We start from the raw sequence: 51606 nt of genomic DNA on the forward strand, positions 1-51606 counted from the left end.
GCGCGCGACGGTCTTGAAAGATCGCGCCCCGGCAGTCATAAGCACCCCGCCGGACAGGTGGCCGAGTGGTTGAAGGCGCACGCCTGGAAAGTGTGTATACGGGAAACCGTATCGCGGGTTCGAATCCCGCCCTGTCCGCCACTTCAAATCTACTAACGCATTGATATTTCTAACTTTATCGCCTTGGAGTTGACGCCTAAGCGCGATTTCGCGTAACAAACCGTGCAACATTTCGTGCGACGGCGGGCCTATGGCGAACTTTCTCGGCAAGCGTGACGGCTGGTGGCATTACGTTCGCCGGGTGCCTGCCGTCTATGCCGAGCATGATCGTCGCGGCATCGTCAAACAGTCTACCAAGATCCGCGTCGCGGATGATCCGCGCGGCATTGTGGCGGCGAAGGCGGCGGCGAAGATCAATGCCGAGACCGAAGCCTATTGGCGCGGACTGTGGCTGGGCCAGTCCGACCAGGCGCAGCAGCGCTACGAGGCCTCCCGGCAGTTCACGCGCGCGATCGGCTTCGATTCGGTGGCGGCGGCCGAGCTGGTCGATCGGCCGGCCGAGATCGTCCAGCGCGTCACCGCGATCCGCGCCAAGGGCTACAAGCCGGGGTCCGACGCCGCCGATGCGGTGCTCGGGCTGGTCGAGCCGCCGGAGCTGAAGCTCTCCGGCCTGCTGGAGGCCTATGAGGCCTCGCAACGCGGCTCGCTCTCTTCCAAGTCCGAAGACCAGATGCGCAAGTGGCGCAACGCCAAGAGCCGCGCGGTCGACCTGCTGATCAATGTCGTGGGCGATCTGCGGATCGATGCGCTCGATCGCAGCCATGCCCTCGACTTCCGCGAGCATTGGCAGGATCGCGTCGATGCCGGCGAGGTCGAGATCGATACGGCGAACAAGACGATCGGCCATCTCAACAAGATGTGGCGTGAGCTGAACCGGCTGAAGCGGCTGGGGCTCGATCCGATCTTCGCCGAGCTGCGTCTCGCCGGCGGCGGCACGGGGCAGCGTGCCGCCTATGAGGCGAGCTATGTGCAGGACACGCTGCTCGCGCCCGGCGCCCTGGGCGATCTCAATGCCGAGGCGCGCCGCGTGATCTATGTCGTCGCCGATACGGGGCTGCGCCCCTCCGAGGTCGTAAACCTGACCGCCGCGACGATTCACCTCGAGCATGCCGTGCCGCATGTCTCGATCGAGCCGGACGGCAGGCAGATGAAGACGGATGATTCGCGTCGCACCGTGCCGCTGGTCGGCGTCGCGCTTGCGGCGATGAAAGCCCAGCCGGAAGGCTTTCCGCGCTATCGCGACAAATCGGCGGGCTTGTCCGCCCTGGTCAACAAGATCCTGACCGAGAAGAAGCTGCGACCGACGCCGCGGCACTCGCTCTATTCACTGCGGCATTGTTTCGAGGACCGCCTGACGGCCATCGAGGCGCCGGAAAAGCTGATCGCGGCGCTGATGGGACACAAATACAGTCGGCCGAAATACGGCGCCGGGCCGAGCCTGCAGCAGAAGCGGGAGTGGTTGGAGCGGATCGCGTTCAAGTCGCCGGCAGAGGTCTAAGGCCCTGCCGAAGCCTATCGGCGAGATCAGGATCATCCTCTTCGATCTCCGCCGCCAGGTTGTCGAGCTTCTCCTCTGCGGTGAGCGTGCGTCCCCGCCTGACGTTTCGCGCGGCGATGGCTATCGCCATCCGGGCCGGGGCGCTCTTCGCGAAGATGGGCTCGGCAAGCATCCCCTCGATGATCTTCGCAAGGCGTTCGCGCTCATCTTCCACCGCCTCCCCAGCCCCTACCGTCGCGGGCGGAAGGGATGCGAGGATCGCAGCGGCTTTTTCGCGGGCCTCTGCGACACGCTTACCAGCAGACCAATCCGCGAATGCGGTCGCCTCTGAGACATCACCCGAAATCTTCATCTCGTAGTCGTATGACGACTGCCACGATTTGAAGGCGTAATCGTCGATAATCCGCGCGATGGCCTCCACCCCGCTCGCCTGCGCTGGTGCGTCGTTGGTCATGGGCGCTTCTCCAAATTGCAGCGCATCCATCGGGTTTTGAGCGCACGATAAGAGCGGGCATCGAGCGCGACGGTCTCAACGATCTGGCCATCGTCATCAAGCACGTCGGCGAAGTGGTCTTCGACCTTTCCGCCGATCTCGACGCGCCCGCTGATAGCGGCCCGGCGTAGGACGGTATCGACGGCGGGCCGTCCACGGGCGAACCGCACGCCCTCGCAGGCGATCAACTCGTCACGCCGGCTGATCTTGAACAGCTTGAGGCCAACGGCTTCCTGGGGCAGGTCGCTCACGACCGCTCCTCCTGCGCTGGTGCAGAGTCGGAGAGGGCTGCCGGCCGGGCGAGAACTTCACGAAGGGCGATGATGTTCGGATTGTTGCGGAAAGCGAAATCCAAATGCGCCTTGTTCCGCGAGAACTCCGTCGACCAGCGGCCATTCTTCGTCTGGAATTGCCAGCCAAGACGCTCCACCCCAGCCGGCAAGGCTTCTGCCTCGGCAGGCATCGGCCACTGGTTGAGCGGAACGTTTGCACCTGCACATGTCCTTCCGTTGCAGCCGGCAACGCATGTAAGGCCAGTGTTATAGCAAACGCTCACCTCGGCAGGAGATGACGACGCGGGAGAGGACAGGGCGGCGGGCCACCAGTGCGTCGGTTCTTCGAACGACTGATTAAGATGATCGAACCAGCCTTCGCGACGCCCGCCCTCACCGTCTTCTTCGACGGCCCACTCGCAGGGATAAATCTCACCATCCTGCTCGGCTACAAACCACGTCCCATCCTTCGGCGCGGTGCTGATGGGCGACTTCACCCCGCCGCCCGCAGGCTCCGAGGCGGGCTTGGCGAGGGCGCGTCGCTGCGTCGTGATGACGAACGCCGCATCTCGCAGCTTCCCGGCGAGGAAATTCAGCGTCCATACCTTACCGCCATCGGTTTCATCGCGCGCTTCCGACTCGGCCATTGAAGCCGCGCCCATCAGCGTCTTGAGGAAATCGGGTTCTTCAGTGTTGGCCATAGGCGCGCCGTCCTCAGCCTCCGCCCCGCTCGTCTGGGAAGACAAGGCTTCTGCCGGGGATGGGGCGGGGGATGCGCGCTCTTCCTCCGCCATTCTAAGTATCTCGGCTTCCGTGGTTTCTCCGAACGTCTCGTTGGCCCACTTGATGCCGGCACGACATTCCGCTGAGGACAGCGCGTTGATCGCTATGCGACGGGCGGCTGATCCAATAGGGGTAATCGGCGCGGTGTCCCGCCAGAGGCAGCCGTAAATCTTGGCCAGCTCGGAAAGAGGCTTTCCGCCAAGTTCGCGCTCGTGGCGCTGCTCGATGCTCAGTCCATCGCTAGGGGGTGTTGCAAAGCTCATTTGGAGGCAGCCTCCTTCTGGGGCAGGACGGAGCGGGCGCGGCGGATGGTTGTCACGGGCGATGCTGCTGGGGCTCGGCTGGCCTCGCCTTGGCGAGGATGGCGCGCGCCCGCGCCACCGGATCCTGCCGGGCCGCGAGCCGGTCGCGCTCGGCGATGACGCTGTCGAGGAAGGGCGCGAAGCGCTCGCCATGCACGACGACGCATTCGGCGAGGTAGAGAACGGCCTCGTCGTAATCCTTCATCGTCGGCTCTGGGTGCGCGGCGCGGGCCATCAGTCGATGTCCTCGCTGGCGTCGTCGAGATCGGCAAACCACATATCCAGATCGGCCTGAGTGACCGGCTTGGTTCCCGAGATGGTCAGCACGCGCCGCCATGCCTTGTCGCTGAGGCTCGCGGGGCGCGGCTCCCAGTCCACCTTCTTGCGCAGTTCCTCTAGCGCGGTGCGCTCATCCCATTCCGGCTCTTCGTAGCCGGATACCTCGCCCGTCATCGGGGTGTGCGGCAGGGGGTGCGACTGGCAATCGCAGCGGAAACGGCCCGGTTTGCGCAAATGATCGCAGCGGATATTCAGGCCGTGATAATTGTCACCGCGCTCTGCAAGGAAAAAGCGCTCCGGCTTGTAGCCGTAGTGCTCGATCAGGATCGCCTGCGCCTGTTTCGATTTCTTCTTCAGCGTCCGAAGCGTGATCATGGCACCGCCTCGCAGACCGGCCGGTTCGCCAGCTCCAGCAGCACGTCGGCGTGGCAGGGCGTGCCGGGCTTGCACCAGCAGGCGAGGTTCCTGCCGCGCAGCGCGTCGCGGACCCGCTCGTGCTTCGGAGCTGGGCCCACGAGGACCCTTGGCCCGAGCGAGACACGCTTGTCGCCGGCGACGATCGCCGGATCGACCTCGACCGAGACGACGCGGCGTCCCTCGCCCGGGTCGATCCACTCACGGAAGGCTCGCACCGAGGCCTCCTGTCGGCCGTCCGGATCGCCTTTGCAGCCATAGCCGAGCGCTGCCCAGCAATAGCTCGCGTCACGGAAGTTGAACGGGTTGCCCCACGGGCCCGGCCGCGAGACCTTGACCGCCGGGAGGCCATTCGTGGCGTGCGAAAGCGCCTGAAGGTCGAAGCCCTTGCGGCGCGAGAGCTGGAGGCGGACGGGCTCAACCATCACCACCTCGGATAGGTTTCGGCTTCGCCGCGGGCGACGTTCTTGCCGAGCTGCGTCAGCTCGTACATGACGCCATCGGCTTTGCCGTGCCGCCTGGGCTCGCGACGATGGATGCGGAATAGGCCGTGATAGAGCGCGGCCTTCATCTGCCAGTCGTCGGCGCTGGTGTAGAAGTGATCGCGGTATCCGGCATTCAGCCCTGTGCCGCCATAGGCGTGCACGACGCAGTGAAGGATGCCCGGATGCAGATGCGGCGCGAGCGGGTGCCGGTTCGGCAACTCGACATCATGTGCGGGATTGCGCCTGCAGGACGCGATCTCGCGCAGGGCCTCGCGCCAGCTTAGCGACCAGGCATCGCGCAGGCTGTCGATGGCCTGGCCCCGGGCGCTGGAGGCCGTCGCGCCGTAGTATGTCGACGGTGCCGTCAGGCTCCGCACGCTGACCGACCACGCCTTGCGGATGCGGGTCGTCGTCATCGCAGCTTCCATCCCGTGATCGCGATGGCGCCGGCGTCCTCTGCCGCGCAGAAGCGGAACATCGGCGCATCCTCGACGCTGCCGACCTGCCTGAGCCAGTAATGCGCCGGCGCAGCACTCATGATCTCGGCGATCTCGGCCTCCGTCTCGTCACCGAGATCGAAGCAATCCGCCTCGCGCATGATCTTCTCGCGGATATAGGCCGTGTCGATCAGCTCGACGGGATACTGGCCCCATACGAAGGCTGCCCAGGGCTCGCCGTCTTCGGTGCCGAAGAATTCGCACTGCAGATCGCTCATGGATTCCTCCGATCGAGGCCGCAGGCCTTCAGCGCGCGGAACAGCAGGTCGTAGACGCCGCGGCGAGTGCGGTGGTGACCGGTGACGAGCGCGGTGATCAGCTCTTCGTCCTCGCCGGCGATGACGCCGTTGAGCGCGCGGTCGCCATAGGTGACCCTGCCGCTCTTCCATGCCGCGCGCATCGCGCCGGCGAAGGGCGGCGTCTTCTTCAGGGCGACGGCATAGTCGGCCGTGCCGTCGAGAAGCTCGCGCAGATGCGCGACCTCCATGATGCCGATCGTGCGGGCGCGGGCTTCGTCGCCGTGCGGCAGCAGCTCGAAGGTGACGCGGATCATGCGCCCTCTCCCGTCGGCACGAAGCACGGCTCGCCGCGCGGCCCGTTGCGCCATGTTTCGGTCTGCTCGGCCGTCGCCATGTAGACGAGACTGCGCTCGCCGCAGGCGGGGCAGCCGGCCTTCATCAGGCGGCTGGCTTCCGTCATGTTGATGGGCAGCCAGGCGGCGGCCCAGACATGGCCGCACGTCCGGCAATGCGCGAGGGCTGGCGTGCGTTCGCTCACAGCAGGCTCCCCTGCTCGGCCGGGGCGCCATAGGTGCCGAGGTCGACCTCGATGTCGGGGCGGAAGAAGCCGAGCATGCCGCGGCAGCGCTGGAAGGGCAGCAGCTTGCGGTGCCGCATCAGGAAGCCGAACGGCCCGGTGAACCATTCGCTCTCGCTGCGGGTGACGCAGCCATGGATGTCGACCACGCCGACGATGCCGCCGCGCTCCAGCTCCCGGCCGAGCGCCGGCGGATAGAGCAGGCTGAGCTTCGTCGGCTGGCCGGTGACCGGGTGCAGCATCTGCATCAGCCGTTCATGAGCCGGCCGGTCGATCTCCTGCGCGGCATGGATCAGCGTCGGGCCGCGATGCTCGGTGGCCCATGTCCGGTTCTCGACATCCTTGTGGATGAAGATCAGCCAGGCCCAGGGCTGGCGAACGGAGAGCGCCTTCAACATCCGCCCCTCGCTCCGTCTTCGAACCCGTCCCGGTAAGCGCTCTCAATGGCGGCGATGATTGCCTCGCGTTCGCAATGCGCCACCGCGATCATCTGGATCTTGCCAAGCTGGAAATCGCGCAGCGCGCGTTGCCGCAGGATCCGCGCCTTCGTGACGGCGTTGCGATAGCGCTGGGTTGCCGAGATCGTCGAGTTCATCGTGCGACCTCCGGCATGGCGTTGTGCTCGACGCCGTCGAGTAGCCGGCCGGATCGGGCTTTGCCGACGCGATCCATGTAACGGGCGCCGTCGACCTCTCCGGCCATCGCTGCGACCAATCGAGATGATGGTTTGACCTGAGCGAGAGCCGTAGGTCCCCACTCGCCCCATTGCTTGAAGAAGAACGCCGTGCCGGCCGCGGCGCACTGGTCGCGGATGCTGCGTGCCCATGTGGGGTGCATCGGTCTAGCCTTCGGGCCGCTCTCGCCGCCGACGATGATCCAATCAAGTTGGGCTGTTTGCCCGGCGAAGCCGAGCAGGTGATGGCCCTCACCGGTTAGTGCATTGAGCGTGAACTTGATGCCGTCAGGTCGCAGCTCGTCAAACCTGATCAGCCCTAGCAACGGCTCGGCGCTAACGAAGCGGACGGCCGCCGGCGTCGCCAGCAGATCGGGAATGCGCTCGTCGGCACGCTTCTGATCCTCGGCGCTGACGCCGAACCAGACGTTCGAGAGGGGCCATGCCGGCGTAGGCAGATCGCCGGGCATCTTCGGGTAAAAGCCGAACGAGGCTTTCACGCTGGCCTTTGTGATCGGCAGCCGGCCCGGCTCATGGGCCTCGCTCAAGCGCTCCTGCCAGATCGCCGGCAGGTCGTTGCGTCGATCGCGCTCGGCGAAGGCGGAGAGCCGCACAATATAGGCCCGCATCCGGGCCGCTCGCTTCGTCAGCACCTGGTAGGTGTGCTGCGGCGTCAGCGCCATGACGGCGAAGACGCGGTCGATCCATGCGTCAGGCACGTCCTCGTGAAAGAGGTCGCCCATGCTGTTGACGAACCAAGTCGTCGGCTTCCTGCGGCGCAGCGGCTCCAGCATCGCATGCTCCGGCGCGAGAGCGAGCTTACCGGTCCAGACGGCGCCGGCCCTGGTCGGCTGCGTCAGCCCGGCATAATGCGGTGCGGTCCCCATGCGCTCGATGCGGGCGGCCATCGCCATCGCGTAGCAATGGGTGCAGCCCGGCGTCGCCAGCGAGCAGCCGACGATCGGATTCCAGCTGCGCTCGGTCCATTCGATCGCGGTGTCACCCATGATGACCGACCTTCGCCAGCGCGTCCTGCGCGGCGGCGCATTGGCGGTCGTAGGTTTCGACGAAGCGCAGCGCCTCGCTGTAGATCGGCGCCATCACGGCGTCGGTCGCCTGCCGCTCGCTCGACTTGTAGAGCGTCGGGTTCACGATATGGCCGAAACTCTCCATGTCCCGTCGCTCCTGCTGGTAGCGACGGATCAGATCGGCATGGGGCCGCAACACCATCACGGCCACGCTGATCGCCTGGCCGAGCTGGAGCAGCTGCTCGCGCGCCTCGGCGACGGCCATCGTCTCAGCCATGGGGTTTGTCCTCCGGCTCGGGATACTTCGTGCCGCAGAAGGGGCAGAAGCTGGGAAAGATCGCCGTGGCCCGGGCGCCGCGCTTCTTCTCGACGATCTCGGTCTCGATCATCAGGCGCTCACCGGGCGGGCGGAAGGTGAGTGCGCGCATCAGGCGCGTATTGCGCTCGGCGAGTTTGGCGTCGACCTCTTCGGCGCAATTGCAGGCGGTGCTGATCGTCATGGCCGGCTCTCCGCTTCGGAAGGGTCGATGATGGTCCGGCCGCCGGCGCCGTAGGGCGAGATCAGCCCTTCATCCTCCATCTGCTCGATGAACCGGCAGGCCCGGTTGAAGCCGATCTCGAAGGTGCGCTGGATGAAGCTGGCGGTCGGGTTCCGCGCTGCGAGCACGGCCCCCTTCACGAGCGGATAGGCCGCCTCGTCTTCGTCCGGCAGGCGCCGATCGAGCGCGCGGCCCCCGGCGGGGTGCCGATCGCCGGCCACGCCCCCGAGGGTGGTGGCGAAGCCCTCGGCTTCCCCGATCGGAAGCGAGGTTGGCCGGCTGGCCGCCTCCACGTCGAAATCCGGCCCCTTCACATGGCCGATGATGCGGGTGGCGAGTTCGGCGCCGCGGCGGAGCTTGGGCCAGTTGGGGCCGCGATCATGCTCGAAGCCAAGGCTGTGCCAGACGCCCTCTGCGCTGCTCCAGCGGAGCAGCCACATGGCGCCCGTCGCGTCATAGCCGAGGAACTGGCCGGGGCTGCCCGCCGGTGGCAGACCAGGTGTGGCGGTGATGCGGAGGGGGAGCGGGTCGGTCATGCCGAAGCTCCCTTCGGCTGAAGTGACGCTTCCAGCGCCTGTGCGTCGGCTGCGTCTACGATCTCAAAGCTGGGTCTGATTTTTCCGTCCGGGTATTCGATCTGGAGCTTCTGCAGCTGGAAAAGGCCGCCGAGCGTCCAGTCGCAACCGCGCACCGCGCGGCGTTCTTTTGCCTTTCGCGACTGGTCGCCCGAGCGCGCGGCTGGCCCTGCATCGGTAAACCGGCCCTCACAGGAAAAGGCGATGTATTCATGGACGGTTTCAGGCTTGGCGCCGGCGGCGACGAGCGAGGCCATGCTTTGAACTGTCGAGCAGAGCGGGCAGCGGAAAGCGAAGTGCCGCTGATGCGAAACGCCTTGGGCCTTCATCCGGCGGTGCGCTTCGTCGAGGCTGATGGTTTCGACGCTCATGCAGAGGCTCCCATGATCTGCGGCATCGGCAGCCAGCCGATCGGCGGGTCGGACGGCATCTCGTCAGCGTTCGAGGCCCAGCAAGCGCCTTCAGACCAGCAGGGCGGGTGCTGCGTTTCCTCGGCCGCGACCCATGCGCCGCCGTCGCGCATCTCGGCGTCCTCGAAACCGGACGGCACCCACTTCGCCTTCACCACGAAGCCGCTGAAGGTGATCAAGATGATCGGCCGGTCGAGCGGTGCGCTCGCCATCGGCTGCGCCGCGACCGTGCCGAACCTCTGCGGCAGCGCGCCCGAGACATCCGCCGCCATCATCGCCATGTTGGCGGTGTCGGCGGCTTCGCCGGCGATGCGCTCGCGGATGGATTTGAGGCCGTGGCGACCGGGCGCGTCGAGCTGCTCGGCCGTGAGCGTCCAGGCCTTCGTGTCCCAGAGCAGGTCGCGCAACTCGTCTGCCTCTTCCCGGGCGCGATAGGCGAGATCGAGCGAGCGATCGTCCTTCCATCCGGGTTTGTGATCGTTGGCGCGCAGCTGCGCTTCCATCAGCACCGCGAAGGCCAGGACCTCGGGGCGGCAATCGGTGAGGGTGAGCCCGGTCAAAGCGCACCCTCCAGATCCTTCGCGTTCTCCTCAGGCGTCAGGCAGCTTTCGCAAACAGCTGTGTCTGCGATGGCCCGCGCGCCCATCTCGGGATCGCACTCGTAGCCGCAGCGGTCGCAATGGGCGCCCATGCCCGCCCGGATCCAGTCGCCGGGACTTGGATTTCGAATTTGGTCGAACGCCGCCATGCGATAGGAGACGAGCTCGTGCGTGCAAGCCATGCAGTCGCAAGGCTCTCCTGGCTCGGCGAAGCCCTCGCACTGCTCGGCCATCCAGAGCTTGATTGCCTCTTCAGGCGTCGCAGCCCGGATGAGTTCGAAGTTGTATTCCCCCGGCGTGCCGACCACCCACGCCAACTTGCGGGGCCGAAAAATCTTGCCGGCAGCGGCCTTTGTTTCGATGGGTATGGCAGCTGACGCTGCTGTTGCAGCCGCAGCGACCAGAAGAAAGCGACGTGTCAGTATCATCGTCCGGCCTCCGCGAGTTCCTGTCCGAGCCGCCGGCAGGCGTGGTCGACGAGCGCGGCCAGCTCGACGCGTCGGCGGCGAAGGGTCTCGGCCGCCTCCATGCGTTGGTTCAGCCGATTTTCCGCTGCGGCGAGGCGCATCTCGATCTTGGCGATATCCTGCCGCCCGTCGCGGATGGCGGCGCTGTCCTGCAGGATCTCGGCCTGCATCTTCTCCTGCTCGGCCGCGAGGATCGCGAGCGCACCCTCGACCTCTCGCAGCACGACCTCCGCCGCGACGGGCGGCGCCTTGACGGCGAAGGCCGGCAGGCCCCGGCGCTCGCGCTCGCCGGCGAAGGTCAGGACGGCACATTCGCGCTCGACCTCGTAAAGCCCGCGATAGCTCCGGATCTCCGCGAGCCCCTTGCCGACCAGGCTGCGCACCGTCTCGCTCCGCACCGGCTGGTGCGGGAAGGCGCGGGTGGTCCAGGTGCCGGTCGCGCCGCGGATCAGCGCGCCGCCATGCATCATCCGCAGCGCGAGGCGCTGGGTGATGCTCAGGTTGGGCGCCTCCCCGGCCATGGCGCGGACCGGCACCGCGCTCATCGGCCCGCCGCCTTGGCGCGCGCCAGCCGCTGGGCGGCCGGGAAATGCTTGTCGATCTCCTTGCCGGTGAACTGCACCAAGAGGTCGTCGCGGGTGACGCCCCCGCTCACGGCGGTGTGGTCGTTCATGAAGGCGGCCATGCGCTGCGGCACGGTCTGCGAGCCGGAGGAGACGACAGGCGCGTCCGTGCGCGCCGGAACGGCGGTGATCATGGGGTGGTCCTTTCGGTGGTGGGGGAGACGTGCTTCGGCATGCGGCGCCAGCTGCGATCCCGAAGGTAGAGGGTGACCGGGCCCGGCCCGCTGAATCGGCCCATGCGGCGCAACTCGGTCCATGCCGGCAGGGCGGCGATGGCCTCGGCCTGCTCGGCGGCGGTCAAGGTGCGCCACTGCTGCGTCGCGACCTCACGCGGACGGCCCGGCTCGATCGGCTCGGGCCAGAGGGCAGCGAAGGTGGCGAAGACGGGGGGCGGGCCGGCGACGACCGGCGCCTCGACCCGATAGGCCTCCAGTAGCTCGCGGCGCCCGACCACGATCGGGCTGTTCGCCAGCTTGACCAGAGCCGCGATGCTGAAGCCGTCCACGGCGAGCGAGCGCAGCATCTCGACGGCCGCGACGATGCGGTGGTCGGCGCCGCTCACGCGCCGGCTCCAAGCGCGGCCCAGATCCACACCATGCGCAAGAAGAGCGCGATGGCAGCCAGCTCGGCGACGGTGAGGAGATTGCGCGTGCGGATCAGCCGGCGGGCATGGGCCCGGATGCGATCGGCGGCGGTGTTGTCAGGGAGATAGCAGGCGCGGCGAACGGGCAAGGAAGCCTCCATCGGGGTGCGATGAAGGCTAGGGATAATTCGGTTTTAAAACCGCGTCAATGGATAATCGGTTTTAAAACCGCCATCACCCTTTCGCTGCTCGGTTCCAAAGCCGAACGATTGCAGCTTTTCGGCTCTCGTCTCCAAAGCGGGCGGAAGCGCAGCTGCTGTCCATGGCGGCTTTGTCCGAAGCATCGAACTGCGTCGGGTGCCGCTCCGAATAGAGCACCCAGAACAGGCAAGCATTGGCAGGAGCGACTGGCGCGAGATCGTCGCATCCCCTGCTCAGGCACGTGGCCGTCGCGCGCAATGCCGCAGGATCCTCAAGGGCCGCAGTGAAAATCCGCACAAGCTCGGCCCGCCGTGTTGCGCAAGCCGGCATGGAATCGGAGGCGCCGACGCAGGCTCTGACGGCATCGGCGATCTTTCGCGGATCGACCACCGGCTCGGGATCCTGCCTTGTCGCGAGGCGCGGCCATGCCTGAAGCTCGATGGGACGAGCAAACTCCGGCTCGGAGGCAAAGGCGCCCATCATATGGGCTCCGAAGGCAACGAGACTGCCCGAAACGACAAGGGCGCCTAGCGCGACGCTGATCGGCCGGCTGAGCATCATCTAGTGTCCTGCCTTCACGCAGTTGGCAAAATGCATGTCGTCACTTCCATCGGTCCGCCCGGCGAACTTGACCATGATCTGGCGTCGCAATGCGCAGGACCCGGCCCGATCGACGACAAAGCCACCGCCGCACCCGGTCCACTGGCAATAGGCGATGTTGCGCATCCCGACGTAATCCGTTGGCTTCGGCCCGTATTTGCGAACCATCGCATGCGCCTCCTGGCACCATTGGCGGTCGGCGGCGCCTGCGCAGTCGCGAAGCTGGGGCGGATCCGCATGCGCGATGAGGGGCACCGTCACGGCCGCGCAGACGGTCAATGCACGCAGCATCTTGCTCTCCCCTTACATGTCGATGATCGAGCGCTTGACGCGGCCAATGATCCTGACAGGCCCTTCCGGAAAGATGGCCTCGTGGTCGAGATTGGTTGAAACTGGCTCGAAGCGATCGGGATCGGGACGATAGCGCTTATACGTCGCCTCGCCGCTTTCCAGAGCGACAACATAGCAGGCATTCGGCACCAGGCGCCGGTCTTGCCGGTTGGCGAGAATGCGAGATCCGTCGGGCGAAATCCGATTCATCGAATCGCCCTGGACGTCGAGCGCGATCCAGTCGCCCGGCGGCAGATCCGTGAAGACCAGGCGCGGGGCGTTTTCGAGATCCACTTCGAAATCAGGTGCGGTGAGATTGCCCGCGCTGACCCAAGATACAAGCGGAACAGAGACGATCGAAACGGCAGCGCCGCCCTCCTCCGCACCCTCGCCTGTCAGCAGCCATTGCGCGGTCGTCTTGAGCACCGGCGCCAAAGCCTCGAGCGAGGCGGCGTTCATGCTTCTCTGCTTACCCGCATGCAAGTCGCGCCGGAGGTTGCGGATCGTGTCAGCGGACAGCCCCGCCGCTTTGGAAGCGGCGGATTCGCTCAGGCCAACTGCCTTGAGGCGCGCTTGGATGCGGTGCAGAAGCTCATTGGACATCGTTCGGTAAAATAACCGAAGCCTGATTTTGGGGTTATCGGTTTGAAAACCGTTGACATATGCGGTTTTAAAACCGATATCGTCTTTCATGATGTTCACTGAGGCATTTCTGTCGGTCGCAGAAACCTTTGCCGCGGCGTCCGAGCTGGAGCTGCGCACGGTCTCCTCGCGCGTCTTCGACGACGGCAAAGTCCTGCCCGGGCTCAAGGCCGGCGCCCGAACGATATCCTTTGCGCGTGCCGAGGCAGCCCTGCTCTGGTTCTCCAGCAACTGGCCGGCCGGCGCGGCCTGGCCTGGCGGCGTGCCGCGCCCTGCCCCGCAGGCGGCCCTGGCGTCCGCCTCGCCCGAGAGGGCCGCCTGATGAGCTTCGATCCACACCGTCCGCATTGCCGCCCGCCCCCGTCGAGGCGCGCCATGGGCTGATCCCGCGGCGCCGACCTCACGGTCCTTCTCCTGCCAGTTCCGAACCTGTCCCGGCACGGGAAACGCGAAGGCGTTTTCCCGGCGCGGGAAAGCTTTGCCCAAAACCTCGCTTCAATGGCCGAGAGGCGCCCATGTCCCGCCCCATCTCCGACGCCTGGTTCTTCCGCATCAAGGCCGCGACGCGCGACCTGATCACCCGCTGTGGCGGCGTGGTCCGCGCCGGCGAGATCGCCAACGCCTCGAAGTCCGAGGTCTCGCGCTGGCAGAGCACGACCGACCCGGACATCATCTCGATTCCCGAGGTGCTGGCGCTGGAAGCCGAGTGCGGCGCGCCGCTCGTCACGGCGGTGATGGCGGATCTGCATGGCCGGCGCCTGGCCGACGAAGCGGCCGATCCCGCCGCCGCCTCGAACCTGTTCCGCGACCATGCCGAGCTGATGCGCCATTCGGCGGAGGTGCAGGCCTCGATGTCGGAAGCGCTGGCGGACGGCACCGTGACGCCGGCCGAGGCCGAGCGTGTCGACCGCGACCTGCGCACCCTCGACGCCACGGTCGACAAGATGCGCGGCAGCCTCGCCACCGTGCGCTCGGCCGGCAGCGTCGTGCCTCTTAAGGCCGGGCGGTGATGACCGCCGCCCTCGTCATTCTCGGGCTCGTCCTCTTCGCCCTGTTCCTCCTCGGCGACGACTGATCCCGCGCCCGCTTTTGCGTCGCGTCTCCTGTTGCGTCCCGTCCGCCGTCGGCCCGTTTCCCCTTTCGGGCCGGCGGCTTTTTCAACCCTCGAAGAGGCCCCGCCCATGAGCATCAGCAACACCGTCAGCGGCGAAAAGCTGAAATCCTATGTCGAGCGGCTGGAGCGCATCGATTCCGAGGTCAAGGAACTGAAGACCGACCGCGCGGTGATCGTCGCCGAGCTGAAGGCCGATGGCTTCGATCCGAAATATGTCGGCTATGTCCTGAAGGCCCGCGCCGCCACGCCCTCCGAACTGCAGGAAGACCGGGCGCTGAAGGACATCTATCTCGCCGCGATCGGCCTCGCACCGGAGCCGCCGCTGTTCCGCGCCATGGGCCTGCTCGATGTCGACCCGACCTCGCGCGAGAGCGTGATCGACGCCTGGTCGAAGATGGTCGAGCCCGGCGGCTCGGTCACCATCACCCCGAAGGACGGCAAGCCCTTCGTCATCGCCAAGGACATCACCGGCACGATCTCGGTGACGGATGTCGTCGAGCGGCGGGGGCCTGAGCGGTCGGAGCGCAGCACGGGCCCGAAGCCGAAGCGCGAAAGCGCGCCGGCGCCGGATGTCGATGCCGAAGGCGCCTTCGCGTTGGGCGAGGAGGCGGCGAAGCTCGACCAGCCGGTGATCGCCAACCCCTTCCCCTTCGGCGATGCGCGCCGCGCCCGCTGGGACGAGGGCTGGCGCAAGGGCGCCGGCTCGGACGGCATGGGCGACTGAGCCATGGAGATGCTCGGCGGACGGCGGAAACCCCGCCTCGAAGATTTTGGCGAAGTATTCCAGCCGGAGGAGGCACAGCAGCCGATCCTTGCGCGCCCCGTTCGGGAAGCGCTGCTCGAATGGCTGACAGAGATCTGGGCGGAAGAAGAGCTGGCATCGGTCGGCATTAAGCCGAGACGCCGGGCGATCTTCGATGGTCCGCCTGGTGTCGGCAAGACGACGCTTGCCCATCATCTGGCTGCGCGCATCGGTCTGCCGATGGTCGCTGTCCGGCCGGAAGCTTTGATTACCAAATACGTGGGGGAGTCCGGCAAGAATATCGGAGCGCTCTTCGATGCTGCCGATGAATCCGGCAATCCCTGCGTCATCTTCTTCGACGAGTTCGATGCGATCTCTCAGCAACGCCGGCGCAGCGAGCAGGCGGCGGATGATCATCGCAATCAGATGGTCAACACGCTGCTGCAGCGTCTGGAGCAGCATGACGGCTTCGTCATCGCCGCCACGAACAACGCCGACCACATCGACCAGGCGATCTGGCGGCGCTTCCATATCCATATCGGCCTTGCCCTCCCCGGGCAGGAGGAGCGCGAGGCCATCTTCGCGCGCTACCTCCATCCCTTCCGGCTCGGCGCAACCGATCTTCAGCGGCTGAGCGAGGCTCTCGACACGGCATCCCCTGCCCTGATCCGCGCGCTCTGCGAAGGCCTGAAGCGCCAGATCGTCATCGGCCCGAAGCTGAAGCAGGACATGGGGCGCGAGGCGGTCATCGGCCGACTGCTCACGACGATTCATCCGCACCCGGACTGCGGCAAGCCGCGCCTCTGGAGCCTCGGCGCCACCGATTCCGCTATCCGCAGCCTGCCCTGGCCGCTCTCACAGGAGGAGCCGGCAAAAGGCCCGGCCGAGCCCGCGACCGATTCCGGCGGCGCCACCGTCATTCACCTGGGAGCACGGCCATGAGCGAAATCGTGACCGCCGCACGTCTCGGCGACTGGATTCAGACCTTCACGGGGCGGCAGTTCTGGCCGCTCGACCCCCGCCCCGACGAGATCGAGATTGCCGATATCGCCCATGCGCTCGCGCATCAGTGCCGCTATGGCGGGCATATCCGGCAGTTCTATTCGGTGGCCGAGCATTGCGTGCTGATGGCGCATGCGGTCGCGCCGGAGCATCGCCTTGCGGCGCTGATGCATGATGCGGCCGAGGGCTACCTCGTCGACCTGCCGCGCCCGATCAAGCGCGCCATGCCGCATTACCGCGCGGCCGAGACCGCGATCTGGCTGGCGATCTGCGTGCGCTACGGCATCGCGCCGGAGCTGCCGGCCGAGGTCCACGAAGCGGACAACCGCATCCTCGTCGACGAGCGCGAGCAGGGGATGGCCCCGCCTCCCGCGCCCTGGGATGCCTGCGAGCAGGTCGAGCCGCTCGGCGTCAAGTTGCAGTTCTGGCGGCCGACAGAGGCGGAATTCCAGTTCCGGACCTTGTTCGACCGCCTGATTGCGCGCCAGCCGGTCGGCGCCGGCGTCGTGGCTGCCGGCCGGGGAGCGCGCTGATGGCCGAAGCGCTCTCGATCGACTTCCTGCGGCGGGACGGCGGAACGCAGCCACGCGCCGCGCTCGATCCCGCGACCGTCGCCAACTATGCGGAGGCGATCCGCTCCGGCGCAGCGTTCCCGCCCGTCATCGTCTTCTATGACGGCACGGATCATTGGCTTGCGGACGGCTTTCACCGCGTCGCGGCGCATGAGGAAGCCGAGTTCGAGGAGATCCTGGCTGACATTCGGCCGGGCACGCGGCGCGAGGCCGTTCTCTTCGCCTGCGGGGCCAACGCCGCGCACGGTCTGCCGCGCAGCAATGAGGACAAGCGCCGCGCGGCTCTCCTCCTCCTCGGCGATCCGGAGTGGACACAGTGGAGCGACCGCGAGATCGCGCGCCGCTGTGCCGTGAGCGACCGCTTCATCAACAGCCTGCGGGCGACGCTCACTGCGAACGGTTCGCAGTCAGAGCGGACCTATGTCACCCGCCATGGCTCTGTCGCGAAGATGGACACCGCCGCGATCGGCAAGCATGCGCAGGCCGTGGCGACGATCCGCTCGATGCCAGTGGACGCACTCTACCAGGTCGTCAGCGAGCGGCACCGCGAACGGCAGGACCTGAAGCGCGTCCGCCGCGACGAGCGGGAGGTCGCGCTCGCCGAGCGGATCGCCGACGGGAACGCCGCGCTCGCCGAGGCCGGGGCCGCAGGCAAGCGCTACGGCGTGCTGCTGGCGGATCCTGAGTGGCGGTATGAGCCATGGTCGCGCGACACCGGCATGGATCGCGCGGCGGACAATCATTATCCGACCACGCCGACCTCCGAGATCCGCAAGCGCCCCGTGGCCGAGATCGCGGCGGATGACGCAGTGCTGTTCCTCTGGGCGACCGTGCCGATGCTGCCGGACGCCTTCGCCGTCATCGCGGACTGGGGCTTCTCCTACAAATCGCACTTCATCTGGGTGAAGCGCCGCTCCGGCGAGGCGCGCGGCCCGGGCTACTGGAACACGAACGAGCATGAGCTTCTGCTCGTCGCGACGCGCGGCAACCCGCCTGCGCCGGCACCGGGCACGCAATGGCCCAGCGTCGTCATCGCGCCGGTCGGCCGCCACTCCGAAAAGCCGGAGCGAATCTACGAGTTGATCGAGGCCTATTTCCCGACGCTTCCGAAGATCGAGCTGAACGCCCGCGCCCGCCGACCGGGCTGGGAGGTCTGGGGCGCCGAGGCGCCGGACCAGCTGCCCGACGCCGGGAAGACCGTGCATCACGGCCGACCGACCGCAGCCGAGATCGATGTCTATGAGGCTGAGATGGCGACGGTCGACCTGCCGGCCCTGCCGATCCGGGGGCAGGCGTAATGAGCCGGCGCTGCGAGAACTGCGTCAATTGGTCGAGCACCGATCAGGTCTGGGGAACCTGCACCCTGATCTCCGACCATCGGCAGGATGAGCGCAAGGCCTACGCGCAGTACGTGGCTGGGCCCGGCGATGTCGAGGACGGCGAGTTCTGGTCACGCTGGGACTTCGGCTGCTCGCTCTGGGCTTCGCTCGCTGCCGTGGTCAAGCGCATCCGGAGGGCGGGCTGATGTGCAACGCCTGCGGCTTCCTCTGCTGCGGATCGGACATGTTCGATTCCTGCGGCTGCGACCACTGCCCGCACTCCGATTGCTGGGACATCCCGGAAGACGATTTCGACGACGAGATCGGCGACTTCGACTTCGACTTCGACTTCCCGCGCTGCTGCCCCGCGCCGGCGCGCCTCCCCTTCATCTGCGAGGAGTTGCCGCCGCCATGCGTGAGCTGATCGTCGATTCCTTCGCCGGCGGCGGCGGGGCTTCCACCGGGATCGAGCTGGCGCTCGGCCGCTCGCCCGACATCGCCATCAATCACGATGCCGAAGCGCTGGCGCTGCACCGGATGAACCATCCGGAGACGCTGCATCTGCCGCACAATGTCTGGAAGGTGGACCCGGTCGCCGTGACTGGAGGCCGGCCTGTCGGCCTGCTCTGGGCCTCGCCGGACTGCAAGCACTTCTCCAAGGCCAAGGGCGGCAAGCCGGTGAAGCGGAACATCCGCGATCTCGCCTGGGTGGTGGTGCGCTGGGCTCGGCAGGTCCGCCCGCGCGTCATCATCCTCGAGAACGTCGAAGAGTTCCGCGATTGGGGCCCGATCTCGGCGGAGGGCGTGCCCTGCAAGGAGCGGAAAGGCGAGACCTTCCAACGCTGGGCCGGCGAGCTGAAGCGGCTGGGCTACAGGGTCGAGCATCGCGAGCTGCGCGCCTGCGACTATGGCGCGCCGACCATCCGCAAGCGACTCTTCCTGATCGCCCGGCGCGACGGGGAAAGGATCGTCTGGCCTAAAGCGACACATGGCCGGCCGGACGATCCGGACGTGATCGCCGGCCGGAAACTGCCCTGGCGCACGGCCGCGAGCATCATCGACTGGACCCTGCCCTGCCATTCGATCTTCCTGACGCGGGAGGAAGGGCGCGCGGTGGGCGTCAACCGGCCGCTGGCCGAGGCGACGATGGCGCGCATCGGGCGGGGCGTGAAGCGCTATGTGATCGACGCGGCGAAGCCGTTCGTGGTGCGCACCGACATGGCCAGCGCGGCGGCACGGAACGGCGTGCATGCCACCGACGAGCCGATCCAGACGATGACGACGGGCGGTAGCTTCGCGCTCGCCGCACCGGTGGTCGCTCCGGCGCCTGCCTATTTCTGCGAGCCCTGCGGGCAGGGCTTCGACGATTCCTTCGCGGATGGCATAGGCGGCCTCGCCCCGGCCGAATGCCCACGCTGCGGCGAGGAACGTCTTCTGGCGCCCTTCGTCACGAAATTCCGGGCGAACAGCACGGGCTCGCCCCTTGCCGAGCCGCTGCATACCGTGACCGCCAATGGCGAGAACCGCGAGCGGCCGGGTGGCTGCGCGCCTCTCGGCCTCGTCTCGCCTGTGCTTGTCGGCTGCGGCGGGCGGGCCGGGCAATCGCGCCCGCGCAGCGCTGACGAGCCCTGCGCGACCGGCACGGCGAAGGCCGATGTCTGCCTGGTGGCGCCGGTCCTGACCTATGCCCAGCAGGGCGGGCTCAACCGCTCGCCGGAAGAGCCGCATTCGACGATCTGCGCCTCGCCGAAGGACCAGAACGCGCTGCTCGCCGTCCATATGTCGCGCCAGTTCGGCGCGTCGATCGGCTCGGATGCCGACGAGCCGGTGGGGACTGTGACGGCCGGAGGCGGCGGCAAGACGGCGCTCGTGGCGGCGCATCTGCAAGCCTACTACGGCGAAGGTGCCGGCGGAGCCGATCGCTCGGCGGCCGCCGAGGATCCGGTGCGCACGGTGGTGACGGAAAACCGCCATGCCGTCGTCGCCGCCTTCATGGCGCAGCACAATACCGAGCATGTCGGCGTGAAGCCCGGTCGCCCGGTCGACGAGCCTGTCGCGACGATCACGGCATCCGGCGGGCAGGCTGCGCTGACCGCCGCCTTCCTCGCGCAGCATAACACCGGCGTCGTCGGGCACCCGCTCGACAAGCCGGTCTCGACCCTGACGGCCGGCGGCGCGTTCGGGGCCCCGCAGCAGGCGCTCGTGGAAGCCTCATTCCTCTCGCACCACTACACCTCGAACACGCGCGGCGGCGCCGGCGATCCGCGCGACCCGCTGAAGACGGTCACCGCCGGCGGCTGGCACGCGGCCGAGGTCCGCGCCTTTCTGATGAAGTATTATGGCCCGGCTATCGGGCAGGATGCGCAGGATCCGCTCCACACCGCGACGGCCAAGGCCCGCTTCGGCCTGGTCACGGTCGAGATCGGCGGCGAGCCCTATGTCATCGCCGATATCGGCATGCGCATGCTGTCGCCGCGCGAGCTGTTCCGGGCGCAGGGCTTCCCCGACAGCTACATCATCGACCGGGGCCTGAAGGTCGAGGTCCGCGAAGGCTGGGGCGAGGATGACGGGCCGGCCGAGCCGATCGCCATCACGAAAACGGCGCAGGTCCGCATGTGCGGCAACAGTGTCTGCCCGCCTTTGGCGCAGGCGCTCGTCGCTGCGAATTTCCAGCCGCGCGAGAGCGAGCGGGCAAAGCCGGCCGCAGCGCTTCCCCTGTTTCTGGAGGCGGCGGAGTGACGGTCCATCTCGACCCCTATCGCGCCTTCCTCGAGGCGAAGATCCGGATGGCTCCCGCCATCGGCTTCGAGATCGCGCCCGACGATCTCAACCCGCTGCTGCTGCCGCATCAGCGCGAGATTTCGCGCTGGGCCGTGCGTGGCGGCTGCCGGGCGATCTTCTGCGCCTTCGGCCTCGGCAAGACGTTCATGCAGATCGAGGTCGTGCGCGTCGTGCTCGACCAGATCCTGCTGCTGGAGCGGCGGCGCGGGCGGGGGCTGATCGTGCTGCCGCTCGGCGTGCGGCAGGAGTTTCGCCGCGATGCGCATGTGCTCTCGACCGGCGAGCACGAGCGCATCACGGATGCGCAGCGGGCCGAGCTGGCGGAGTGGCTCGGCGGGCATCCGGAGCGCGCGCCGTCCCTGCGCTTCGTGCGGCGCAGCGAGGATGTCGACGGGCCCGGCATCTATCTGACGAACTATGAGAGCGTGCGGGACGGCAAGCTCGATCCGGCCCTGTTCGACGCCGCCAGCCTCGACGAGGCGAGCGTGCTGCGCAGCTATGGCAGCAAGACCTTCCAGACCTTCCTGTCGCTGTTCGCTTCCGTGCGCTTCCGCTTCGTCGCCACCGCAACCCCCTCGCCGAACCGGACGAAGGAGCTGATCCATTATGCCGGATTCCTCGGCATCATGGACACCGGGCAGGCGCTGACGCGCTTCTTCCAGCGTGACAGCTCGGAAGCCGGCAACCTCACGCTCTATCCGCACAAGGAGCGCGAGTTCTGGCTGTGGGTGAACAGCTGGGCGTGCTTCGTGCAGCGGCCCTCCGACCTCGGCTTCAGCGACGAGGGCTATGCCCTGCCGCCGCTCACCGTGCGCTGGCACGAGGTCGAGACCAACCTCGCCGATGCCGGGGCCGAGCGTGACGGCCAGGGCATCCTGTTCCGCGACGGTGCGCGCGGGCTGATGCAGGAAGCGAAGGAGCGGCGCGACACGTTGCCGGCGCGCGTGGCGAAGCTGGCGGCGATCGTCGAGGCGTCGCCCGCCGACCACTTCATCCTCTGGCACGACCTCGAGGATGAGCGGCACGCGATCCAGAAGGCGCTGCCCTCGGCGCGCGCCGTCTATGGGACGCAGGATCTCGACGAGCGCGAGCAGCGCATTGTCGACTTCTCGGACGGCAAGTTCCGGCTGCTGGCGGCCAAGCCCGTCATCGCCGGCTCCGGCTGCAACTTCCAGCGCCACTGCCACCGCGCCGTCTTCGTCGGCGTCTCGCACAAGTTCAACGACTTCATCCAGGCGGTTCACCGGATCGCCCGCTTCCTCCAGCTCCACACCGTCGAGATCGACATCATCCACGCGGAATCCGAACGCGAGGTGGTGCGCGACCTTCAAGCGAAGTGGGCCGAACACGACAGGCTCGTCTCCACCATGTCCGACATCATCAGGGAATACGGGCTCGACCCGCTGAACTTCGCGGCCGAGCTGACGCGCGCGATCGGCGTCGAGCGGATCGAGGCCAAGGGCGAAGGCTGGCATGTCGCCAACAACGACTGCGTGCTGGAGGCGCGCGGCATGGCGGAAAACTCGGTCGACCTGATCGTGACCTCGATCCCCTTCAGCAACCACTATGAATACACGCCGAGCTACAACGACTTCGGGCACACCGACAACGACGATCACTTCTTCGGGCAGATGGATCATCTGACGCCGGAGCTGATCCGGATCCTGAAGCCCGGCCGGCTCGCCTGCATCCATGTCAAGGACCGGATCCTGTTCGGCAACGTCACGGGCCTCGGCTTCCCGACCGTGAACCCCTTCCATGCCGACTGCATCAGCCACTACCGGCGCCACGGGCTGGGCTATCTCGGCCTGATCTACATCGACACCGACGTCGTGCGGGAGAACAACCAGACCTATCGCCTCGGCTATACCGAGATGCGCAAGGACGGCACGAAGATGGGCGTGGGCTCACCGGAATTCGTGCTGCTGTTCCGCAAGGTCCAGAGCGACCGCTCCAAGGGCTATGCCGACGATCCGGTGCAGAAGCGGATCGAGGATTACAGCCTCGCCCGCTGGCAGCTCGACGCGCATGCGCGCTGGCGCTCCTCCGGCAACCGGCTGCTGACGCCGGAAGAGATCATGGCGCTCGACCCCAAGCTGATCCCGAAACTGTTCCGGGAGCAGAGCGCCGGCGCGATCTACGATTTCGCGACGCATGTGCGGATCGGCGAGGCCCTGGCCGACCGGCGGCGCCTGCCCTCGACCTATATGGCGCTGCAGCCCGGCACGAACCGCGAGGATGTCTGGGCCGACGTCAACCGCATGCTGACGCTCAACACCGAACAGGCGGCGAAGGGCCGCGAGCAGCATGTCTGCCCGCTGCAGTTCGACATCGTCGACCGCCTGATCTCCCGCTGGAGCGATCCCGGCGAACTCGTCTTCGATCCGTTCGGCGGGCTCTTCACCGTGCCCATGCGCGCGCTGCTGGCCGGCCGGCGCGGGCGCGCCTCCGAGCTGAACCCCGGCTACTTCCTCGACGGCGTGAAGGTGCTGGAGGCGACGCAGCGCAAGATGTCGACGGCGACGCTGTTCGACCTCGGCGCCGCGGAAGGCTGGCTGCCGGCAGAGGGAGAGGCGGCGTGAGCACAGCTCTTCTCTCTCAGGCTCTTCGCGTGGACATGCCAGCCGTTCCGAAGCTCATCCTGATCTTCATTGCGGATTGCTGCATGGACGATGGGGAGGCTTGGCCTTCGCGGTCTCGCCTCGCTCGATCCGCAGGCTGTTCGGAAACCGACGTCTCGCATGCGATGGCCGAATTCCATGCCATCGGCTTGTTGACACCGGTTGCCGCGCCCAGCCCCGGCCGGCCGGCGCGCTTTAGGCTGGATCGCGACCTGCTGGCGCGGCTGACGGTGCCGGGGCAGTTCCGGCACCTGCTCGACGAGCGAGGTGCATCGTGAGCGCCTCCCTCCTCGGCCTCGCCTGGGCGGCGAAGGTCGGCGATTCCAAGACCCGCAAGCTCGTGCTGATGAAGCTGGTCGATTGTTGCGACGACGAGGGCAGCAACATCTGGCCAGCGCTCTCGACCGTGGCCGAGCATGTCGGCTGCTCGACGCAGCAGGTGCGGCGCGAGTTGCGGCGCTTCTGCGAGGTCGGCCTGTTGCGCAAGGTCCGCGATGGAGGCCGCGGCACCGGCTCGACAGCCGCCTACGAGATGGACATCGACATGCTCGCGCGGCTGCGACGTCCCGATTACTGGAAGGTGCTGGAGGCGGCGGCGCTGCACGATCCGCTGCCCAAAGGCGACGACGATGACGACGAAGCCCATGCGCAGGATGCAGGAGAATCGGAGGAAGAGGGCGTCGGCCATGCGCAAATCTTGGGTGACATGGTGTCACCCTTACATGGTGTCACCCTAACATTTGAGGGCTCTAGGGTGACATCTGGAGTCACCCAACCCCTTAATAGAACCCTCACTGAGAGAGAGGGTGTGCGTGCGCACGAGGATGCGCTTGCGAGCGAGGGCGAGCCTGCGGCTGCCCCTGCCGCGCTCCCCACCTTCGAGGATTTCCTCTCGGCCTATCCGAACGCCCTCGGCGACAACCGCATGCAGCTCCGGGCCGCCTGGAAGGCGCTGCCCTTCGACCAGCGACGGCCGGCCATCGACGGGATCGGGGCTTACTGCGCCGAGCGAAAGGCGGCCGGCTTCAAGGGCAGGCTCTCCGGTCCGGCCTATCTCGGCGGGCGCTGCTGGGTCGGGCTGGAAGCGAAGGCCAGCCAGCGCAAGGCTGCCGAGGCCGCCGGCGGGCTGGTCGAGGCCAAGGCCTGGTCGCGGGAATGGTGGATGATCCTGCATGCCCGGATCGCGGCGAAGCAGCGCGTCGGGTTCATGCTCCAGCAGGCCGAGAGCGGGAAGTCGATCACGGTCGCCGGCAGCGAGATGACCGCCGCGGCGAAGCGCTTCGGCGAGCTGAAGAGCTTCGTCTGCACCGGGCCCGAGATCGATGCGTGGCGGCCCTGGCTGGCCGAGCGAGGTGCGCGCATCCCGGTCTTCGATCCCGCCGCGACCTTCCGCGTGTTCCTGCCGGGCGAGGCGCCGCCGGGCGGGCGCGCTGACCCCGGCGACGCCGACGTTCCGCTCTGAGGCTGACGAGGATCCGATGGGCCGCAGAGCTCCCCATAATTCCGATTTCTGCCACGGGCGGCGCTTCACCGAGACGCGCAACCCGGCTCCGCCCTCGATCGATGCTGCGCGCGGCTGGTACATCGTCGTCACCGCCCCGCGCGGCGAGGCACGGGCGCGCGACGCGCTGATGGAGGCCGGCTGCTCGGTCTGGCTGCCGACGCTGCATCGCGAGACGTCGAGCCGCGGGCGGGTCACCGCCTACGATGCGCCGATGTATCCCGGTTATCTCTTCGTCGCGGACCTGCCCTTCGGCCGGCGCCAGGTCGTGGTGAAGGGCGTGCCCGTCACCGATATCCGCGAGATGCCGGGCGTGCTCGGCGTCATCTCGACGGCGCGGGGCTTCCTGCAGATGCCGCGCATCGCCTTCGAGCGCATGGTCGCGATCCAGAACGCGCCCGAGCCGCCGAAGCCCGCCTTCCCCTTCGCGCCCGGCGACGCGGTCGTGGTCCTCGACGGGCCGTTCGCCTCGTTTCAGGCGACCGTCGTCGAGGCGCTGGGCCGGGACTACGCGAAGGTGCTGGTCGACATCTTCGGACGCCCGACCGCTGTGCAGCTCGAAGTCGGGCAGATCGAGGCGGCCTGAAAACCCGTGCAGTCCACATGTGCAAGCGTGCATGGCTGCACGGGTTGTTGACTCCCGCAGGGCGAATCACGCCATAAGGGCTGCAAGGTTGGATCGGTAGTTTGATCGTCGGCAGGGTTTAGGTTTCGCCCCCGGCTCGTATCTCACGATCTCCCCGCTGCCCTCCGGCAGCCTCAAGCGAAGCTATGGGCCCGCGACCGCGCATCGGTCAGCGGGCTTTTTCTTGCCCAGATCAGGAGTGCGGCCATGACGGCGATCCGCCTGCATTGCGACGGCTCGTCCTATGGCGCCCTCGCCAACCTCTACGCCGCCGCGGGCAAGCGGGCGCCGGTCGCGGTGCGCCGGGCCGTGCAGCGCAAGGGCGGGCAGGCTCTGGTCAGGGTGACCCGCGCGGTTCGGGACAGGTTGCGGGTCAAGCTTCGCGAGGTCCGCCGGCGGATCAAGGGCCGGATGATCTCCGGCACCAGCTACGAGATCGTGGCGCGCGGCAGGATCCCGCTGAAGGAGTTCGACACGGTGCAGGACGGCACCGGGGTCAAGGTGGACCATATCCCCACTGCCTGGGTGGCAGACGCCGCCAAGCTGCGGATTGCCTTTCAGGCGAAGAAGGGGGCACCCCGCAACCAGCCAGGCAACGCCGCCAAGCGACGCGGCACGCTCGCCGGTCGCATCGTCTATGGCACGGGAAAGCGCCGTCGCGAGGGATTCAAGTCTGTCGGCGGGGTGATGGTGCCTTCGGCGTTCGTCGACAGTCGTGCACAGCGCGAGTTCGAGGCGGTGGCACGGGAGCTACCGGAGGAGCTGGCGCATCAGCTCTGGGTGGTGATCGAGGGCGTTGACATGCGCGCGCAGGCCGCGCGCGTCGCCCGCGGTCGCTACCTCCGGAAGGGCCGATGAAATGTTTCACGGAAAATGTTTCACGGGTCCTTCCCCGGCCCTCCCCCCAGAGCGGCTAAGGTTAGCCGCGGGATTTTTCTAGTGGCCCGGATTTTCTGAGCGATACACGGGATTGCACTAAGTGGCTGGCGATGCACGCTTTTGCTCAATCTCGAAAGCGGCCGAGCTGGTCTCGAAGGCCGAAGGCCAGCCGGTCGAGCGCTCGACGCTCTCGCGCTACATCAAGCGCTACGCCACCGACATCGAGCAGCGGCGCGAGGGGCGAGAGACGCTGATCGACGTCGATGCGCTGATCGAGCACCGCAAGATCAACATCCGCGTCGAGCGTGGTTCGGCGGCGCCCTATCTCGAAGACCGGCGCATCGCCTCCTCCAAGGAGCGCAAGGGTGAGATCGAGGTCCGCAAGGCCGAGATCGAACTCGAAGAGGCCGAGGAAGAGCGAGCCCGCAAGCGCGGCGAGATCATCAGCGTGGCCGAGATGGTCAAGGCCGCCGAGGCCGCGGTGCAGGCGATGTCGGCCGCGCTCGACAGGGCGGAGAACGACGCGGCCGACGACATCGCGAAGCGGACACGCTCGGAAGTGCGCCATGTCCGGCCGGGCCTGCGGATCCTGAAGCGGGCCGCCCTGGAAGCCTTCCGGGCATCGCTCTTCGAGGTGGTCCCGGCGCCGCCGTCCGAGGAGGGCGATGAAGACGACGATCACCCGTAGCGCTGCAGCGCCTTGAGGTTCTTTGCGTTCACTGTCGGAAGCCGCGGCCACCCGTGCCGGGCGGATCCTGTATGGCGCTCTCGCGAAGTCGGCCCGTCCTGTCGACGAGCTGACGGTGTCTCAGTATGCCGATCGCTACCGCAAGGTCTCGGCGGAATCGGGTTCGCCCTGGAAGGGTGACTGGCGCACCGACCGGATGCCCCATCTGCGCGAGCCGATGGACTGCCTGCATCCGGACCATCCGTCGAAGCAGATCGTGCTGAAATGGGCGGCGCAACTCGGCAAGACCGAGATCGGCGTCAATTGGTTCGCCTTCATCGTCGATCGCGCGCCGGGCCCGGTGCTGACCATGCTCCCCTCGCTCGACGAGGCGATCAAGTACAACCGGGTGAAGCTTCAGCCGACGATCGACGTCAGCAAGCGGCTTCGTCTGCGGGTCCGAAAGGAGAACCAGCGCGACGAGGCCTCCTCGACCTCGTCGTTCAAGCGTTTCGCCGGCGGGTTCAACCAGATCGTCACGGCCTCTTCGTCGAAGGGCCTGCAGATGGTCTCGATCCGCTACCTGATCGCGGAGGAGATCACCGGCTATCCGTTCGATACGGATAACCGCGGCGATCCGCTGATGCAGGCCTTCGCCCGGCAGAAGGCCTATACCGGCAACCTCAAGCGCCTGCTGTCCGGTACGCCCGGCCACAAAGCGACCTGCCGGATCAGCGCGGCCTTCGAGGCGGGGGACCGGCGCCGGCGGTACGTCCCCTGCCCGCACTGCGAGACGATGCAGCTGCTGACCCCGGTCGCGATGCAGGCCCCGAGCGAGGCGACGAACTGGCTCGCCTCCTTCGGCTGCCTGGCCTGTGGCGGCATCATGGAGGAGCATCACCGCGGCGAGATGTTCGCCCGCGGCGAGTGGATCTCGACCCGGCCGATCCCTTCGGACGATCCGGAGGCAGAGCCGGTTCCGGTGCCGGAGAAGATCCCGCCGGCCCAGATGGACCGTTATCGCTGCGCGCCGATGGAAGGGCGCTGCCGCGACTTCGAGCCGAGCTATGCGCTCTGGACCGCCTATTCGCCGGTCGAGAGCTGGCAGTCGCTTTGGGAAGCGTGGGAGGAGGCGAAGAAGTCTCCGGTTACCCTCAAGGTCTTCACCCAGCAGTCGCTCGGCGAGCCATGGGAGGATGGTGCCTCCGAGATCGAGCACGAGAAGCTGCACCGGGCCCGCGAGGAGATCGTGCCCGGGCTGGCAACGACGGATCACCCGCTCTGGGTCGGCTTCATCGACTGTCAGGGCGACCGTCTCGTCTGGAGCATCTGGGCTTACGGCCCGATGGCGCAGGGCGTGCTGATGGTGCGCGGCATCATCCCGCATGCGCCCGAGACGCCGGAGGCGGTTGCCGGGATCGACGAGCTGCTGGCGCGCAACTGGCCGGCCGCGACCGGCGGCATCGTCGAGGTGGCCCGCTGGGGTATCGACGGTTCGAACTGGGCCAACTGGGTCCGCTCGGTCGGCTCCGGTCGCGGTCACCGGCTCTGGGTCTGCGAGGGCGCGGAGAAGCGCACGGCGCCGATCCTCGGCACGCCGAAGCGCCTCGCGATCAAGGACAAGTGGGGCCGCGTCCTGTCGAAGGCGCTGGTCTATCCGACCGGCGTCTTCGATCTCAAGCACACGATCATGCGCGGGCTGCGGCAGTTCGCGGCCGGGAAGATGGAAGGCGGCGGCTGGCTGCCGGGCACCCTCATCCTGCCGCGCGACATCGTCGACGAAGCCTGCTGCAAGGAATTGACGGCCGAGATCTGTGTCGACCCGGCGCTCGAGGCCAAGGGCAATGCCCGGCGCAAGCTGCACGAGAAGCCCGGCGATAACCGCATCTGGGTGAAGCGGGCCGGCCAGGCCAACGAGGAATTCGACATCGCCGTCGGCTGCCGGGCCCTCGCTTGGTCGCTCGGCGTCGACACCATGAACGCCGCCGGCTGGGCGAAGTGGCGCGAGCGTCTCGCGCCGCCCGAGGCCGTCGCCGACCTGTTCTCCCCGCTGCCGCCGTCGATTGCGGCGCCGCCGAAGCCGAACGACATGTTTGCGCGCCTTGCCGCGCTCAACAACCAGGAGTGACGCCATGACCGACGAGGAGAAGCTCGCTCTCGCCCAGCTCGAGGCGACGCGCGACCGGATCATCTCCGGCGATCAGGCCTCCTCCGTCCTGATCACGCCGAACGGTCACAAGACCGATTTCGTCAAGCCCGACATCGCCCGGCTGGAGCGCCGGCTCGACGAGCTGAAGGCGAAGGACGAGGGCCGCCCCGTGCGCGGCGCGATCGGCTTCGTCTTCTGACGATGAACGCTCCCGTCCTCGTGGCGGCCGATGGCGTGACCCCGCTCGCCTCGAGCTTCTATCGCGCCTCCGAGACGCGGTCTCAGGCGCTCGCGAACTGGCTTCCGCCGGGCGCGTCAGCCGACAAGGCGATCCTGCGCGAGCGGCGCCTGATCGCCGATCGTGCCGAGGATCTGGCGCGGAACAACCCCGTCGCCATCGCGGCGATCACGCGGCTGGTCGACATGATCGTCGGTGCAGGCCTGCGCTTCTCCTCGAAGCCGAGCGCCGCCGCGCTGGGCATTACGCGCGAGGCGGCTGCCGATCTCGGCAAGCAGATCGAGCGCGAACTCGCCCGCCACCTCAACGACCCGCGCAAGCGCGTCGATGCGCAGCGCAAGCTCTCGGGCAACGGGCTGTGGCGGCTGATGGCCCGCAGCTTCGTAAAGCTCAACGAAGCCTGCGTCATCGCGACCTGGCGCGAGAAGCAGGGCCCTTATGAAACCTGCTTCCTGCCGGTCGATCCGGAGCGGCTCTGCAACCCGACCGGCCTGCGCGACGGCGACGCGCTGCGCGGCGGCGTCGTCATCGACAGCTTCGGTGCCCCGGTCGCCTATCAGGTTCGCAACCGTCATCCTGGCGACGGTGCCGGCCTGACGGCCGCATCCTGGGAGCGGGTGCCGCGCGAGACGAGCTGGGGCCGCCCGGTGTTCCTGCATGTCTTCGAGCCGGAGCGCGAGGATCAGAACCGGCCGATCTCGCCCTTCGCGGCGCTGATGCCGATCCTGCGGATGAAGGGTACGCTCTCGGAGCTGGAGCTGGCCGCCGCGGCGGTCAACGCGATGTATGCGACCTATATCAAGTCGAACATGTCCTTCGCGGAGGTCGCCGCGTCGCTGGAGCCGCAGGAGTTCAACTCGGCGACGACCTCCTATTCGGACCAGCGCACCGGCTTCTATGAGGCCGCTCCGGTCAAGATCGGTGGCGTCCGCGTGCCGGTTCTGCCGCCCGGCGACGAGATCGCCATGGCGGGGCAGGCGCGCCAGAGCGCCGCGATGGGCGAGTTCGACGACGTCTTCAACGACCAGATCGCGGCCCGCCTCGGCATGTCGCGCCAGCAGGTCCTGATGAACTTCGCCAAGCTCAACTATTCGAGCTCGCGCACCGTGCTCAACGAAACCTGGCGGATGGTTCGCCGCCTCGTCGCCCAGTTCTGCGAGCAGGGCCCGATTCCGATGGCGCTCTGCATCGTCGAGGAGGCGATCGACAAGGGCTATATCCGCCCGCCCCCGGGCTGCCGGCCCCTTTGGGACGAGCCGGCCGGCTGGCTCTCGGGCCGCTGGATCGGGCCTGGTCGCGGCTGGGTCGACCCGGTCAAGGAAGCCGAGGCTGCGGCGCTCCGCATGGAAACCATGGTGTCCACGCTGGAGATGGAGTGCGCCGAGCAGGGCTTCGATTACGAGGAGATCCTCGACCAGATCGAGCGCGAAGAGGGCGAGCTGAAGGCTCGCAATCTCAGCCGCGCCACGGTCGCGGCCCGCATCGTCGCCCGTTCGAACGCCGCGTCGCCCGATCCCGAACCCGCCGCTGCCGATGGAGCCGCCGCATGAGCCTGATGCTGCCGCGCATCGCCGCCGAACTGATCGGCACGCCGCTTGCGGTCGAGCCCGGCCGTGCTCAGGTTATGCTGCGCGCAGTCGGTCCGCGTGTCTTCGGCGCCCCCGTCAGCATCGGCGGCGCAGCGCCCATACCTCAGCCCACCGCCGGCGAGATCGCCGGCCGTCTCGACCGGCGCCTTCAAAGCCAGAGCCGGGCCGCCTATCCCGTCGTCGACGGCGTCGCCGTGATCGAGGTCGAGGGCATCCTCGTCCACAAGGGCTCATGGATTGGCATGGATTGCGGCGAGACCTCCTATGAGGGGTTGCGCACCCAGATCGAGCGCGCCCGGCGCGATCCTTCGGTCAAGGCCGTGGCGGTCGAGGTCGATTCACCCGGCGGCGCCGTCTCCGGCGTCTTCGAGACGGCCGCGGCGCTGGCCCGCCTCTCGGCGGAGAAGCCGACCATGGCGATCCTCACCGCGACGGCCTGCTCTGCCGCCTACCTCCTCGCCAGCCAGGCGCGCCGGATCGTGATGCCGGAATTCGGCTTCGCCGGCTCGATCGGCGCGGTCGTCATGCATGTCGACTTCTCGCAGGCGCTGACAGAGGCGGGCGTCAAGGTCACGCTGATCGCGTCGGGCGAACACAAGGTCGACGGCAACCCCTTCGAACCGCTGGCGCAGGATGTCGTCGACCGGCTGAAGGCCGATCTCGACCAGGTGCGCGGCAGCTTCGCCGAGGCGGTCGCGCGAGGGCGCGGCAAGAGCCTGACCGCCAAGGCCGCTCTCGCGACCGAAGCCCGCGTCTATTCCGGCCGCGAGGCCGTTTCCCTCGGTCTCGCCGATGCGCTCGGCGACCCGCACGAAGCCTTCGCCGCGTTCCGACAGGAAGTCGCGCGGCGCTGATCGCCCGGCGCTGGCCGTCTCGGTCACGTCATCACACCCCGGAGAAAACCGATGTCCACCTTGACCGACACCGCGCGCGCCGCGGTGACCACGCCCTCGCTCGCCGCCCTGGCCGCTGCCGTGACGGAGCCGAACGCGCCGCAGGCCATCACGGATCCCACACCGCCGGCGCCGCCCGCGCCCGCGCCCGCTCCGGCTGCCGCGGCCCCGACCGCGCCGCTCGACGCCGCCGGCATCCGCGCCGAGGCCCGCACGGCCGAGCGCGACCGCATCAAGGCCATTATGGCGCATCCGGAAGCGGAGGGCCGGGCCGGTCTCGCCTCTCATCTGGCCTTCTCGACCGATCTTGCGCCCGACGCGGCGGGCTCGATCCTCGCGACCTCTCCGAAGGCCGAGGCGCCGCGCACGCTGACCGGGGCCACGGTACCGCAGCCGAACGTCAAGCCGCAGGCGAGCGATCCGGCTCCCGGCGATGCCAAAGCCGATGCGAAGTCCCGCCTCGCCGCCGCCCGCATGGCCGTGACCGGCCAGAAGGCCTGATCTCCCCTCCCTCGCCTCCCCGCAGCCCTCATCCACAAGGACCGTTCTCATGTTCCCCATGGCCACGCAGACGCGGAAGCGCACCTATTCCGACGTCATCAAGAAGGAAATCGACCCGGATTTTTCGCGGGAGGCCATCACCATCGCCTCGGGCGCGGGTATTCTCGATATCGGCACCGTACTCGGCCAGATCACAGCCTCCGGCAAATACGTGCTGCACAACAACGCCGCCAATGACGGCTCCGAGGTCGCGGCCGGCGTGCTCGGCGAGGCGGTCGACGCCACCAACAACGATGTCATGGCTCTCGGCGTGACCTGGGGCGCGATTGTCGTGCTGCCGGCCCTGACCTTCAAAAACGGCATCAGCAACGCCAACAAGGCCGCTGCCATCGCCGCGCTCGCCGCGAAGAAGATCCTCGTCCGCGACGTCTGACGCGGTCCCTCCTCCTTTCCGCCGACCTCGTCTCAACCTCGCCCGCCGCGTAGCGGGCTCTTCTCCCTGGGAGTCCCCCTATGCCGGAATTCGTCTTCCCGTTCGACTCGGTCACGCTGACCGACGAGGTCAACCTCATCCCGAACGATTACGGGCTGCTCAACGCCCTGAACCTCTTCCCGGCCGAGCCGATTAGCACGACCGTCGTCGGCATCGTGCGCGATACCGATGGCATCCGCGTCCTGCCGTCGTTGCCGCGCGGCACCCGTGGCCCGGAGATGACGCCGGACGGTCAGAAGATCTTCTATCTGGAGGTCCCGCACTTCCCGCTGCCCGACAAGCTCGGTCCGGCCGACCTGCAGAACAAGGCGGCGATCGTGAACGGTCGGCCGCAGGTGATGACGGTCGATATCGCCACGGCGAAGAAGCTGAAGAAGCTGCGCCGCAGCCACGGCATCACCCGCGAGTACCTGAAGTTCGCGGCGCTAAAGGGGCTGGTGAAGGACGGCGACGGCAAGACCATCGTCGACCTCTATGCCTTCTTCGGCATCGCCAAGGTGACCGTCGACCTGGTGCTCGGCACCGCGGCGACCGACATCGTTTCCAAGCTCGAGGAAATTCGCACCTCGGTGCTCAAGGGCGTCCAGGGGGACACGGTCGGGAAGGTAGAGGCCATCGTCGGGACTTCGATCTTCAGCCGATTGGTCCAGCATCCGAAATTCGAGAAGTACTGGCTGAACACGCCGTCGGCGCAGGAGTTGATCAGGCTGGACCGCCACGCTCTCGGTCAGGATTTTGGACGCATGATGGACACCGGCACCCTCACGATCCGTGAATCGGTGGGCTCGGTTCCGATGAAGGGCGGGGTGAGCGAGTTGCTCATGGCTGCCGACAAGGGCGTCGCCTATCCCACCGGCACGAGCGAGATGTTCACCTGCTACGACGCCCCTCCGCATCATATCGACCACGTCAACCAGCCGGGCGAGGAGATCTTCATCTCGGAGAAGATCCTCGACCACGGCGAGGGCGTCGAGTTCAAGTCGCAATCCAACGTTCTGCCGGTCGTGAAGCGGCCGGAAGCGCTGGTCGAGATCGTCAGCTCGAACTGACGCCGGGCCGAGGTCAGCCGTCGTGACGGTTCTCACCACTGCGGTCGCCCGATCCCGGGCGGCCGTGGGCCGCGTCGCCGGCGTGCCGTGGCGGATCCTGCCGCGGGTCAAGCGCGGCGACGAGCGGCCCGTGCCGGACACCTCCCGCGAAGAATTCGTCGTGCTGGCGCATCTCTTCGCGCCGGACAAGCGCGACGGATGGGTTTCCGACGTGACCTCCTTCGAGACCGGCCGCTTCCCCGGCATCAGCGGCGACGACCTCGCCCTGACCGTCTGGGAGAACCCGACCGGCGGCGTGATCCGGCAGCACGATGTCGTGCAGGAGGTTGTCGCGGCGCCCGCCATCGGGCGGAAATACCGGGTCTCGAAGCCGCCCGGCGGCGATGCGACCGGTCATATCCGGCTCGATCTCGCCGCCCTCGAGGTGACGAGGAACAAGCCGTGAGCCTTGCCACCATGGCCGTGCGCCTCGCCGTCAAGGCGGCGCTGGCGCCCTTCGGTGTCGATGCCGGAGCACTGCCGACCATGGCGGGTGACCGCATCTTCGATTCCCGGCTGGATCTGCTCGACGGTCGCGGCGGCGAGCGCACGCCCCTGATCGTCTTCGCCGTCGAGGCGATCGATGGTCTCGCCTTTTCCGAGCAGAACGGTGCGCGGGGCGAGCGCGGCTTCAACGGGTCGTGCCGCATCGTGATCTCCGCGCAGGTCACGTCCCGGCAGGTCTTTCTCGACACCGACACCAACACCGAATTCGAGGCCGAGGCGGCCGACCTGCTCGATCACGAACTCGCCGACATTCTCGACATCGTGCAGGATCAGGCCTGGGCCGTGCTCCAGCAGGATCCGCTGTTCGGCCGGGTCGCCAAGCGCGTCACCAAGCTCGATGCCGAGCCCTACCCCTCGACAGAGACAGGCGAAAAGCTCGCCGTCCTCGCCAACTCCTATTTCGTCGAGCCCCTCGCCGATGGGGTGAAGGCGCTGGAGATCGTCCGCGACGGGCTGCCGCAAGGTTCCCCTGTCCGCGCTCGCGCGGCCGGCGCCATCGCCCAGATCGAGCAGACGGCCGCCCGCCTCGCCGCTGCACGGCTCGCTCGTTCCGGCCTCGTCGCGACGGCGCCCTTCAGCGCCTCGGGCACCGCGCAGGGCGCGGCCCCGCCCGTTCCTCCGCCGCCGCCGGCCGCAACCGAGCCGGCGATCACCGTCACCCTCGACCCGAAGGATCCTGCCCCATGACCGATACGGCCGAACAGCCGCTCCCGACCCTCGTCGACGTGACGCCGCAGCCCGGCCGCCGCGTCCGCACGCCGGACGGATCCTTGCTTCCCGAGGGCTATGTCCTGCGCGGCGAGCCGCGCTCGCCCTATTGGCTGCGGGCCGAGAAAGCGGGCGACGTCGCCCTCGCCGCGCATCAACCCGAGCCCGAGGCGGTGCCGGCCGAGGAGCCGGCTGCGTCTCCGCCGGCGCCGGTCGAGCCGCCCCTGCCTGCCGATCCGGCCCCGCCGGCCTCCGAAAAGCCCGGCCGTCAGAAGTTCTGACGCGCCGCCCGCTCCGCGCCCGCCCTCCAGCAGAGGTCCGTCATGACCATCACCTTCGACCAGATCTCCGGTTCGCAGCGCGCGCCGGGCTATCTCAACGAGTTCGCCCTCGGCACGCCGCCCTTCTCGCAGTCGATGCAGGTCCTGATCGTCGGGCCCGTCGCGACCGGCGCGGCCGTGCAAACTGGCGTTAGCCAGCGCCCGCGCGATGATCTCGAAACCGCCTATGGCGCCGGCTCCCTGCTCGGCACCATGCTGAACTATGCGAAGCTGACCCGGCCGGGCCTCGATTACCGCGTGCTGCCCTTGCCCGATTCCGGGACGAAGGCGACGCTGGCCGTGAAGGTCAACACGCTGCCGCCGGTCGGCACCTGGCCGTTCTGGCTGTTCTCGAACGGTCGGCGCCGGCAGATCACCGTCACGGCGGCCGACACCGTCAACACGGTCGCGGCGAAGATCGCTGCGGCGGTCAACACCCGCGTCACCCTGGCCGGAGACGGCAAGTCGCTCGTCGACATGGCGAGCGCTGCGGCCGCGACCGACACCGCGACGCTGACCGCCCGCAATGGTGGCACGGTTCTGAACGGCACCGACTGGCTCTCCTTCGAAAGCCGCGGCGAGATCTCGCCGCTAGGCGCTTGCTGCACCCTGACCTTCACGCCCGGCACCGGAGCCCCCGACCTCGCCGCGGCGCTCGCCGGCGTCGGCACCGGCTATTATGCTTGGGTCATCTCGGCCTATCGCGACACCGCCTCGCTCGCCGCGATCGATGCGTGGCTGGAGACGCAGTGGGGCCCGCAGAACATGCGCTATGGCTGGGCCGTGGCGGGCGTCGTCGGTTCTCAGGGCACGCTGGCCGCGCTCGGCGATGCGATGAACGACCGCAAGCGGGTGCTGGGCGGCCTGCGCGCCTCCTCCGAGCCGGAGCCGATCATGGCCGCCTGCTTCGGCGCCGATCTGGCCTTCGTCTTCGATTTCGGCCGCTCGATCACCGAGGTGCAGATCTTCGCGCGCGGCCTGACCGGCCGAGCGATGAACTACCTCACCGGCCCGTGGAAGGAAGACGACGTCTTCTCGAACGAGCAGCGCAACCTGCTCTATTTCGACGGGATCTCGCCGCTCGTCCCGGCCGAGGGCAAGGTGCAGATGGAACGGGTCATCACGACCTATCAGCGCCGCGCCTCGACGGGGCTGGAGGATATTTCCTATCTCGACATCAACGGCCCCTGCATCGACGCCTGGACGGTGCAGTATCAGCGGCATTACGTCTGGAACGCGCATCAGAATTCGTCGCTGGTCGGCGACCAGGAGGATGCGGCGGATGGCTGGACCCGGCCGCAGGATGCCCGCAAGACCTATCTCTCTTGCTACAACGACGTGATCCGGCGCGGGAAGATCGTGCAGGATGCCGACGCCTACGAGGCGGCATTGCGCGTCGAGCTGTCGGGCGATCCGGTGCGGCTCAACACCTTCCAGAAGATCTACCGTGCGAACCCGCTCTACATCATGGCGAACCGCACGGTCGTCGGCGAGCTGTCGCCGAACGCGCAGGCCGCCTGATCGCCTTCCGGTGAGCCGGCGCCGCCGGCCCGCCCCTCCCCCTTCAGCATCGCATTCGGAGGTCCGCCATCATGGCCGGCAAAGACTATGGCGTCGTCATCATCACGCCGCGTTCGGGGCCGCTCGCCGGTCAGAAGATCTCGGCCATGGGCGAGATCAAGATCAAGGCCACCGGCTACAAGGTCGGCGCCGAGACGTCGGTCGACCAGCAGGTGCTCAACCGCTCCTTCGAGCCCACGCCCGTCGTCGTGAGCTGCGACTTCGACCGTGGCGATATCGACTGGGACGCCCTGCTGCGCGCCCGCTTCGACATGACCTGGGAGGAGGTCCATGCGGCTTTGAACCACTACATGACCAATGCCGGGCTCGTCGGCGAGGCGCAGGAGAGCTTCAAGGACGGTAAGCTGACCGGCCTCGAAATCCAGTGCACCAAGCTCAACTATCGCCGGCGGGCCGTCTGATGGCCTGGTCGCTAAAACTCGATCGCGAGCGGGAATGGCCAGCCGGCACGATGATCGGCGAGATCGGCTTTCGCGACCCGACCTTGCGCATCATGCGCGGGCTGCCGGCGATCGAGGAGGTCCGCACTTATCCCGACAAGTCGACGACCTACGAGATCCGTTGGGACGCCGTCGATGCGTGGCTGCTGGCTCTCGTCGCCAAGCCCGAAGATGCCGCGCTGATCGCGCAGCTCTCTCCAAGCGAGGCCGAGCGGGCGAAGGAAACCCTCGTCGGTTTTTTTACCTCGGGGGCGGGCGCGTCCGGCAAGAAGACGCCTCCGACGACCTCCGCTTCGGCGCCGGCCTCCGAGCCGACCCGGATCGATTGAGCATCGTCGAGATGATGCGCCTTCACACACGCTGGCAGGCCTGGCGCCTGCGCGAGATGGCGGGGATCTGATCCATGGCGGTCGTCAACGAAGCCCGCGCGATTCTGACGGCGGAGGACCGTGCCTCGCAGGTTCTCGCCATGGTCGCGCGGAACTTCGACCGGCTGAACGGTGCCGCGAACCGCATGGATCGCGTCATCGGCAATCCGCGCGCCGCGCAGGAGATCGAGCGCCGGACCTCGCGCCTGACACAGATCACGACCGGCATGGGGATGGCGGCTCGCAGTGCGATGGGTCCGGTCGCCGGCCTGCTCTCGGTGTATGGGGCCGGCCAGGCGCTCTCGAACGCGAACAAGGTCTTCGCGCAGAACGAGCGCGCCATGACCCGCATCGCCATCACGGCCGATGCCTCTTCGGAAGCCCAGCAGGATGCCTGGCGCCGCGTGCAGGATCTGGCGCGCGAGACGGCCCAGCCGGTCGCCGATGTCCGCGAGGGTCTCGACGCGCTTGTCTCGGCCGGCCGCACGCTGCCGGACGCGATGGACTTCCTGCCCTCGGTCGCGCGCACTGCGCAGGCTTCGGGCTCGGCCGTCGCCGATATCGCCCGCACGGCGGAGTCTGTCGGCTCGTCATTCAAGATCGCCGGCGCCGACATGCAGACCGCCTTCGACATCATGGCGGCGGGCGGCAAGGCAGGGCAGTTCGAGCTGAAGGACATGGCTCGTTATCTGCCGAGCCTCGGTCCGGCCGCGTCCGCGATCGGCTTCTCCGGCAAGAAAGGTCTCTCCGACCTCGTCGCCATGCTGCAGATCCTCCGCAAGGGCTCGGGTACGGCCGAGGAGGCCGTGGCGTCGATGAACAACATCCTCGCCAAGATGGAGAGCGACAAGACGACCAAGTCCTTCAAGGCGCTCGGCGTCGATTCCGAGGCCGCCTTCAAGAAGGCGCGCGCCGAAGGCAAGAACCTGATCGAGGTCTTCGAGCAGCTGGTCGACAAGGCGCTGAAGGGCGACCGCTCCCGCCTCGGCGAGATCATCGACGATATGGAGTTCAAGCGCGGCGTGCAGGCGCTCATGATGTATCGCGGAGAGTGGCAGAAGCTCTCTCAAACGATGCAGTCGAGCAGTGCCGGCACGGTTGCGCAGGATCTGGCGCGCGTCACCGGCAACAGCCAAGCGAGTTTCGATCGCTTCCGCAGCTCCGCAGATCGGCTCGCCGATACCTTGGGCCGGCGTGTCGCCCCGGCCTTCAAGGCCATCGCCGAAGCGGCGACGTCCGCCACGGACGCGATGAACGAAGCGCTCAAGCCGGGTGAGACGGACGAAGAGCGCTTGGCGCGGCTGGCGAAAGGTGGCGATGTCCCGCAGACGCGAGCCGAGAAGTCAATCGAGGCTGCACGCCGGGCTCAGGAGCGTCAAAAGCAGCTCGACGATCCTAATTCCGAAATCTACTCGATGCGTGATGGCGGTTTCGCCGCCAATCCGGGGCGCTATACGCCCAGGGCCCCTCGCGACAACCGCAACCGTCCGGCGAGCCAGCGCGTTCCGATGCATCTCGCGATGCTCGAGGAGGTTCGCCGCGACCGGGAGCAATATGCCGAAGAGCAGCGGCTCGCCGATTATCGCGAGCGGCAGGCGAATAGGGCTCGGTTTCTTGCCGAAGAGCGTCGGCAGAACGCCATCGACAATGCGGGCGGGCCGCGAGCTGGTGACGAGTATCGCGACGTTGACGCTTTGACACGAAAGCGGGAGCGCGTGCGTGTCGACACGGATCAGTCGACGGCGGACGAAATGTTCGTGAATTCGGGCGAGGCGTCGCGCGACGTGATGGCTGGCGTCATGACCCTCGCCCAGCTCATTCGTGCGCAGAGGCTGACCGCAGACGGCGAGAGCAATGTGTTCGGGCTTGGCGGCGCCGAAGCGCGCGCGACCGCGATCGCTTCGATCGCCACCGCTCTTCGGGCGATCGCCGAGCGTCAGGCGGGTGATGGGGGCTCTGTCGATGAGACAAAGCTGAAGACGGCTCTCGAAGCCATCACCGGTCTTGCCGAGCGTATCGGTGGCGCCGTCCCAACGACCGGTCCGAAGGGCCGCGTCGAAGGCATCTATTCCGGTGTCGAGGAGATCCTGAAAGGCGGCGTCAAGGCAGAGGTGAAGCCCGATCAGATCACCGCGAAATCGGAGGTCTCCGTGAACGGCGACGTGCAGGTTCGCATCGCTCCATCTCCCGAATTCATGGCGACGATCGAGCGTAAGGTGATGTCGTTCCGCGGGAGCGATGCGCGAGGCATCTCCCTGCCCGGCAAGGAAATGCCGTCCGGCGGCGGTGGCGGCGGGGGTGGCGCGCAATGACCACGCCCGGCGGATCCCTGCGCCGCGCCTCCTTCCGCGATGCGTCCTTCTTCGCCAAGCGCGATACGCGGAGCTTTTCGCGCGCCTTGCAGATCGACGAATTTCCGATGTCGGATCGCTGGCGGGTCACCGATCTCGGCCGCAAGGCGGTGACCGGTCGCTTCGATGCCTATGTCGCCGACGAGGTCGATGCCGCCGCCCGGATGCGGGCCGTGGAGGCCGCCCTCGAAGCGCCCGGCCCGGGCCTCTTGGTGTTGCCGGCCCGGCGCCCGGTCATGGTCTGGGCCCGCGCCCCGGAGACCGAATGGAGCGGCGACAAGCTCGGATGGTTCACCTTGCGGGTCGAGTTCGTCGAGGACGGATCGGAGGCCATCGCCGGCCCCAGCCTCGGCCTCGCCGAGCGGCTGATCGTCGACGGGTTGTCGCAGGTCGCCGGGCTGGCGGATGCCGCCGGGGTGGCCCTGGCGAGTTTTGCGGGCGATGCCCGTGGCGTCTCCCGCTATGAAAGCCTCGGCTTCGCGGCCGAGAGCGCGGTGCGCTTCGCCGGCCTGTCCGATGCGGCGCTGGCGCTGTCCGCAGCCGACGACGTCGTGACGGCCGCCGGCGCCCTTCCGGGATGGCAGAGCCATGCCGATCTCGCCGATGCTCTGTCCCTGCTCGGCGGGCCGGGGCTCGGCCTGCTCGAAGACCGGGGAGCGGCATGATCGCGCCCCGCTCCCGCTCGCGCCAGGTCGAGCAGCGTGGCCGCGAGCGCGCGGCGGCTTTCTCCCGCCTGATCGCGGCCCTGGCCTTCGCCCGCGGTGCGCTGCGCGTCGATTTCGCCTCGCGGCAGAATGCGCAGGAGATGCGCGCCCGCATCGTCGCGCTGTTCGAGCCGCTGCTGGAAATGGTGGCGGCCGATGCCGATCTGCTGCAGGTCACGGTCTCCTGTTACGGCGCCGCGCTGGAAGCGCTCGACGCCGAGATCCTGTCGCTGAACCCGATCGTCCGCGTGACCACGGGCGAAAGCCAGCCGGCCTGCCTGCTCGCCTGGCAGCTCTATGGCGACACCGAGCGCGCGGCCGAGCTGGTCAGGCTCAACCGCGCCCGCTGCCCCGAATTCATGCCGACCGTGCTGCTCGCGGCCCAGCCTGACGATCTTTCGAAGGGCGGCGGGCGATGATCGAGCAGCTGTTCGCCACTCTGCCGCCGCTTCGCAACGGTGCCGAGCAGCTGGCGCTGGAGATCGATGGGCAGCCGCATCCCGGACTTCTGTCGATCGAGTTTTCGTTCGGCGCGACCGACGCGCTGCATCGCGTCGTCGCCGGCGTGCGCGAGATCCCCGGCGCGCTGACGAAGAAGGGCTCGGAGGCGATCCTGAAGAGCCTGCGGCCGGATGGCAGTGCAGAGGTTCTTGTCACCGGCCGGGTGCGTCGCAGCTATGGCGACGTCGCCAAGCCGGCGCTGCGCCGCTTCCTCGAGATCGAGAGCAAGGCCTGCGATGCGGTGGAATGCGCGGCGGACGGCCGCAAGCACGGCTACAGGCTGAAGGGCAAGACGCTTGGCGATGCGGCGAAGACGCTGTTCCGGGACTATGGGGTGCCGGTCAAGGTCGAGACCGAGAGCCGCAGCATGGATCTCGATTGGGCGCCCGGCGACCGGGCCTTCGGCGTGGTCGAAAGCCATGCCCGCAAGGCTGGCCTGCTCTACACCGCGACGCCCGATGGCGGTGTCGCTCAGTTCAAGGGGATCCGGGGGCGCCATGCCGGCCGCTTCGTGCTCGGCGGCGAGGAGGCGAACGCGACGACGCTGCAGTTCGAGGACAGCGAGCGCGGACAGTTCAGCCACACCCATGTCTTCGGGCAGCGCTACAAGGGCGGCAAGGGGAAGGACGAGACGGATGGTTATGCCATCGCGGAGAACGAGGCGATCCGCCGCCTGCGCATCGACATCCGCCGTATCGAGCAGGATGGCGACGCCGAGGATCTGAAGACGCGGGCGGAATGGGACAACCGCCGCGGCGCCGGCGGGGACAACGGCAACGGCACGCAGATCGTGGTCGCGACGCGGGACTGGCGCGACGATGACGGCACGCTCTGGACCGCCGGTTTCGCCCGCTACGTTTCGGCCTGGGAGTTCGAGCTCGAACAGGACATGGCGCTGAAGAGCGGCACGCTCTCCTGGTCGAAGGATGCCCAGCTCGCCCGCCTGACCTTCGTCGATCCGCGCACGCTCGGCGGCAAGGATGCCAAGGGCAAATCCGGCAAGTCGTGGTCGGCGCCCTCCTCCAAGGCGAAATACGAGGAGCTGGAGTGATGCGGCTCGTCCGCTTCCGCGTCACCGGCGTCGACGATTCCGGGCCATTTCAGCGCGTCTCCGGCCGGGGCGAAGGCGGTGAGACGTTCGACCGTCTCTATCGGCCCCAGACGGACGGGCTCACGACGATCCCGAGGATCGGGGCGCTCGGCTACGCGCTGTTCGACGGCTCGCGCGAGCGCGGCATCGTGCAAGGGCTGGAGCATGCCGAGGATCGGCCGGCCGGGGAGACTGGCAAGGTTCTCTATGGCCCCGATGGGCAGAAGCTGCGGCTCAAGCCTGGCGGCGAGATCGAGATGAAATCCAAGAACGGCGGAGCGATGACGACGGTCGGCGACAAGCTTTATCTCGGCGGCGATCCGGCTGCGGGCCATGTCTTCGCGCGCGTCCTGACGGAATCGGGGTTAAGCCCCTTCGTCTTCGCCCGGGTCGGCTGAGTTGGTCCGGGTCGTCGCCGATGCCCTGGCGCCGGCCAACGGCGCGCCCGATACGCTGTGGGATGGGCAGTGGGGCGACTTGGCGGTGGCGCCTCTCACCGAGCCGGGCAATCCCGCCGGGCTGGTGGCGCGCGACCCGCTGAAGACGGCGCTCGTCCTAGCGCTGGAGAGCGATGCGCGCGGCGAGCGCGACCCGCTCGACCCTTACGCCTATGACCAGCGCGGCTGGCCCGGCGACGGCTTCGACATCGACGCCGCCAAGGGCGAGGCCCCGCTCGGCTCGACCACCTGGCTCGCCTGGCGTCACCTCGTCGACGACGACAATGCCCGCCGCGTCGAGGATGCGGCGCTGGTCGCGCTGGCGCCACTCCAGAAGCAGGGCGCGATCGGCGAGGTGACCGTCACCGCCGTCCCGATCCCGGCGGAAAACCGGATCGAGCGTCGCATCTCGATCGCGCGGCCGGACGGCACGCTGCTCTATTCCGGCCCGTTCGCGGGCCTGTGGGAAGCGCTAGGCGCCTCCTGATCTGTTCCGGATCCTCTCATCCATAGGTAGGCGGCCTTGGCCTTCACCATCCCGACCCTGACAGAGGTGTCGCGCTGGCTGCGCGGCGTCATTCCGACCGCCTTCGACAAGGCGCGTGCGGATCTGTGGCCGAACAACCTGCCGATCTTCGTCAAGGTCTGCGCCATGGCCGCGAGCCAGGGCAACCTGCGGGCGGAGTGGATCTACAAGCAGATCTTCGTCTCGACCGCAGACGACGACATGCTCGATCTCCATGGCTACGAGATCGGCCTCGGCCGCAAGCCGGCGGCGATGGCGACGGGCGAACTCGTCTTCGCCGCGACCCCGGGCGCCATCCTGCCGGCCGGCGCGGTGGTCGATGCCTCGGGCCTGACCTTCATCGTCCGCACGGCGGTGACGGCGACGGGCAATAGCCTCACGGCGCGGGTCGATGCGGTCGAGGCCGGGCCGCTCGGCAATCTGCCGGCCGGCGCGGCGGTGCGGCTGCGCGAGCCCTGGGACGGCATCGCGCAGGATGGCGAGGTCGGCGTGCTCGATTTGACGGGCGGCGTGGCGAAGGAGACGGACGCCGCCTATCGCAAGCGCCTTCTCTTCCGGAAGCGCAACAAGCCGCGGGGCGGCACGGTAACGGATTACATGATCTGGGTCGGCGAGGTGCCGGGCTTCGCGACCGCGCGGGTCTTCGCGGCCGCGCCGCAGATCGGCACCGTGACGGTCTATCCGCTGCTGGAAGGATCAGGCGCCGCGCGCATCCCGTCCGCCGGCGACATCCTGCGCTGCGCGGAGCATCTGGAGACGCGCCGTCCCCTGACCGCGACGGTGATGGTGGTGAAGGCGGCGGAAAAGCCGATCGCCGTCACGCTCTCGCACCTCGAGGACGACAGCGCCGCGACGCGCGGCGAAATCGTCGCGGAGATGCTCGACATGTTCGACGAACGCGCCTTCGTCGGCAATGACGGCGAGACCTTTCCGACGTCGTGGCTGTCCGAGGCCGGCTCGCGTGCGCTCGGAGAGGCCCGTCACCGCATGGTGGTGCCGGATCCGGATACCGATACCGCACTGGCGCGCGGCGACTTCCCCGTCTTCGCCGGCCTGACGGTGATCTGATGTCGCGAACCTTCGCGATCATCCCGGGTACGCTGCCGGTCAGGATCGCCGATCCGGCGCCGTTGCAGCCCGGCGACGGTCTCGGCGCCGTGCCGGCGACGGTCGACCGGCTCACCGACGTCACGGGCGAGGATCTGTGGCGGCCGAGCCTGCGGCTGTTCCCGCGCGGCCGGGCCTGGCCCGACGAGACGGTCAAGGGATTGGGCGCCTTCGTCTGGCATGGCCTGCCGCGGCTGGTCGCCGAGACGATGGCGCAGATCCATGACTGGCTGAACCGGGCCCGCTACGGCGCTTTCGTCTCGCAATGCCGGCCCGAGCTGGTCGAGGATCACGAACGCGAAGTCGGCCTTCCGGATGGTTGCCTGGCGGCCGTGACCGGCCTGCCGGAGCGCCGCGCCATGGTGCTCGACGCCAAGGCCCCGCTGGAAACAGCGAACCGGCTGGAAATCGCCGCCTCGCTCAACCGAGCCGGCTTCGCCGGGGTGGCGATCGACGAGCCGCTCGGCTTCGAATTTGGCCTGTCCGACCTCGGCGGCCCCGAGGGTTTCGGGTCGGCCGGGCTGCCGCACATCTTCCTTTTCGCCGGCCAGGGGCTCTCGCTCGATTGGCTGACCTTCGGGGAAAGCGGCTTCGAGCAGCTCGGCTTCGGCCAGCTCAACGACACGGGCCTGACCTGTCTGATCGAAAAAATCCGCCCGGCCCACACGCTGGGCATTCTGGACCCGGAGAGCCTGTAAGATGAAACGTTGGGAACCGATCGCCTATCCCGGGCCCGTGAATGCGCAAGGGGTCGCGACGCACCGCAATTTCAACCAGGCGACCGCGGCGCGCGGGTCCTGGCCCGATGCCGATGGCTATCAGCAGAACGTCATCGACGAGCCGGCGAACCTCGTCGAGAAGAGCGGCTTCGTCTTGGACGAAGACAACCCGTTTCAGACGACGGAAGCGGTCCGCTCGCAGCGTCTGAACTATTCGGCCGCTGGGGGCGCGGCCAACGCGCTGACCGTCACGCTGGATCCCGCACCAGCAGCCTATGCCGACCTGACCGGGACGCCACTGCGCCTGAAGATTGCTAACGCCAACACGGCGGCGGCCACCCTCAACGTCAACGGGCTTGGCGCCAAGGCTGTCTTGCGAGGCGATGGCTCGGCGGTTCCAGGCGGCTATTTGCTCGCCGGAGAAATCGTCGAGGTTCGCTTCGATGGGGCAGATTTCAGGCTGGACAACGCGTTGCGACGCACGACGGACAAGGTCGCCGGCGACTTCGCCGTGGGCGGCGGGTTGTCCGTCACGGGGGCTTTGAACGCCTCCGGCGGTATCGGTGTGCTCGGCGGAGGGGCTATTTCTCTTGGCGCGAATGCCGCCAATGGGTTCATCAACACCTCAGGCTTGACCGCGATATCCGGCCGCGACGTCAAGGCCTACATCAAGTCCGACAATGGCGTCGCGCTGGAGCTCAACAATACCGGCTCCTCGACGAACTCGATCCAGGCCTGGTCGACGGATGTCACGGTTCGTTGCAGTGTTCCGTCCGATGGCGGCTTCCACGTCCAGAGCGGTGCGGGCAACCCGACCTCGTTCAGTTCGAACCGCAATGCCGGATCCTTCAGCCATGTCAATGCAGTGACCGGCGGCTCAACCGTTTTCGCTGTCGACAGCGCGGGCAATATCTACTCGACCAACACGTCCATCACGCCGATTTCCGACCGCAATCTTAAGAAGGACATCGCGCCCTTCGCGTTCGGATTGAGCACGCTGCTTAAGCTGCGAACTGTGGAGTACCGCCTGAGATCGGAGGCGGACGATATTCCCAAGAAATCCGGGTTCATCGCCCAGGAGATCGAGGAGCTGATCCCGGCGGCCGTGCGCACGGTCTCGATGCAGACCGGCGTCGATGGGGAGGGCGAGCCGACTTTCACGGATGTGAAGACGCTCTCCATGGACGTCTTCATCCCGCTGCTCGTGAACTCGGTGCAGCAACTGTCCGCGCAGGTCGAGGCGCTGACCGAGCAGTTGGCGGGAATCGAAAAGGCCTCTTGAGCAGCTGTCGCGCCGCCTCATCCGCCCATTCGGTGCCGCATACTCTGCCGCCTACGGCAGAAGCAAAGCCGAGTCTCATTGCATCGATCTCAGCCATAAACGCTTGGCAGCCGACCAGCAGAAGATGGTCGATGCGGGACTGTTCACCGTAACCCGGCGAAACCGGGTCCTAAAGGGTCAGGCTCAGGCCTGATCAATATCTTCGAAAGGTTCCCCTCCATGAAGCGCCTCGCTCTCGCGTTGGCGGCGCTGCTGTGCGCCCCTGCCTCGCAGGCCCAGACGACATTCCCGTCGCAGGTCCCCGGCGGGTTTCCCCCGCCCACCGTGCCGAATTACGTTCCCGGATTCGTGCCGCTCTGCCTGAACGCCAGCGGGGTCGCCGTGCCTTGCTCGTCGGCCGCCCCCGGCTATGTCCAGACCCCGACCCCCTCGACGGTCATTGCCGGGCAGGGGCGCATCGCCACGGCGTCGACGGCGGTTTGCCTGCCCTCCGCCGCACTGCAGAACGGCATCGTCGTCAAGGCGCTTGCCGGCAATGTCGGCAGTCTCACGGTCGGCCCCTCCGGCGTGACGACCGCGACCGATGGCACCGGCAACGGCTATGTGCTGGCGCCGGGCGAAGCGATGTCCTTCGCTGTCTCCAACGCCAGCCTCGTCTGCTTCAACGGCACGGGCGTCGGCGACGGCGTGTCCTACGCCGGCAACTGAGCCCCTAAACCCTCCACCATCGCGAGCAAACCGATGAACCGCTTTCTGCGGGCGCTTTTGTGCGCCCTGTTCCTGCTTTCGCCGCTCGGCATGTCTGTCCAGGCCGGGCCGCCAGCCATCCCGCCCGGCCTGCCGGCGACCTCTGGGCAGGTCGAGGCCGTGCTCGGACAGATCCGCGATCCGATCTACTTCGCCAAATCCGCGAACCTACGGAAATGGCATTCGGCGCTCGCCAAGCTCAGGGCCGGCATCGCCCGGCCGCGTGTCGTCTTCATCGGCGACAGCCTGACGGTCGGCGCCGGGGCGGGCACAAGTTCGGCCAACACATGGACGACAGCGGCCGAGCCGCGCTCGATCACAGCGCATTTCGTGAAGGCGCTCGCGGCGCGTGGCTATCCCGCCAGCCGGCAGTCCTTCTTCGCCTCGTCCGGTCTTGCGAACCAGGCGGCCAAGCTGGCCTATGATCCGCGCCTGACCTTCACAACCAATTGGAGCGGCAGTGCCCAGACGCTCGGCGGCGTCTCCTGGGCGACGCAGACCGCGGCCGACCCGTTCAAGTTCACGCCCGAAGGCCAGACCGATCGGGTCGAGGTCTACTTCCGGCAGCGATCGGCCGACGCCTCCGGCACGCTGACGCAGAACAGCGACGCGACCGTTCTGGCGACGATGAACGGCTCCGGCGGCACTGAGGGCCCGCAAAAGGCCGCCGTCAGCGTCACCCGCGGCAGCAATGTCTACAATGTGCAGAAACCGAGCGGATCGGGCTATTTCATCCTGATCGGCATGATCACGCAGGACACGACGACGCCAGCCGTCGATGTGGTCAATGCTGGCGCCTTCGGCACGGTCTCGGCCTATCACGCGCCGAGCAATCCCTCGACGATCAACGCCTCGCTGGTGCTGCCGGTCCTCGCGCCGGACCTCACGGTCATCCAGCTCGGCGCCAACGACCTCAACACCAATGTCGACGTCGCGACTTATACCGCCAACATCCTCGGCATCGTCACGGCGGCGAAGGCGGCCGGGTCCGATGTCGTGGTCGCGATCTCCTCCTTCGGGAACAGCGGGGGCTATGGCACGGACGCGCAGCGGATCGCGTACAGGCAGGCCGTGATCAGCCTCTGCGCAGCTCAAGGATGCGTCGTCGCCGACTATGCCGCACGATCCATCAGCTACCCCAGCGCCAACGCACTCGGCCTGATGCGCGACGCGATCCATAAGACCGAGCCGGGATATGCCGACGACGCCGCGCTGCTGGCGCGGGCGGTCGTGCCCTGAACCGGCCGAGCCTGCTCTCGGCTGACTTCGCGACCTCTGTTTCCGGAGCAACATCATGGCCCTGACTTTCAGGGGCGCCGGCAAGCGCCTCGACGATATCGACTTGCCTCGTATCGGCGCGACGATCGGCGTCGGCGAGGACGAGATCCATGCCGTGCTCGATGTCGAGGCGGCTGGCTCGGGTTTCGACAAGGAAGGGCGGCTGAAGGCGCTTTATGAGCCGCACAAAGCCTATGCCCTGTCGAGCGGCAAGACACGCGATCGGCTGGTCGCGGCCGGCCTCGCCTATCCGAAATGGGGCACGAAGCCCTATCCGGCCGACAGCTATCCCCGGATCCTCGCGGCCATGGCGATCGACGAGGATATCGCCCTGCGCTCCACCAGCTGGGGCCTGGGCCAGATCATGGGCTTCAACGCCGGAGCCGCCGGCTATCCGAGCGCCCGCGCGATGGTGGAAGCCTTCGTCGACGACGAGGAGGTGCACCTCGAGGCGATGGTGCGCTTCATCGTCGCCAACGGTCTCGACGACGAGCTGCGCCGGCGCGACTGGAAAGGCTTCGCCCGCGGGTACAACGGCGCCGGCCAGGTCGACTATTATGCCGGCAAGCTCGCCGCGGCCTTCGCCAAATGGGCGAAGATTCCGGACACGCCCTATCCGCCGATCCCGACGACCGGCAGCGGCGTGAAGCCTCCGCCCGCGCCGGCGCCAGCGGTGATCGTCGCGCCGGTCATCGTGGTGCCCTCTCCGGCCCCGGCCGAGCCCGTTCCGCCTCCCCCTCCTTCTGCGGTGGTTCCGGTTCTGCCGGCCGTCGATCCCCTGCCTGCCGTGCCCGAGCGTCCCAATCTGTGGGCGGGCTTTCTCGCATTGTTCTCCGCCTTCCGGAAAGGAACTCTCTGATGCCGATCGACTGGGCTGTCCTCGCACGCCAGCTGGCGCTGATTCTCGTTCCCCTGATCCTCTCCTGGATCCGGCTGCCGCCGGAACTCGCACAGATGATCTCCGGGCCGATGGTCGAGGTTCTTGCGGGTGCCATCCTGGTCGGCGGCACCGCTCTCGTCGGCTGGGTGATCTATCTCGGCCAGCGTCGCGAGAAGCCGGCCGTGAAGATCGCCGAAACGGCAGAGCTTCCCGGCGTCAAGCGCATCGTCGTCGCTGATCCGGGCATGGCGGTCGAGGTGCCCAGCCTGAAAGTCACGACATGACGTTGCTGCTCGCGCTGGCGGCCGGCGTTCGCAATCTTCCCTGGCAGGTCTGGGCCGTGGCGGCGGCCGTGCTGCTGATCGGCCTCTATGGCTGTCAGCAATATGAGAGCGGCCGATCCGAGGCCGTCTCGACCATCACCCGATCGAACGAGCAAGCGAAGGAGAAGGCCGATGCGGCGAGCCGCCATGTCGAGGATTGCCCTGGCGTGTGGGATCGCGCTCGCGGCGTCTGCCTGTCAGACGGTCCCGGTCGATAAGCCCTGCGGGGTGATCACCGACAGCCTGCGCGATGTGCGCGGCGCGTCGCCAGCCGAGACCCGGCGCATCGACGTGCATTTCGAGCGCGGCGTGGCGGCAGGCTGCTGGGGGCGCGGCGGATGAGCGAAACGCGCACGGAAGAGCGTCTCGGCAAGCTCGAAACCGAGTTCGCCATCGTCCGCAACGACCTGGGCGCGCTCGGTCGCAGCCTCATGGAATTCCGCGACGAATGGTCTAACAAGGCCGAGGAAGATAGGAAGGCCCACAGAGCGGCGCGGCTGACCTTTCCGCAGATCATGGCGATGCTGGCCGGGGCAGTCTCCATGACGGCGGTTCTGCTCGGCGGGCTGATGTATCTGATCAATGTTTCAGGCTCTTCGGTGCGATCCGACCTGACGAGCCAGATCGGATCGGCGAAGCAATCCGCCGAAGCGGCGAATGCGCAGACCGGGCTAACAGTGCGCGGCATGGTGGAGGGGATCACCGCGTTGAACACCGGCATGCAGACGCTGCAGCGCGAGCAGGCGCTCGATCGCGTCAAGCTCGGCCTCGTCGAGCAGCAGGCCAAGGCGAACACCGCTTTCATCGACAAGGCCCAAAGCTTCGACGCCTTCATGGCCGGCCATGACGAGCGGTTGAAGGCGCTCGAACAGACCGTGCGCGACATCGCCGCACGCCGTCCACCTTCCTGAAATCGCGGCCTCGGCCGCCGATCGCCCGGCCGGCGTAACCGGCTTCGAATGGCTCCTGCCGTTCGGTTCGTTCCCCTGAAACGACTTGGCCCGGCCCGCTCGCGCGGTGCCGGGCCTTTTTTGTTTTCAGGCGCGGGCGAGAGCCGCGTAGCGGTCGATGAGTTCGCGCAACTGCGCGACGGCAGCGTCGCCGCGGATCTGCCGGATACCGCGCAGGCCGTCCTTCACCCCGTCGAGCGCCTCGTTGCGCCTCGCCAGCGGCATCTCGGCGAGGAAGAGGACCTCGCATTCCAGCCGCCACTCTTCCGACCATGTGTCGACCTCGCGGCCGGCGAGAACAGAATATTTCATCGGCATGGGCGCATCTCAGAATCGCGGCTTCTTCATCGGCGGGTTGGCGATCTCCCACATTCGCAGCTGGATGGCACGATCCTCCGAGAGCTTACGGGCGAGATAGATGGCGATCTCCTCCGCTTCCTGCCGTGTCCAGCGCTTCATGATCGACCGGCGCAACTCGTTTTCCTCGTAATAGAGATGCAGCGCCCTGCCCTGCGCGTCCTCGATCCGATAGCATTCGGCAGCTCGCTTGATCCTGAGAGGAAACTCCATCGGCTTGACTCTGGCCTCACTTGTTCTCATTCTGTTCTCATAAGCGAGAGCGGAAACGATGTCAGCCCAGACGGTCGAAGATCACGAGGAAAGGTTCCGGTTCAAGGTGATCGCGGTGCGCGCCGATGGCCGCCGCGACCTTGTGTCTCGCCATCATGAGCGCGGCCAGGCCGAACGTCGTCTGATCCGCCTTCCCTTGTCACCGGGCGATACCGTCGAGATCTTCGACCATGGCGTCAGCGTGCTGCGCAGCCATGTTCCCGATCCCGATCAC

At 67.6% G+C, this 51606-nt stretch carries 72 protein-coding genes and 1 tRNA gene (1 of these 73 only partly in view); 45 read left to right on the forward strand and 28 right to left on the reverse strand.

Annotation, left to right across the window (positions count from 1 at the left end):
- Nucleotides 1-51: 51 nt before the first annotated feature.
- A tRNA-Ser gene (locus ACOJTB_RS19050) sits at nt 52-141 on the forward strand.
- A gap of 109 nt (nt 142-250) precedes the next feature.
- Nucleotides 251-1558: a tyrosine-type recombinase/integrase gene (locus tag ACOJTB_RS19055; RefSeq protein ID WP_420104099.1), complete on the forward strand. Its 1308-nt coding sequence runs from the start codon at nt 251-253 to the stop codon at nt 1556-1558.
- Here the strand turns inward: ACOJTB_RS19055 and ACOJTB_RS19060 are convergent.
- From ACOJTB_RS19060 to ACOJTB_RS19185, 26 genes are all read right to left on the reverse strand, one after another.
- Nucleotides 1536-2012, reverse strand: coding sequence for a hypothetical protein (locus ACOJTB_RS19060; RefSeq protein WP_420104100.1), 477 nt, complete (start codon nt 2010-2012; stop codon nt 1536-1538). The two genes, ACOJTB_RS19055 and ACOJTB_RS19060, sit on opposite strands and share 23 nt — an antisense overlap.
- Entirely contained in the window at nt 2009-2302 is a 294-nt protein-coding gene (locus ACOJTB_RS19065) for a hypothetical protein (protein WP_420104101.1), read from the reverse strand. Before ACOJTB_RS19065 ends, ACOJTB_RS19060 begins: the two co-directional genes overlap by 4 nt.
- Nucleotides 2299-3369, reverse strand: a complete 1071-nt coding sequence (locus ACOJTB_RS19070) for a hypothetical protein (protein WP_420104102.1) — start codon at nt 3367-3369, stop codon at nt 2299-2301. Before ACOJTB_RS19070 ends, ACOJTB_RS19065 begins: the two co-directional genes overlap by 4 nt.
- 52 nt (nt 3370-3421) lie before the next feature.
- The gene (locus ACOJTB_RS19075; protein WP_420104103.1) at nt 3422-3643 is read right to left on the reverse strand and encodes a hypothetical protein; all 222 of its coding nucleotides are present in this window, start codon (nt 3641-3643) and stop codon (nt 3422-3424) included.
- A complete protein-coding gene (locus ACOJTB_RS19080) occupies nt 3643-4062 on the reverse strand; it encodes a hypothetical protein (protein WP_420104104.1) in 420 nt (139 codons plus the stop codon). The genes ACOJTB_RS19075 and ACOJTB_RS19080 overlap by 1 nt, the downstream gene beginning before the upstream one ends.
- Nucleotides 4059-4526 (reverse strand): DUF4326 domain-containing protein, encoded by a 468-nt coding sequence (locus tag ACOJTB_RS19085; RefSeq protein WP_420104105.1) that lies wholly within the window; start codon nt 4524-4526, stop codon nt 4059-4061. Before ACOJTB_RS19085 ends, ACOJTB_RS19080 begins: the two co-directional genes overlap by 4 nt.
- Nucleotides 4526-5002, reverse strand: coding sequence for a hypothetical protein (locus ACOJTB_RS19090; RefSeq protein ID WP_420104106.1), 477 nt, complete (start codon nt 5000-5002; stop codon nt 4526-4528). The genes ACOJTB_RS19085 and ACOJTB_RS19090 overlap by 1 nt, the downstream gene beginning before the upstream one ends.
- Nucleotides 4999-5301, reverse strand: a complete 303-nt coding sequence (locus ACOJTB_RS19095; RefSeq protein ID WP_420104107.1) for a hypothetical protein — start codon at nt 5299-5301, stop codon at nt 4999-5001. The genes ACOJTB_RS19090 and ACOJTB_RS19095 overlap by 4 nt, the downstream gene beginning before the upstream one ends.
- On the reverse strand, nt 5298-5636 hold the full coding sequence (locus ACOJTB_RS19100) for a hypothetical protein (RefSeq protein ID WP_420104108.1): 339 nt from the start codon (nt 5634-5636) through the stop codon (nt 5298-5300). The genes ACOJTB_RS19095 and ACOJTB_RS19100 overlap by 4 nt, the downstream gene beginning before the upstream one ends.
- Complete coding sequence (locus ACOJTB_RS19105; protein WP_420104109.1) at nt 5633-5860, reverse strand: hypothetical protein; 228 nt, start codon at nt 5858-5860, stop codon at nt 5633-5635. Before ACOJTB_RS19105 ends, ACOJTB_RS19100 begins: the two co-directional genes overlap by 4 nt.
- Nucleotides 5857-6297: an ASCH domain-containing protein gene (locus ACOJTB_RS19110; protein WP_420104110.1), complete on the reverse strand. Its 441-nt coding sequence runs from the start codon at nt 6295-6297 to the stop codon at nt 5857-5859. Before ACOJTB_RS19110 ends, ACOJTB_RS19105 begins: the two co-directional genes overlap by 4 nt.
- A complete protein-coding gene (locus ACOJTB_RS19115; RefSeq protein WP_420104111.1) occupies nt 6291-6494 on the reverse strand; it encodes a hypothetical protein in 204 nt (67 codons plus the stop codon). The genes ACOJTB_RS19110 and ACOJTB_RS19115 overlap by 7 nt, the downstream gene beginning before the upstream one ends.
- Nucleotides 6491-7579 (reverse strand): phage Gp37/Gp68 family protein, encoded by a 1089-nt coding sequence (locus ACOJTB_RS19120; RefSeq protein WP_420104112.1) that lies wholly within the window; start codon nt 7577-7579, stop codon nt 6491-6493. Before ACOJTB_RS19120 ends, ACOJTB_RS19115 begins: the two co-directional genes overlap by 4 nt.
- Complete coding sequence (locus ACOJTB_RS19125) at nt 7572-7877, reverse strand: hypothetical protein (protein WP_420104113.1); 306 nt, start codon at nt 7875-7877, stop codon at nt 7572-7574. Before ACOJTB_RS19125 ends, ACOJTB_RS19120 begins: the two co-directional genes overlap by 8 nt.
- Nucleotides 7870-8100 carry a hypothetical protein gene (locus tag ACOJTB_RS19130; RefSeq protein ID WP_420104114.1) on the reverse strand — a complete coding sequence of 77 codons (231 nt, stop codon included), beginning with the start codon at nt 8098-8100 and terminating at the stop codon, nt 7870-7872. The genes ACOJTB_RS19125 and ACOJTB_RS19130 overlap by 8 nt, the downstream gene beginning before the upstream one ends.
- A complete protein-coding gene (locus ACOJTB_RS19135) occupies nt 8097-8675 on the reverse strand; it encodes a DNA translocase FtsK (RefSeq protein ID WP_420104115.1) in 579 nt (192 codons plus the stop codon). Before ACOJTB_RS19135 ends, ACOJTB_RS19130 begins: the two co-directional genes overlap by 4 nt.
- The gene (locus ACOJTB_RS19140; RefSeq protein ID WP_420104116.1) at nt 8672-9085 is read right to left on the reverse strand and encodes a VVA0879 family protein; all 414 of its coding nucleotides are present in this window, start codon (nt 9083-9085) and stop codon (nt 8672-8674) included. The genes ACOJTB_RS19135 and ACOJTB_RS19140 overlap by 4 nt, the downstream gene beginning before the upstream one ends.
- On the reverse strand, nt 9082-9684 hold the full coding sequence (locus ACOJTB_RS19145) for a hypothetical protein (protein ID WP_420104117.1): 603 nt from the start codon (nt 9682-9684) through the stop codon (nt 9082-9084). Before ACOJTB_RS19145 ends, ACOJTB_RS19140 begins: the two co-directional genes overlap by 4 nt.
- Nucleotides 9681-10151 carry a hypothetical protein gene (locus ACOJTB_RS19150; protein ID WP_420104118.1) on the reverse strand — a complete coding sequence of 157 codons (471 nt, stop codon included), beginning with the start codon at nt 10149-10151 and terminating at the stop codon, nt 9681-9683. Before ACOJTB_RS19150 ends, ACOJTB_RS19145 begins: the two co-directional genes overlap by 4 nt.
- Entirely contained in the window at nt 10148-10735 is a 588-nt protein-coding gene (locus tag ACOJTB_RS19155; RefSeq protein WP_420104119.1) for a hypothetical protein, read from the reverse strand. The genes ACOJTB_RS19150 and ACOJTB_RS19155 overlap by 4 nt, the downstream gene beginning before the upstream one ends.
- Nucleotides 10732-10947 (reverse strand): hypothetical protein, encoded by a 216-nt coding sequence (locus ACOJTB_RS19160; protein ID WP_420104120.1) that lies wholly within the window; start codon nt 10945-10947, stop codon nt 10732-10734. The genes ACOJTB_RS19155 and ACOJTB_RS19160 overlap by 4 nt, the downstream gene beginning before the upstream one ends.
- A complete protein-coding gene (locus ACOJTB_RS19165) occupies nt 10944-11375 on the reverse strand; it encodes a hypothetical protein (RefSeq protein WP_420104121.1) in 432 nt (143 codons plus the stop codon). The genes ACOJTB_RS19160 and ACOJTB_RS19165 overlap by 4 nt, the downstream gene beginning before the upstream one ends.
- Nucleotides 11372-11545, reverse strand: a complete 174-nt coding sequence (locus ACOJTB_RS19170; RefSeq protein ID WP_420104122.1) for a hypothetical protein — start codon at nt 11543-11545, stop codon at nt 11372-11374. Before ACOJTB_RS19170 ends, ACOJTB_RS19165 begins: the two co-directional genes overlap by 4 nt.
- Before the next feature lie 85 nt (nt 11546-11630).
- Nucleotides 11631-12158: a hypothetical protein gene (locus ACOJTB_RS19175; protein WP_420104123.1), complete on the reverse strand. Its 528-nt coding sequence runs from the start codon at nt 12156-12158 to the stop codon at nt 11631-11633.
- Entirely contained in the window at nt 12159-12488 is a 330-nt protein-coding gene (locus ACOJTB_RS19180) for a hypothetical protein (RefSeq protein WP_420104124.1), read from the reverse strand.
- A 12-nt stretch (nt 12489-12500) separates the two neighbouring features.
- Nucleotides 12501-13655, reverse strand: a complete 1155-nt coding sequence (locus ACOJTB_RS19185; protein WP_420104125.1) for a S24 family peptidase — start codon at nt 13653-13655, stop codon at nt 12501-12503.
- Between the two features lie 29 nt (nt 13656-13684).
- Between ACOJTB_RS19185 and ACOJTB_RS19190 the strand changes: the two genes are divergently transcribed.
- From ACOJTB_RS19190 to ACOJTB_RS19395, 42 genes are all read left to right on the forward strand, one after another.
- Nucleotides 13685-14179 carry a hypothetical protein gene (locus tag ACOJTB_RS19190; RefSeq protein ID WP_420104126.1) on the forward strand — a complete coding sequence of 165 codons (495 nt, stop codon included), beginning with the start codon at nt 13685-13687 and terminating at the stop codon, nt 14177-14179.
- Between the two features lie 171 nt (nt 14180-14350).
- The gene (locus ACOJTB_RS19195) at nt 14351-15007 is read left to right on the forward strand and encodes a GapR family DNA-binding domain-containing protein (protein WP_420104127.1); all 657 of its coding nucleotides are present in this window, start codon (nt 14351-14353) and stop codon (nt 15005-15007) included.
- 3 nt (nt 15008-15010) lie between these two features.
- Nucleotides 15011-15967, forward strand: coding sequence for an AAA family ATPase (locus ACOJTB_RS19200; protein ID WP_420104128.1), 957 nt, complete (start codon nt 15011-15013; stop codon nt 15965-15967).
- A complete protein-coding gene (locus ACOJTB_RS19205; RefSeq protein WP_420104129.1) occupies nt 15964-16560 on the forward strand; it encodes an HD domain-containing protein in 597 nt (198 codons plus the stop codon). The genes ACOJTB_RS19200 and ACOJTB_RS19205 overlap by 4 nt, the downstream gene beginning before the upstream one ends.
- Nucleotides 16560-17897: an MT-A70 family methyltransferase gene (locus ACOJTB_RS19210; protein WP_420104130.1), complete on the forward strand. Its 1338-nt coding sequence runs from the start codon at nt 16560-16562 to the stop codon at nt 17895-17897. The genes ACOJTB_RS19205 and ACOJTB_RS19210 overlap by 1 nt, the downstream gene beginning before the upstream one ends.
- On the forward strand, nt 17897-18124 hold the full coding sequence (locus ACOJTB_RS19215; RefSeq protein ID WP_420104131.1) for a hypothetical protein: 228 nt from the start codon (nt 17897-17899) through the stop codon (nt 18122-18124). Before ACOJTB_RS19210 ends, ACOJTB_RS19215 begins: the two co-directional genes overlap by 1 nt.
- 38 nt (nt 18125-18162) lie before the next feature.
- Nucleotides 18163-18342 carry a hypothetical protein gene (locus tag ACOJTB_RS19220; protein ID WP_420104132.1) on the forward strand — a complete coding sequence of 60 codons (180 nt, stop codon included), beginning with the start codon at nt 18163-18165 and terminating at the stop codon, nt 18340-18342.
- Nucleotides 18330-20657: a DNA cytosine methyltransferase gene (locus ACOJTB_RS19225; RefSeq protein WP_420104133.1), complete on the forward strand. Its 2328-nt coding sequence runs from the start codon at nt 18330-18332 to the stop codon at nt 20655-20657. The genes ACOJTB_RS19220 and ACOJTB_RS19225 overlap by 13 nt, the downstream gene beginning before the upstream one ends.
- A complete protein-coding gene (locus tag ACOJTB_RS19230) occupies nt 20654-23281 on the forward strand; it encodes a DNA methyltransferase (protein WP_420104134.1) in 2628 nt (875 codons plus the stop codon). Before ACOJTB_RS19225 ends, ACOJTB_RS19230 begins: the two co-directional genes overlap by 4 nt.
- Before the next feature lie 164 nt (nt 23282-23445).
- Nucleotides 23446-23598, forward strand: a complete 153-nt coding sequence (locus ACOJTB_RS19235; RefSeq protein ID WP_420104135.1) for a hypothetical protein — start codon at nt 23446-23448, stop codon at nt 23596-23598.
- On the forward strand, nt 23595-24782 hold the full coding sequence (locus tag ACOJTB_RS19240; protein ID WP_420104136.1) for a helix-turn-helix domain-containing protein: 1188 nt from the start codon (nt 23595-23597) through the stop codon (nt 24780-24782). The genes ACOJTB_RS19235 and ACOJTB_RS19240 overlap by 4 nt, the downstream gene beginning before the upstream one ends.
- Nucleotides 24783-24798: 16 nt before the next feature.
- Entirely contained in the window at nt 24799-25407 is a 609-nt protein-coding gene (nusG, locus tag ACOJTB_RS19245; protein WP_420104137.1) for a transcription termination/antitermination protein NusG, read from the forward strand.
- 246 nt (nt 25408-25653) lie between these two features.
- Complete coding sequence (locus tag ACOJTB_RS19250; RefSeq protein WP_420104138.1) at nt 25654-26304, forward strand: hypothetical protein; 651 nt, start codon at nt 25654-25656, stop codon at nt 26302-26304.
- A gap of 121 nt (nt 26305-26425) precedes the next feature.
- The gene (locus tag ACOJTB_RS19255; protein WP_420104139.1) at nt 26426-27013 is read left to right on the forward strand and encodes a hypothetical protein; all 588 of its coding nucleotides are present in this window, start codon (nt 26426-26428) and stop codon (nt 27011-27013) included.
- A 115-nt stretch (nt 27014-27128) separates the two neighbouring features.
- A complete protein-coding gene (locus ACOJTB_RS19260; RefSeq protein ID WP_420104140.1) occupies nt 27129-29120 on the forward strand; it encodes a terminase gpA endonuclease subunit in 1992 nt (663 codons plus the stop codon).
- Nucleotides 29121-29124: 4 nt separating this feature from the next.
- On the forward strand, nt 29125-29340 hold the full coding sequence (locus ACOJTB_RS19265) for a hypothetical protein (RefSeq protein WP_420104141.1): 216 nt from the start codon (nt 29125-29127) through the stop codon (nt 29338-29340).
- A gap of 2 nt (nt 29341-29342) precedes the next feature.
- Nucleotides 29343-30929: a phage portal protein gene (locus ACOJTB_RS19270; protein ID WP_420104142.1), complete on the forward strand. Its 1587-nt coding sequence runs from the start codon at nt 29343-29345 to the stop codon at nt 30927-30929.
- Nucleotides 30926-31822, forward strand: coding sequence for a S49 family peptidase (locus ACOJTB_RS19275; protein WP_420104143.1), 897 nt, complete (start codon nt 30926-30928; stop codon nt 31820-31822). Before ACOJTB_RS19270 ends, ACOJTB_RS19275 begins: the two co-directional genes overlap by 4 nt.
- 51 nt (nt 31823-31873) lie before the next feature.
- On the forward strand, nt 31874-32362 hold the full coding sequence (locus tag ACOJTB_RS19280; RefSeq protein WP_420104144.1) for a hypothetical protein: 489 nt from the start codon (nt 31874-31876) through the stop codon (nt 32360-32362).
- A gap of 49 nt (nt 32363-32411) precedes the next feature.
- The gene (locus ACOJTB_RS19285) at nt 32412-32795 is read left to right on the forward strand and encodes a head decoration protein (protein ID WP_420104145.1); all 384 of its coding nucleotides are present in this window, start codon (nt 32412-32414) and stop codon (nt 32793-32795) included.
- A gap of 80 nt (nt 32796-32875) precedes the next feature.
- Nucleotides 32876-33904, forward strand: coding sequence for a major capsid protein (locus ACOJTB_RS19290; protein ID WP_420104146.1), 1029 nt, complete (start codon nt 32876-32878; stop codon nt 33902-33904).
- 22 nt (nt 33905-33926) lie between these two features.
- Nucleotides 33927-34349 (forward strand): hypothetical protein, encoded by a 423-nt coding sequence (locus ACOJTB_RS19295; RefSeq protein WP_420104147.1) that lies wholly within the window; start codon nt 33927-33929, stop codon nt 34347-34349.
- Nucleotides 34346-35137 (forward strand): hypothetical protein, encoded by a 792-nt coding sequence (locus ACOJTB_RS19300; RefSeq protein ID WP_420104148.1) that lies wholly within the window; start codon nt 34346-34348, stop codon nt 35135-35137. Before ACOJTB_RS19295 ends, ACOJTB_RS19300 begins: the two co-directional genes overlap by 4 nt.
- Nucleotides 35134-35439: a hypothetical protein gene (locus tag ACOJTB_RS19305; RefSeq protein ID WP_420104149.1), complete on the forward strand. Its 306-nt coding sequence runs from the start codon at nt 35134-35136 to the stop codon at nt 35437-35439. Before ACOJTB_RS19300 ends, ACOJTB_RS19305 begins: the two co-directional genes overlap by 4 nt.
- A gap of 42 nt (nt 35440-35481) precedes the next feature.
- On the forward strand, nt 35482-36999 hold the full coding sequence (locus tag ACOJTB_RS19310) for a hypothetical protein (RefSeq protein ID WP_420104150.1): 1518 nt from the start codon (nt 35482-35484) through the stop codon (nt 36997-36999).
- A 71-nt stretch (nt 37000-37070) separates the two neighbouring features.
- Entirely contained in the window at nt 37071-37460 is a 390-nt protein-coding gene (locus ACOJTB_RS19315) for a hypothetical protein (protein WP_420104151.1), read from the forward strand.
- On the forward strand, nt 37460-37828 hold the full coding sequence (locus ACOJTB_RS19320) for a hypothetical protein (RefSeq protein WP_420104152.1): 369 nt from the start codon (nt 37460-37462) through the stop codon (nt 37826-37828). Before ACOJTB_RS19315 ends, ACOJTB_RS19320 begins: the two co-directional genes overlap by 1 nt.
- A 74-nt stretch (nt 37829-37902) precedes the next feature.
- Nucleotides 37903-40179 (forward strand): phage tail tape measure protein, encoded by a 2277-nt coding sequence (locus ACOJTB_RS19325; RefSeq protein ID WP_420104153.1) that lies wholly within the window; start codon nt 37903-37905, stop codon nt 40177-40179.
- Nucleotides 40176-40883, forward strand: coding sequence for a DNA circularization N-terminal domain-containing protein (locus tag ACOJTB_RS19330; protein ID WP_420104154.1), 708 nt, complete (start codon nt 40176-40178; stop codon nt 40881-40883). The genes ACOJTB_RS19325 and ACOJTB_RS19330 overlap by 4 nt, the downstream gene beginning before the upstream one ends.
- Nucleotides 40880-41341 (forward strand): hypothetical protein, encoded by a 462-nt coding sequence (locus ACOJTB_RS19335; protein WP_420104155.1) that lies wholly within the window; start codon nt 40880-40882, stop codon nt 41339-41341. The genes ACOJTB_RS19330 and ACOJTB_RS19335 overlap by 4 nt, the downstream gene beginning before the upstream one ends.
- Nucleotides 41338-42474, forward strand: coding sequence for a hypothetical protein (locus ACOJTB_RS19340; RefSeq protein ID WP_420104156.1), 1137 nt, complete (start codon nt 41338-41340; stop codon nt 42472-42474). Before ACOJTB_RS19335 ends, ACOJTB_RS19340 begins: the two co-directional genes overlap by 4 nt.
- Nucleotides 42474-42911, forward strand: a complete 438-nt coding sequence (locus ACOJTB_RS19345; protein ID WP_420104157.1) for a phage baseplate assembly protein domain-containing protein — start codon at nt 42474-42476, stop codon at nt 42909-42911. The genes ACOJTB_RS19340 and ACOJTB_RS19345 overlap by 1 nt, the downstream gene beginning before the upstream one ends.
- A gap of 1 nt (nt 42912) precedes the next feature.
- Nucleotides 42913-43437, forward strand: coding sequence for a phage GP46 family protein (locus tag ACOJTB_RS19350; protein ID WP_420104158.1), 525 nt, complete (start codon nt 42913-42915; stop codon nt 43435-43437).
- Between the two features lie 36 nt (nt 43438-43473).
- Complete coding sequence (locus ACOJTB_RS19355; protein ID WP_420104159.1) at nt 43474-44544, forward strand: baseplate J/gp47 family protein; 1071 nt, start codon at nt 43474-43476, stop codon at nt 44542-44544.
- On the forward strand, nt 44544-45281 hold the full coding sequence (locus ACOJTB_RS19360; protein ID WP_420104160.1) for a hypothetical protein: 738 nt from the start codon (nt 44544-44546) through the stop codon (nt 45279-45281). The genes ACOJTB_RS19355 and ACOJTB_RS19360 overlap by 1 nt, the downstream gene beginning before the upstream one ends.
- A 1-nt stretch (nt 45282) precedes the next feature.
- Nucleotides 45283-46584 (forward strand): tail fiber domain-containing protein, encoded by a 1302-nt coding sequence (locus tag ACOJTB_RS19365; protein ID WP_420104161.1) that lies wholly within the window; start codon nt 45283-45285, stop codon nt 46582-46584.
- Nucleotides 46585-46803: 219 nt separating this feature from the next.
- Nucleotides 46804-47292: a hypothetical protein gene (locus tag ACOJTB_RS19370; RefSeq protein ID WP_420104162.1), complete on the forward strand. Its 489-nt coding sequence runs from the start codon at nt 46804-46806 to the stop codon at nt 47290-47292.
- A gap of 33 nt (nt 47293-47325) precedes the next feature.
- Nucleotides 47326-48570: an SGNH/GDSL hydrolase family protein gene (locus tag ACOJTB_RS19375; protein ID WP_420104163.1), complete on the forward strand. Its 1245-nt coding sequence runs from the start codon at nt 47326-47328 to the stop codon at nt 48568-48570.
- 55 nt (nt 48571-48625) lie between these two features.
- The gene (locus ACOJTB_RS19380; RefSeq protein ID WP_420104164.1) at nt 48626-49468 is read left to right on the forward strand and encodes an N-acetylmuramidase family protein; all 843 of its coding nucleotides are present in this window, start codon (nt 48626-48628) and stop codon (nt 49466-49468) included.
- Complete coding sequence (locus ACOJTB_RS19385) at nt 49468-49773, forward strand: hypothetical protein (protein WP_420104165.1); 306 nt, start codon at nt 49468-49470, stop codon at nt 49771-49773. Before ACOJTB_RS19380 ends, ACOJTB_RS19385 begins: the two co-directional genes overlap by 1 nt.
- Nucleotides 49770-50030 carry a hypothetical protein gene (locus ACOJTB_RS19390; protein ID WP_420104166.1) on the forward strand — a complete coding sequence of 87 codons (261 nt, stop codon included), beginning with the start codon at nt 49770-49772 and terminating at the stop codon, nt 50028-50030. Before ACOJTB_RS19385 ends, ACOJTB_RS19390 begins: the two co-directional genes overlap by 4 nt.
- A 120-nt stretch (nt 50031-50150) precedes the next feature.
- Nucleotides 50151-50723, forward strand: a complete 573-nt coding sequence (locus ACOJTB_RS19395) for a hypothetical protein (protein WP_420104167.1) — start codon at nt 50151-50153, stop codon at nt 50721-50723.
- Nucleotides 50724-50849: 126 nt separating this feature from the next.
- Here ACOJTB_RS19395 and ACOJTB_RS19400 read toward each other — a convergent pair whose 3' ends face one another.
- Together ACOJTB_RS19400 and ACOJTB_RS19405 are read right to left on the reverse strand one after the other, a co-directional pair.
- Nucleotides 50850-51074: a DUF7696 family protein gene (locus tag ACOJTB_RS19400; RefSeq protein WP_420104168.1), complete on the reverse strand. Its 225-nt coding sequence runs from the start codon at nt 51072-51074 to the stop codon at nt 50850-50852.
- A 15-nt stretch (nt 51075-51089) separates the two neighbouring features.
- Nucleotides 51090-51332, reverse strand: a complete 243-nt coding sequence (locus ACOJTB_RS19405; protein WP_420104169.1) for a hypothetical protein — start codon at nt 51330-51332, stop codon at nt 51090-51092.
- Nucleotides 51333-51390: 58 nt separating this feature from the next.
- On the opposite strand from ACOJTB_RS19405, the gene ACOJTB_RS19410 reads away from it, so the two are divergent.
- On the forward strand, nt 51391-51606 hold the 5' portion of the coding sequence (locus tag ACOJTB_RS19410) for a hypothetical protein (RefSeq protein ID WP_420104170.1). Its footprint extends 21 nt past the window's final position; the window shows 216 of its 237 coding nt (coding positions 1-216); its start codon is at nt 51391-51393; its stop codon lies off the right edge, out of view.

The sequence above is a fragment of the Allobosea sp. genome (assembly GCF_048595345.1).
GTDB lineage: Bacteria > Pseudomonadota > Alphaproteobacteria > Rhizobiales > Beijerinckiaceae > Allobosea.

Excerpts from the sequence above, each read along its gene's own strand:
- ACOJTB_RS19055 (WP_420104099.1), top strand. The coding sequence starts at position 251 with ATGGCGAACTTTCTCGGCAAGCGTGACGGCTGGTGGCATTACGTTCGC.
- ACOJTB_RS19060 (WP_420104100.1), bottom strand. The coding sequence starts at position 2,012 with ATGACCAACGACGCACCAGCGCAGGCGAGCGGGGTGGAGGCCATCGCG.
- ACOJTB_RS19070 (WP_420104102.1), bottom strand. The coding sequence starts at position 3,369 with ATGAGCTTTGCAACACCCCCTAGCGATGGACTGAGCATCGAGCAGCGC.
- ACOJTB_RS19075 (WP_420104103.1), bottom strand. The coding sequence starts at position 3,643 with ATGGCCCGCGCCGCGCACCCAGAGCCGACGATGAAGGATTACGACGAG.
- ACOJTB_RS19080 (WP_420104104.1), bottom strand. The coding sequence starts at position 4,062 with ATGATCACGCTTCGGACGCTGAAGAAGAAATCGAAACAGGCGCAGGCG.
- ACOJTB_RS19085 (WP_420104105.1), bottom strand. The coding sequence starts at position 4,526 with ATGGTTGAGCCCGTCCGCCTCCAGCTCTCGCGCCGCAAGGGCTTCGAC.
- ACOJTB_RS19090 (WP_420104106.1), bottom strand. The coding sequence starts at position 5,002 with ATGACGACGACCCGCATCCGCAAGGCGTGGTCGGTCAGCGTGCGGAGC.
- ACOJTB_RS19095 (WP_420104107.1), bottom strand. The coding sequence starts at position 5,301 with ATGAGCGATCTGCAGTGCGAATTCTTCGGCACCGAAGACGGCGAGCCC.
- ACOJTB_RS19100 (WP_420104108.1), bottom strand. The coding sequence starts at position 5,636 with ATGATCCGCGTCACCTTCGAGCTGCTGCCGCACGGCGACGAAGCCCGC.
- ACOJTB_RS19110 (WP_420104110.1), bottom strand. The coding sequence starts at position 6,297 with ATGTTGAAGGCGCTCTCCGTTCGCCAGCCCTGGGCCTGGCTGATCTTC.
- ACOJTB_RS19115 (WP_420104111.1), bottom strand. The coding sequence starts at position 6,494 with ATGAACTCGACGATCTCGGCAACCCAGCGCTATCGCAACGCCGTCACG.
- ACOJTB_RS19120 (WP_420104112.1), bottom strand. The coding sequence starts at position 7,579 with ATGGGTGACACCGCGATCGAATGGACCGAGCGCAGCTGGAATCCGATC.
- ACOJTB_RS19125 (WP_420104113.1), bottom strand. The coding sequence starts at position 7,877 with ATGGCTGAGACGATGGCCGTCGCCGAGGCGCGCGAGCAGCTGCTCCAG.
- ACOJTB_RS19130 (WP_420104114.1), bottom strand. The coding sequence starts at position 8,100 with ATGACGATCAGCACCGCCTGCAATTGCGCCGAAGAGGTCGACGCCAAA.
- ACOJTB_RS19135 (WP_420104115.1), bottom strand. The coding sequence starts at position 8,675 with ATGACCGACCCGCTCCCCCTCCGCATCACCGCCACACCTGGTCTGCCA.
- ACOJTB_RS19140 (WP_420104116.1), bottom strand. The coding sequence starts at position 9,085 with ATGAGCGTCGAAACCATCAGCCTCGACGAAGCGCACCGCCGGATGAAG.
- ACOJTB_RS19150 (WP_420104118.1), bottom strand. The coding sequence starts at position 10,151 with ATGATACTGACACGTCGCTTTCTTCTGGTCGCTGCGGCTGCAACAGCA.
- ACOJTB_RS19155 (WP_420104119.1), bottom strand. The coding sequence starts at position 10,735 with ATGAGCGCGGTGCCGGTCCGCGCCATGGCCGGGGAGGCGCCCAACCTG.
- ACOJTB_RS19160 (WP_420104120.1), bottom strand. The coding sequence starts at position 10,947 with ATGATCACCGCCGTTCCGGCGCGCACGGACGCGCCTGTCGTCTCCTCC.
- ACOJTB_RS19175 (WP_420104123.1), bottom strand. The coding sequence starts at position 12,158 with ATGATGCTCAGCCGGCCGATCAGCGTCGCGCTAGGCGCCCTTGTCGTT.
- ACOJTB_RS19180 (WP_420104124.1), bottom strand. The coding sequence starts at position 12,488 with ATGCTGCGTGCATTGACCGTCTGCGCGGCCGTGACGGTGCCCCTCATC.
- ACOJTB_RS19190 (WP_420104126.1), top strand. The coding sequence starts at position 13,685 with ATGTCCCGCCCCATCTCCGACGCCTGGTTCTTCCGCATCAAGGCCGCG.
- ACOJTB_RS19195 (WP_420104127.1), top strand. The coding sequence starts at position 14,351 with ATGAGCATCAGCAACACCGTCAGCGGCGAAAAGCTGAAATCCTATGTC.
- ACOJTB_RS19200 (WP_420104128.1), top strand. The coding sequence starts at position 15,011 with ATGGAGATGCTCGGCGGACGGCGGAAACCCCGCCTCGAAGATTTTGGC.
- ACOJTB_RS19205 (WP_420104129.1), top strand. The coding sequence starts at position 15,964 with ATGAGCGAAATCGTGACCGCCGCACGTCTCGGCGACTGGATTCAGACC.
- ACOJTB_RS19210 (WP_420104130.1), top strand. The coding sequence starts at position 16,560 with ATGGCCGAAGCGCTCTCGATCGACTTCCTGCGGCGGGACGGCGGAACG.
- ACOJTB_RS19215 (WP_420104131.1), top strand. The coding sequence starts at position 17,897 with ATGAGCCGGCGCTGCGAGAACTGCGTCAATTGGTCGAGCACCGATCAG.
- ACOJTB_RS19220 (WP_420104132.1), top strand. The coding sequence starts at position 18,163 with ATGTTCGATTCCTGCGGCTGCGACCACTGCCCGCACTCCGATTGCTGG.
- ACOJTB_RS19225 (WP_420104133.1), top strand. The coding sequence starts at position 18,330 with ATGCGTGAGCTGATCGTCGATTCCTTCGCCGGCGGCGGCGGGGCTTCC.
- ACOJTB_RS19235 (WP_420104135.1), top strand. The coding sequence starts at position 23,446 with ATGGCCGAATTCCATGCCATCGGCTTGTTGACACCGGTTGCCGCGCCC.
- nusG (WP_420104137.1), top strand. The coding sequence starts at position 24,799 with ATGGGCCGCAGAGCTCCCCATAATTCCGATTTCTGCCACGGGCGGCGC.
- ACOJTB_RS19250 (WP_420104138.1), top strand. The coding sequence starts at position 25,654 with ATGACGGCGATCCGCCTGCATTGCGACGGCTCGTCCTATGGCGCCCTC.
- ACOJTB_RS19265 (WP_420104141.1), top strand. The coding sequence starts at position 29,125 with ATGACCGACGAGGAGAAGCTCGCTCTCGCCCAGCTCGAGGCGACGCGC.
- ACOJTB_RS19270 (WP_420104142.1), top strand. The coding sequence starts at position 29,343 with ATGAACGCTCCCGTCCTCGTGGCGGCCGATGGCGTGACCCCGCTCGCC.
- ACOJTB_RS19275 (WP_420104143.1), top strand. The coding sequence starts at position 30,926 with ATGAGCCTGATGCTGCCGCGCATCGCCGCCGAACTGATCGGCACGCCG.
- ACOJTB_RS19280 (WP_420104144.1), top strand. The coding sequence starts at position 31,874 with ATGTCCACCTTGACCGACACCGCGCGCGCCGCGGTGACCACGCCCTCG.
- ACOJTB_RS19285 (WP_420104145.1), top strand. The coding sequence starts at position 32,412 with ATGTTCCCCATGGCCACGCAGACGCGGAAGCGCACCTATTCCGACGTC.
- ACOJTB_RS19290 (WP_420104146.1), top strand. The coding sequence starts at position 32,876 with ATGCCGGAATTCGTCTTCCCGTTCGACTCGGTCACGCTGACCGACGAG.
- ACOJTB_RS19305 (WP_420104149.1), top strand. The coding sequence starts at position 35,134 with ATGACCGATACGGCCGAACAGCCGCTCCCGACCCTCGTCGACGTGACG.
- ACOJTB_RS19310 (WP_420104150.1), top strand. The coding sequence starts at position 35,482 with ATGACCATCACCTTCGACCAGATCTCCGGTTCGCAGCGCGCGCCGGGC.
- ACOJTB_RS19315 (WP_420104151.1), top strand. The coding sequence starts at position 37,071 with ATGGCCGGCAAAGACTATGGCGTCGTCATCATCACGCCGCGTTCGGGG.
- ACOJTB_RS19320 (WP_420104152.1), top strand. The coding sequence starts at position 37,460 with ATGGCCTGGTCGCTAAAACTCGATCGCGAGCGGGAATGGCCAGCCGGC.
- ACOJTB_RS19325 (WP_420104153.1), top strand. The coding sequence starts at position 37,903 with ATGGCGGTCGTCAACGAAGCCCGCGCGATTCTGACGGCGGAGGACCGT.
- ACOJTB_RS19330 (WP_420104154.1), top strand. The coding sequence starts at position 40,176 with ATGACCACGCCCGGCGGATCCCTGCGCCGCGCCTCCTTCCGCGATGCG.
- ACOJTB_RS19335 (WP_420104155.1), top strand. The coding sequence starts at position 40,880 with ATGATCGCGCCCCGCTCCCGCTCGCGCCAGGTCGAGCAGCGTGGCCGC.
- ACOJTB_RS19340 (WP_420104156.1), top strand. The coding sequence starts at position 41,338 with ATGATCGAGCAGCTGTTCGCCACTCTGCCGCCGCTTCGCAACGGTGCC.
- ACOJTB_RS19345 (WP_420104157.1), top strand. The coding sequence starts at position 42,474 with ATGCGGCTCGTCCGCTTCCGCGTCACCGGCGTCGACGATTCCGGGCCA.
- ACOJTB_RS19360 (WP_420104160.1), top strand. The coding sequence starts at position 44,544 with ATGTCGCGAACCTTCGCGATCATCCCGGGTACGCTGCCGGTCAGGATC.
- ACOJTB_RS19365 (WP_420104161.1), top strand. The coding sequence starts at position 45,283 with ATGAAACGTTGGGAACCGATCGCCTATCCCGGGCCCGTGAATGCGCAA.
- ACOJTB_RS19370 (WP_420104162.1), top strand. The coding sequence starts at position 46,804 with ATGAAGCGCCTCGCTCTCGCGTTGGCGGCGCTGCTGTGCGCCCCTGCC.
- ACOJTB_RS19375 (WP_420104163.1), top strand. The coding sequence starts at position 47,326 with ATGAACCGCTTTCTGCGGGCGCTTTTGTGCGCCCTGTTCCTGCTTTCG.
- ACOJTB_RS19380 (WP_420104164.1), top strand. The coding sequence starts at position 48,626 with ATGGCCCTGACTTTCAGGGGCGCCGGCAAGCGCCTCGACGATATCGAC.
- ACOJTB_RS19385 (WP_420104165.1), top strand. The coding sequence starts at position 49,468 with ATGCCGATCGACTGGGCTGTCCTCGCACGCCAGCTGGCGCTGATTCTC.
- ACOJTB_RS19390 (WP_420104166.1), top strand. The coding sequence starts at position 49,770 with ATGACGTTGCTGCTCGCGCTGGCGGCCGGCGTTCGCAATCTTCCCTGG.
- ACOJTB_RS19395 (WP_420104167.1), top strand. The coding sequence starts at position 50,151 with ATGAGCGAAACGCGCACGGAAGAGCGTCTCGGCAAGCTCGAAACCGAG.
- ACOJTB_RS19400 (WP_420104168.1), bottom strand. The coding sequence starts at position 51,074 with ATGAAATATTCTGTTCTCGCCGGCCGCGAGGTCGACACATGGTCGGAA.
- ACOJTB_RS19405 (WP_420104169.1), bottom strand. The coding sequence starts at position 51,332 with ATGGAGTTTCCTCTCAGGATCAAGCGAGCTGCCGAATGCTATCGGATC.